This window comes from Escherichia sp. WS33 (assembly GCF_046486385.1).
Lineage (GTDB): Bacteria > Pseudomonadota > Gammaproteobacteria > Enterobacterales > Enterobacteriaceae > ECMA0423.
In genome coordinates, this window is record NZ_JBJQLJ010000028.1 from 1 (window position 1) to 57,671 (window position 57,671).

The window sequence follows — 57,671 nt, forward strand, 5'->3', positions numbered from 1 at the left end:
GTCTGCGTTTCTCCGGTCCTAAGACATCAATCATCTGCTCTCCAATGACTAGTCTAAAAACTAGTATTAAGACTATCACTTATTTAAGTGATATTGGTTGTCTGGAGATTCATGGGGCCAGTCTAGTGGCTTTTAGAGTGCTGTCTTTGCCGGTAGAAATAAATGCCGTTTGTTCATTGATAAGATCCAATGAACCCGCACTGTAAACACGCAAGTCACCGCTCGCTTTTCCGCTGATATCCAGAGTGTTTTCAGAAGAGGCATCAACAATCAGAGTGCCGTTCTGAGAAGCAAACGTGCCAGTATTGACTGTAGCCTTCGTGATATTAACCGTACTGTCTTTTACTGCCAGAGCATCAACAGTTGAGGATCCCGTAACATTCCAGACAGACCCGTTTTGCAGAGATACACTGGCATCTCCTGCCCCTGAAACTTTGCCTTTCCAGACTGAGCTATCGGAAAGATTTATATCCAGATTACTACCCGCTTTATCGCCGCTATTGAAGGTATAAGCATTACCTTCCCAGTAAGAGCGGGCAACGTTCATGTTTACATTTGTTGTGGTACCGGCTGAATTCTCGCTTGCAGAAAGGGCATGGATATCAGAGTAGATGGTTGAATCGGCGACAGATAAATTTAAATTTTGCGTTGCTGAACCTGCTCCTTGTGCCGAAGCAGAAGCATAAATTGTTTGTTTATTATTAGCCGCCCCAATTACTGAGCCATCCTTAATATTCAGATTGACTGTATGAGTTCCCGTATTCTCCTTGGCAATAACTATTGTTTCAATCCGGCCATTAATAATATTTGAGCCAGCAAGGGTAATGTTGTCGGTTGCATCACCTTTAAAACCATTCAATACGCTACCCTTTTGAGCAAAAATTGCCGTAGAGCCGTTGCTGGAACTCTTATTACCTTGAGCATTTATGGTTGTACCATTTAGCGTTACATTATTTCCCGTGGCCCCTTCCAGAGATATTCCTGTCGCACTACTTTTTTCATTTTTTGCAACGAAATTACCGCCATTAACAACAACATCGCCAGTTGAAGAAATGACCATTGCAGTCCGGACATAGGTGCCTTCACCTTGAGCTGTGATGGTGGAGCCTGTAGCATTAATCACAACATTTTTGTCACCGCTAACTTTTACACCTTCAAGGAATTTTTTGTCTGCCGTTGATTCAGCAGTAATATCATGACCGCCAAAAGTAACATTAAGATCTTTATCTGCCGCATTAATTGTTACGGCTGTAATCTGTTGGTCTGCTGTATTGCTAATAACAACATCTTGATCCAGAGTTGTCTTATCTTTATCCAGTGTAACCGGTGTAGTTGATACCGCGTTATCAGCAGCGAATGCTGGTGCAGAAAGAGCCATAACAATAGCTGTCGCTAATGCGCTGCGGTAAAATGCCTTACTGTTTTTCATGAAGAAATTCTCCATTCTGGTAACTAATTTCAATTTCCCACTTATTTATATTTATGCAGAGATAAAGCCTGCGTCCCTGCATTTACCACCACGGAATACCTGTTGGTATTTCCGTTTTCACGCAATGTCATGGCATTCGTTTTTTCCAATGCATTTCCATCACCGTGAAATTTATTGCTGCTCAGCAGCAGGGCTTCCCGCAATGACATGCTGTCCGGTATTCCCCAACGCTTTTTTAGCGACTGCTCAGCAAGCCATATCTGTCTTATCCCCGTTTTGAGAAACTGCGCACTGTATTCCCAGCTGTGTCCAGCAAGAAGCAACGACAACACCTTCTTTTGCTTTTCCGGGAAGCGTTCTGACATGACGATTGTCTTTGTGCGGTTATTCACCTCATTCATAAAGACAGAGTAACTGTCCATAACTGGCAAATTTTCTGCATGTTTCAGTCCTGAAAACCCACCAGAGGCATTTGCAACACTGATAGCACGCTCTACTGACATTCCTGTTTTCAGTAACCTCAGGTTTTTGAGAACGCCAGAAATACTCACATCCGGTGGCAGAAAAAAGGGCGCGACGCACAACACCACCACGAATGAGTGATCCCGATAAAATCGGAACCACATTTCAGCGCATTCGGCAGGTCGCCCTGCCGATATCACGACACTCTGCGGCCTGTGCCGCAATTTATTGCGTAACTCTTCTTCTGTTCTGATGCAGGTAATATTGCAGACAGAACCGGTTGATAGAGCTTCAAACTGTGCAGGTACAATTCCTGAGGGACAGAAAAGAACGAAACGCATCCTTCCCTCACAGATGTCAGTACGCCAGCACGCTGTACAGGCTGTACAGCGTGCCTCCCACTCCTGCAGCCCAGAGCAGTAGAAATATTTTGGCCCCTACACTGTAGCGAGTCCGTACGCGCCGCAGTGGGTGGTAGTAACAACGCTGCTGTGTCATAACACTCCTGGTCTTTTTTTAGACATATGTTTTCTTTGCCCGGAAAGCACTTTTCCGGATATGGCGTCAGAATTTATTGATTTACCAACGATAACTTTCTCTGGATAAAGAATTCCGGACACCATGTTCTGCACATACTGAGTGAGTCGATGAGCGGAATGTTGTCCGACATATCTTGCATGTAGCCGTATATTCCGTTTGACTCTGCTGTCACCGCATCCTGTATAGAGCAGCCTGAAATCGCTTAGTGTTCCCAGTCCAAGTTTCCTTAATGCCTGTGTGGCAATCGCATGCAGAGTCTTTGAACTGCGTTGTTCATAACGGGCAATCTCACTGAAACTCATGCCCTGCATCAGAATCTTAAGCACGCTTAACTCCCGTGCAGTCAGGAGCCAGAAATCACTCATATCGCCGGGTAAAGGACGTAGTAACCAGCGGATAATTTGATTCTGATAACGACTCGCTTTCAGCAAGGTGCCGATATGTGGGAAGCCGTTATACAGACTTGAAGCAGGAGCATTATCGAACCAGTCGGAGTCACCGGTCAGGCAGACTTGCCATTGCCCGGCATCACTCCGCAAGCGGACAAGACAAGCCAGAAGAACTAACTCCCCCGAAGGAAGCGAAGGGATATCAGCCAACAGGTAGCCACAGGAGGTCTTTAAAACGAATTCAACCTCTGTAGTGACGTTGCTGTACACCCGCACGATATACCTGTCCGCTGGGATGAGAGACTCCAGTGCCAGCCTGGTGAACTGACAGGCACTGATAATAACCAGAGGCTTCTTCATTCAGACTCGTCCACGCCATTGCTACAAAACCTGACATTTTGATTCAAAATGTCAGGTTTGGTTTAATAGCCTGAATATTTAATTTTCTTGGAATATAAATCTAATTTGTTTGATTTTTATTGTTTTTAATTTTGTGTTATTTAACAATATGAGCGAAAGTTAATCACTGGTATGATCTTTGTGGTTAATCATTTCAAATCATGGGGTTATTTTACTTTAGCGAGAAATATCAACATGTTATGTGTTTTATTTAATTGAATGGGCTGTTTTTTTATGGAAGAATTGAGGAAAACGTAGGAATCTGACATTTTGAATCAGAAGGTACTGTTTTAACGAGGCTTTTTTTTCCACACCCCTTTAAAACGAGCAGCATTACTGGCTGTGTATCTGACAGTATGCTGAATATTTCGATGACCCAGATAATCCTGAAGTAGTCGGGTATCGACACCATTGTCAGCCAGAGCAAAACCACAGGCATGACGTAACATATGAGGATGTGCTTTTACAGCTAATCCTGCACGTTTTCCAGCCTCACGAATGATAGAAAAAAAATGTTGTCTGCTGATAGGGCGGCGTTTCCGGGAGAGAAAAAGCCAGTCTCCTTCAACTCCGTTTTCAATTAACTTCCTCTGCTTAAGCCACAACTTGATCAAATTATATTCATCAGGAAGAAGAGGATGTGTTGTCGAGAAACCATTTTTAATACGCCGAATATTAAGTTGTTTTCCAGATGCATCAATATCGGATAAACGTAAATCAAGAAGTTCACTGGCCCTAAAACCGTGAATGAAAGCCATCATAATTAGACAGCGATTTCTTTCAGGAAAGGACATACTCTGGGCTGCATCCATCAGCCTGTAGACTTCATCCTGTGTGAGATATTTTCTCGTCATACGCCACCGTGTACAGTTTTAAAAAAAAGAGAGGCACACCCAGATAAGTATGCCTGCAATCAGAACGTTATCGATGTAATCTCATTATCTCATTATTAAGATTTTTTGAATAGTAGTTCTACGCAACAGATTAAATATGAACTATTTATTGTGCAGCTTTTCTACAAGTCATTTTTAATGCGTGTTTTTATCTACAGTGATGTGAGAAAATAAATATAAAAGCTATGAACTACAGGGCGTGGGGGATGTGTGTTACGTCTAATCTTTTAGTGATGTTTAGTAGTTTTGAGATATTTGACGTTATTTCTTATGAGGTTGTTTTTATTATTATCTTATTGATTTTATATGCATTTTGTCGTTCTGTGAAGTTAGGGTGTAGAAAATAAAAATTTAATATTATTCCCGTTAATTTACAATAACACATTGTTGTAAGATATTTTTTAGTCGTAAGTAAATCATTATTGATGGGTTCTGCTAATAAATTAAAGATGTTCTCTTAAATAGTTTTTTTGCTTTTTGTAAATATCAATTTGTTTATTTTTGATTCATTTGCTGGAGAGTATTTCAACAATTTTTATTTTTCGCATAAACTTATTAACAACTTTTTATTATCAATTGAAAATTAATGTAAAATAAAATGTTAGCGAAGCGATAATCTTGTGCTAAAAAATATTTAAGCATGATGATTAATTAAAGAAGAGTAAAAATAAATCACTGCCAATAAATTATACGAATCGTGTTTAAAGCTCCACGTTGTTTTGGTCTGACTTATTTTTGTCCTCGTTTCAAGAACCCTTTTCGTATATGCTAACCGTGAGCGGGAGTGAACAAGTCACCATAGCCAGGAACACTAGCGGCGTAATTCTTAAGCTGAGTGGCATTTCACCTGCGGTTTATCAGTGCATTCATAGCACCTTCATCAGCCAGATTGAACGAGTCCGCTTAGAATTTGCTGGCGAGGTTGTCACTATGAAGCATGAGAGTTACCCCTATGTTTTATATAACGATTCTGTCCCCATACCTGGAACGGTAACTCTCAATCAGATCGGTTCTTGAGTCAGTTCAAATCACGACTCATTTTTTCGCTCTCACCGGCATCCCATTTGCCACAAAATATCCCGCCGTGCTCCTCGGCAGCGCTTCCTGTCCACGAATCATATCCGCTATTTTCTCGCCAATCATAATTGTCGTGGCGTTCAAATTCCCGGTGATAATCTGCGGCATAATCGACGCATCCACCACACGCAGGCCTTCTAACCCGTGTACGCGGCCTTCGCCGTCAACCACGGACATCTCGTCGTAACCCATTTTGCAGGTACCGCACGGATGGAAGGCGGTTTCGGCGTGGTTACGCACGAACTCATCGAGCTGTTCATCCGTCTGACATTCCGTGCCGGGGCTGATTTCGCGGCCACGATACTGATCCAGCGCGGGTTGATGCATGATCTCGCGGGTGATGCGAATTGCGTCGCGGAACTCCTGCCAGTCCTGCTCGTGCGACATGTAGTTAAACAGAATCGCCGGATGCTGGTGCGGGTCGCGGGATTTAATCCGCACATGCCCACGGCTTGGCGAGCGCATTGAGCCGACGTGGCACTGGAAACCGTGCTCTTTCACTGCATTCGAGCCGTTATAGTTAATCGCTACTGGCAGGAAATGGTACTGAATATTCGGCCACGCAAATTCCTCACGGCTGCGAATAAATCCACCTGCTTCAAAGTGGTTGCTGGCACCAACGCCAGTGCCGCCAAACAGCCACTCCGCACCGATTTTCGGTTGGTTCCACCACTGCAGTGCAGGGTAGAGGGAAACCGGTTCTTTGCACTCATATTGCAGATACATCTCCAGATGATCCTGAAGATTTTCGCCGACGCCGGGTAATTCATGCACCAGCGGAATATCAAACTCCGCCAGCAGTTCAGCGTTGCCGACGCCGGAGCGTTGCAGGATCTGCGGTGAGGCAATCGCGCCTGCACATAACAGCACTTCTTTGTTGGCCGTTGCGCGGGTTGGGATGGTGCTGTCGCCTTCCAGCCATTCGACGCCCACCGCGCGTTTGCCGTCAAAAATGATGTGATCGGTCATAGCGTGAGTACGAATGGTCAGGTTAGGGCGCGATTTGGCCTGATCGAGATAACCGCGCGCGGTACTGGCGCGACGGCCCTGCGGCGTGACGGTGCGATCCATCGGGCCAAAACCTTCCTGCTGATAGCCGTTGAGATCGTCCGTGCGCGGGTAGCCTGCCTGCACGCCCGCTTCAATCATCGCTTCAAACAGCGGATTGACGCCGGGTTTGGAGGTGGTGACGCTCACCGGGCCATCGCCACCGTGGTAGTCGTTCTCGCCCACATCGCGAGTCTCGGCCTTGCGGTAGTAGGGCAGGCAGTCGAGATAACTCCAGTTCTCCAGACCGGGTTCTTGCGCCCAGTTATCGAGATCCAGCGCATTGCCACGGATGTAGCACATGCCGTTGATCAGCGACGATCCACCCAGGCCTTTACCGCGTCCGCACTCCATGCGGCGGTTATTCATAAACGGTTCAGGCTCTGTTTCATAGGCCCAGTTGTAGCGTTTGCCCTGTAGTGGGAACGCCAGCGCTGCGGGCATCTGGGTGCGGAAGTCAAAGCGATAGTCCGGGCCGCCCGCTTCAAGCAGCAGCACGGAGGTATTCGGATCTTCAGTCAGACGGGTAGCGAGAACGTTGCCGGCTGAGCCGGCACCAATAATGATGTAGTCAAATTGCAAATAAACCTCCTGGTTAGAATATGGACTGGAATTTAGCCATCTCAACCTGGATGGACTTCACCTGGGTGTAACTCTGGAGCGTCATCACGCCGTTCTCGCGACCAATGCCGGAGTGTTTGTAGCCGCCAACGGGCATCTCTGCCGGGGATTCGCCCCAGGTGTTGATCCAGCAAATACCCGCTTCCAGCTGATGAATGACGCGATGCGCGCGGTTCAGGTCCGCCGTCACGATGCCCGCCGCCAGGCCGTAGTCGGTATCATTGGCGCGGCGAATCACTTCGTCCTCAGATTCATAAGTGAGAAGCGACATCACTGGCCCGAAGATCTCTTCACGCACGATGGTCATATCGTCGCTGCAATCGGTGAACACTGTCGGTGCAACCCATGCGCCGTTATCGAAGCCATCGCCTTTCAGTACATCGCCGCCGCACAGTACGCGCGCGCCTTCCTCTTTGCCTTTGGCGATATAGCGCAGCACGTTATCGCGATGCGGGAAGCTGACCAGCGGGCCGAAGTTAGTTTGCGGATCGAAAACGTCGCCCGCGCGAATGCGCTCAACGCGCGCCAGAATTTTCTGCTCAAATGCGGCTTTGCATTTCGCCGGAACGAAGACGCGGGTGCCATTGGTACACACCTGACCGGAGCTGAAGAAGTTTGCCATCATGGCGATATCGGCGGCGAGATCGAGATCCGCATCATCGAAAACGATCAGCGGTGATTTACCGCCCAGTTCCATGGTCACTTCTTTCAGGGAAGAGGCCGCCGAGTTAGCCATCACTTTTTTGCCGCTGGCGACACCGCCGGTAAATGACACTTTGGCAATGCCCGGATGCTCGGTCAGATATTGCCCGGTCTCCGCGCCCACGCCCGGCAACACGTTAAATACGCCGTCCGGCAGGCCCGCTTCGCTGTAAATTTCAGCCAGCTTTAACGCGGTAAGCGGGGTAACTTCGCTCGGTTTGAAAATCATTGCGTTGCCTGCCGCCAGCGCCGGGGCGGATTTCCACAGGGCAATCTGGATCGGGTAGTTCCATGCGCCAATCCCTGCCACTACGCCCAGCGGTTCGCGGCGGGTATACACAAAGGACGTTTCACGCAACGGGATCTGGCTGCCTTCCAGCGCCGGGATCAGCCCGGCGTAGTACTCCAGCACGTCCGCACCGGTAACGATATCGACGGTTGAGGTTTCCGAATATGCTTTTCCGGTGTCGAGGGTTTCCAGTTTTGCGAGTTCGTCATTGCGTTCACGCAGAATATCAACGGCCCGACGCAGAATACGCGAGCGCTCCATAGCGGTCATCGCCGCCCAGATTTTTTGCCCCTGTTGGGCACTCTTCACGGCGCGATCGACATCCTCACGCCCGGCGGCCTGCACGGTCGCCAGCACGTTACCGTTGGCCGGGTTAATGGTCTCGAAGGTGCGACCGCTGGTGGCGGAGGTATAACCACCATGTATATAAAGCTGCTGTTCTGCCATTCGGGACATCACGTCTCCTCGGTTAATCGGTGGGTAAATGCTGAGTAATAAAGTGACGGGTCAGCGAGTGTGCGAGAGGTTTATCCAGCGGTTTGCCGCTCAGTGCCGCGCGCAGCCATAATCCGTCAATCAGCGCGGCAAGGCCGTAGCCCGCTTCCTGTGCCTGTTGGCGCGGTAACTCGCGGCGAAATTCGCTCACCAGATTCGACAATAAGCGGCGGCTACTGACCTGCTGTAAACGATAGAGCATCGGCTGATGCATACTGCTGGCCCAGAACGCCAGCCAGGCTTTCATCGCCGCACTGCTCACCTGCGTTTCATCGAAGTTTCCGCCAACAATCGCCTGTAATCGCTGCTCTGCACTGCCCTGCGGAAGTGCATGTAATCGATTCAAAACCGCGTCACGCAGCTGACTGGTGATATCGCGCATGGTTGCTTCCAGCAGACCATTTTTGTCCCTGAAATAGTGGCTGATGATCCCCGTAGAAACGCCTGCACGGCGGGCGATCTGCGCGATCGTTGCATCGTGCATGCCCACTTCATTTATTGCTTCCAGTGTGGCGTCGATCAGTTGTCTGCGCCGGATCGACTGCATCCCCAATTTGGGCATTTTCGCCACTCCATTCATCAGCGTTGTTTATCTATTAAAGCGGTTATTGATTGGACGTTCAATATAAAATGTGTCTTAATTGTTACGAATTTGATTTTAAATGGTAACAATAACAGTGGGGATACTGGATGACAGACCTTTCACACAGCAGGGAAAAGGACAAAATCAATCCGGTGGTGTTTTACACCTCCGCCGGACTGATTTTGTTGTTTTCCCTGACAACGATCCTGTTTCGCGACTTCTCGGCCCTGTGGATTGGCCGCACGCTGGACTGGGTTTCTAAAACCTTCGGTTGGTACTATCTACTGGCGGCAACGCTCTATATTGTCTTTGTGGTCTGTATCGCTTGTTCGCGTTTTGGTTCGGTGAAGCTCGGGCCAGAACAATCCAAACCGGAATTCAGCCTGCTGAGTTGGGCGGCGATGCTGTTTGCTGCCGGGATCGGTATCGACCTGATGTTCTTCTCCGTAGCCGAACCGGTAACGCAGTATATGCAGCCGCCGGAAGGCGCGGGACAGACGATTGAGGCCGCGCGTCAGGCGATGGTCTGGACGCTGTTTCACTACGGCTTAACCGGCTGGTCGATGTATGCGCTGATGGGCATGGCGCTCGGATACTTTAGCTATCGTTATAATTTGCCGCTCACCATCCGCTCGGCGCTGTACCCGATCTTCGGTAAACGGATTAACGGGCCGATAGGGCACTCAGTGGATATTGCAGCGGTGATCGGCACCATCTTCGGTATTGCCACTACGCTCGGTATCGGTGTGGTGCAGCTTAACTATGGCTTGAGCGTACTGTTTGATATTCCCGATTCGATGGCGGCAAAAGCGGCACTGATCGCCTTGTCGGTGATAATCGCCACGATCTCTGTCACCTCCGGTGTCGATAAGGGGATTCGTGTGTTATCGGAACTTAACGTTGCGCTGGCGCTGGGATTGATCCTGTTCGTATTGTTTATGGGCGACACCTCGTTCCTGCTTAATGCGCTGGTGCTGAATGTTGGCGACTATGTGAATCGCTTTATGGGCATGACGCTCAACAGTTTTGCCTTCGACCGTCCAGTTGAGTGGATGAATAACTGGACGCTCTTCTTCTGGGCATGGTGGGTGGCATGGTCGCCGTTTGTCGGCTTGTTCCTGGCGCGTATCTCGCGTGGGCGTACCATTCGCCAGTTCGTGCTGGGCACGTTGATTATTCCGTTTACCTTCACGCTGTTATGGCTCTCGGTGTTCGGCAATAGCGCGCTGTATGAAATCATCCACGGCGGCGCGGCATTTGCCGAGGAAGCGATGGTCCATCCGGAGCGCGGCTTCTACAGCCTGCTGGCGCAGTATCCGGCGTTTACCTTTAGCGCCTCCGTCGCCACCATTACTGGCCTGCTGTTTTATGTGACCTCGGCGGACTCCGGTGCGCTGGTGCTGGGGAATTTCACCTCGCAGCTTAAAGATATCAACAGCGACGCCCCCGGCTGGCTGCGCGTCTTCTGGTCGGTGGCGATTGGCCTGCTGACGCTCGGCATGCTGATGACCAACGGGATATCCGCGCTGCAAAACACCACGGTGATTATGGGGCTGCCGTTCAGCTTTGTGATCTTCTTCGTGATGGCGGGGTTGTATAAATCTCTGAAGGTAGAAGATTACCGCCGTGAAAGTGCCAACCGCGATACCGCGCCGCGACCGCTGGGGCTTCAGGATCGCCTGAGCTGGAAAAAACGTCTCTCGCGCCTGATGAATTATCCGGGCACGCGTTACACTAAACAGATGATGGAGACGGTCTGTTACCCGGCAATGGAAGAAGTGGCGCAGGAGCTGCGGTTGCGCGGCGCGTACGTGGAGCTAAAAAGCCTGCCGCCGGAAGAGGGACAACAGTTGGGGCATCTGGATTTGTTGGTGCATATGGGCGAAGAACAAAACTTTGTCTATCAGATTTGGCCGCAGCAATATTCGGTGCCGGGCTTTACCTACCGCGCACGTAGCGGTAAATCGACCTACTACCGGCTGGAAACCTTCCTGTTAGAAGGCAGCCAGGGCAACGACCTGATGGACTACAGCAAAGAGCAGGTGATCACCGATATTCTTGACCAGTACGAGCGGCACCTTAACTTTATTCATCTCCATCGTGAAGCGCCGGGCCATAGCGTGATGTTCCCGGACGCGTGATTGTTATTGCATAAAACCGCGCCATGTCTGCATATGGCGCGGGAATCATTGACTCGCTGTAAAAAATTATGCATATATTATATATGATTGTCATGTCATATCCTGAAATTCCTCTTGTATCACTTCATGATTTTATATTTTATTAATTAACGACTTTATTTTGTATTAGCTGAATGGATTCAGTCCTATAGGGTTATATATTTATTAATAAGACGATTCTTATATTTGGATACCTAATAAGAGTTACCACTTTTACCGGCTGTATATTAAATGTATTTCTCCTGCTTTTGTTTATATTTTGAGTTGATTTGAGTTCCTGGATACATATAATGCGCAGGTATTAGAGACTGGGGGGGGAATGTAATGATAAAGTTAAGAGTGTTAACTTAAAATAAGTTTTCAGTAGTAACTTGCTATTTTATTACCCTCTGAACTACATACTCAGATATGTGGTTGTCAATGCTATGCAAAATTTTTGAATTTTTATATGCGATGAACAGTAACCGGAATGGCATTTAATGCGTTGCTGTTTATGCAATCTTGGTTTTATTTGGATGTATTGCTGGAGATTGTGATGAATAAAATATATCGGCTAAAGTGGAACAGGTCCCGTAACTGTTGGAGCGTCTGCTCGGAGCTGGGGAGCAGAGTAAAAGGAAAAAAGTCCCGGGCTGTTTTAATTAGCGCGATAAGTTTATATTCATCTCTGGTATTCGCCGATGATGTCATCGTAAACCAGGATAAAACTATTGATTTTGGCAAAGAGAACCAGAGCATCGATTACCGTATTACGGTGACTGACAATGCCAATCTGGTAATCAATGCGACAGATACTTCCCGTCCGCGTCTGACTCTCGCTTCTGGTGGTGGGTTGGATATTACCGGAGGAAAGGTAACAATCAATGGCCCACTTAACTTTTTGTTAAAAGGGACGGGGTTCCTGAATGTCTCCAATGCTGGCAGCGAGTTATATGCTGATGATTTGTATGAATCAAACTCAGGCATGAGACACGATCGCGGCTATTTTAATGTTTCCAACGGCGGCAAAATCCATGTTAAGGGCACCAGCCGTCTGACCTATTTGCAGGGAAATGTCAGTGGTGAAGGCAGCCAGGTAAATTCTAAAACCTTCTTTATGGGCGTTTACGGCAGTTACGGTGGTAATCAGTACCTGTCAGTTAATAACGGCGGTGAAGTTAATGCCAGTGAGAAAATTAGCCTGGGTTATTATGATCAAAACTCCGATACAACACTTGCTGTTTCGGAAGGTGGTAAAATCTCTGCGCCGACTATTAGTTTAAGCACCAACTCTGAGTTAGCGTTAGGTGCACAGGAAGGAAGTGCTGCGAAGGCTGCAGGGATTATTGATGCCGAAAAAATTGAGTTTGTGTGGGCAAAGACATCCGAGAAGAAAATCACCTTAAACCACACGGATAAAAACGCGACTATTTCCGCGGATATTGTCAGTGACAGCGAGGGCCTGGGCTATATCAATGCGCTCAATGGTACGACTTACTTAACCGGGGATAACTCTGCCTTTAGCGGCAAAGTAACGATTGAGAAAAATGGCGCTTTGGGGATCACCCAAAATATAGGCTCTGCAGAAATCACCAACCGCGGGAAATTACACCTGAAGGCTGAGGATAGCATGACCTTTGCCAATAAGATCTCCGGCAACGGTACAATAAGTATCGACAGTGGGACGGTGGAGTTGACCGGCAATAACTATGCATTCTACGGATATATTGATGTTGCTTCCGATGCTGTAGCTGTTATTTCTGAAGACAAGAACATCGGACGTGCGGAACTGGATGTTGATGGCAAACTGCAAATCAATGCCAATAAAGATTGGGTATTTGATAACGATCTTGAAGGTAGAGGCATTGTTGAAATAAACATGGGGAATCACGAATTCTCCTTTGATGAGTTTGCTTATACAGACTGGTTCCAGGGTTCACTGGCGTTCCAGAACACGACATTTAATCTGGAAAAGAATGCTGAGTTTCTGCAGAAAGGCGGGATCACTGCGGGTCAGGGAAGCCTGGTAACAGTGGGTAAGGGCGCTCACTCCATTAGCACTTTGGGATTCTCCGGCGGAACGGTTGATTTTGGTGCCCTGGCAGCAGGTGCACAGATGACAGAAGGGACAGTCAACGTTAGTAAAACGCTGGATTTGCGCGGCGAGGGTGTGATTCAGGTTTCTGACAGTGACGTTGTCCGCTCAGTATCTCGTGATATTGACTCCGCGTTATCGCTTACTGAAGTTGATGATGGTAACAGCACCATTAAGTTGGTTGATGCGCAAGGTGCGGAAGTTCTGGGCGATGCGGGCAATCTGCAATTGCAGGATAAAAATGGGCAAATCCTCTCCAGCAGCGCCCAACGTGATATTCAGCAGAATGGGCAAAAAGCGGCCGTCGGCACTTACGACTATCGTCTGACGAGTGGGGTAAACAATGACGGTCTGTATATCGGTTACGGCCTGACCCAGCTTGATTTACACGCTACCGACAGCGATGCTCTGGTGCTGAGCTCTAACGGTAAAAGCGAGAATGCCGCCGATCTCAGCGCAAAGATTAGCGGCAGTGGTGACCTGGCATTCAGCAGCCAGAAAGGTCAGACCGTATCGCTTTCTAACAAAGACAACGACTATACCGGTGTTACCGATCTGCGCAGTGGGACGCTTTTGTTGAATAACGATAACGTGTTGGGTAATACCCATGAACTGCGTCTGGCGGCAGAGACTGAACTGGATATGAATGGTCACAGCCAGACCGTGGGCACGCTCAATGGCAGCGCCGATTCACTGCTGAGCTTAAATGGCGGCAGTCTGACGGTTACCAACGGGGGCACTTCAACCGGTTCGTTAACGGGGAGCGGAGAGCTGAATATTCAGGGCGGCACGCTGGACATCGCGGGCGATAACAGCAACCTGACGGCGAATGTGAACATTGCTAATTCGGCTAATGTCCTGGTAAGTCATGCGCAGGGATTGGGTAGCGCAAACGTTGAGAACAACGGTACCCTGGCGTTGAATAATAGCACTGAAAAAAGAGCGGCTGCGTCTGTGAATTACACCCTGGGCGGCAATCTGACCAACAACGGTACGCTGATGACCGGAATGTCAGGACAGCAAGCTGGCAATGTGTTAGTGGTGAAGGGGAACTACCACGGTAATAACGGTCAACTAGTAATGAATACGGTACTGAATGGCGATGACTCAGTAACCGATAAATTGGTTGTCGAGGGCGATACTAGCGGCACGACTGCCGTTACGGTGAATAACGCTGGCGGTATAGGTGCGAAAACCCTTAACGGTATCGAACTTATCCATGTAGACGGTAAGTCTGAGGGCGAATTTGTTCAGGCTGGTCGTATCGTTGCGGGGGCGTATGACTACACTCTCGCGCGTGGACAAGGGGCAAATAGTGGTAACTGGTATCTGACCAGCGGCAGTGATTCTCCTGAACTGCAGCCGGAGCCAGACCCGATGCCGAATCCGGAGCCAAACCCGAATCCAGAGCCGAACCCTAACCCGACACCTACGCCGGGTCCGGATCTGAATGTGGATAATGACCTGCGACCGGAGGCGGGTAGCTACATTGCGAACCTTGCAGCAGCGAATACAATGTTCACCACGCGTCTGCATGAGCGTCTGGGTAATACGTACTATACCGACATGGTGACGGGTGAGCAGAAACAAACCACTATGTGGATGCGCCATGAAGGTGGTCGTAATAAATGGCGTGATGGCAGCGGCCAGCTGAAAACCCAAAGCAATCGCTATGTTCTGCAACTGGGAGGCGATGTCGCGCAGTGGAGCCAAAACGGCAGCGACAGCTGGCATGTTGGGGTCATGGCGGGATATGGCAACAGCGACAGCAAAACCATTTCCTCGCGAACCGGTTATCGTGCAAAAGCGAGTGTGAACGGATATAGCACCGGCCTCTATGCCACCTGGTATGCCGATGACGAGTCGCGTAATGGCGCGTATCTCGACAGTTGGGCGCAGTACAGCTGGTTTGATAACACAGTGAAAGGGGATGACTTACAAAGTGAATCCTATAAATCAAAAGGATTTACCGCTTCACTGGAAGCTGGATACAAACACAAATTAGCTGAATTTAATGGCAGCCAGGGAACGCGTAATGAATGGTATGTTCAGCCGCAAGCACAGGTTACCTGGATGGGAGTCAAAGCCGATAAGCACCGCGAAAGCAACGGAACCCTCGTTCATAGCAACGGTGATGGCAATGTTCAAACCCGACTTGGCGTAAAAACCTGGCTGAAGAGCCACCATAAAATGGATGACGGTAAATCCCGCGAGTTCCAGCCGTTTGTAGAAGTGAACTGGCTGCATAACAGTAAGGATTTCAGCACCAGTATGGATGGCGTGTCCGTCACTCAGGATGGAGCCCGAAATATTGCTGAGATAAAAACCGGGGTGGAAGGACAGCTAAATGCCAACCTGAATGTCTGGGGGAATGTGGGCGTTCAGGTTGCCGATAGGGGATATAATGACACCTCTGCAATGGTTGGCATTAAGTGGCAATTCTGATCTGAATAATGAGTAAAAGGAGAGAGAGCCGAACGGGAGATAATTCGGCTCTCTGTGTCATTTTCTTGCAGCCAGCTTTATCAGTCAGAGTGAAGACTCGCAGATTTAGCTGGCGCACAAGATTTAATCAAGGTGTGTTCAATGGCTTCGCATGATTTGAGTGTTTTTTTGGAAGAGTTCGGGGCAACGGTGAATTTGACGTTGCCTGGTATCGTGTCCGAAAAAGAACGGCTTTTACTCAAGCTGCTAATGGAGGGAATGTCGGTTACAGAAATCTCACAGTACAGAAATCGCAGTGCAAAGACAATTTCACATCAAAAGAAGCAGCTGTATGAAAAACTAGGCATCCAGAGTGATATTACCTTCTGGCGGGATATCTTTTTTCAATATCATCCGCAAGTCATCAGTGGCACGGGAAATAAAAATAATTTTTATATCCCTGATAACCGTTGTCACCATATCGTCACGCCTGAAGCCATCAGTCTGGCGTTGGAAAACCACGAATTCAAACCGTGGATCCAACCGGTTTTCTGCGCGCAGACTGGGGTACTGACGGGCTGTGAGGTACTTGTCCGCTGGGAACATCCACAAACGGGAATTATCCCACCGGATCAGTTTATTCCTCTGGCGGAGTCATCCGGTCTTATTGTCATAATGACCCGCCAACTGATGAAACAGACTGCGGATATTCTGATGCCGGTAAAACATTTGCTGCCGGACAATTTCCATATTGGCATCAACGTCTCGGCGGGTTGTTTTTTGGCAGCGGGATTTGAAAAAGAGTGTCTGAACCTGGTTAAGAAATTAGGTAACGATAAAATCAAGCTGGTTCTCGAGCTAACGGAACGTAATCCTATTCCGGTAACGCCAGAAGCCAGAGCGATATTTGACAGCCTTCATCAGCACAACATTACCTTTGCGCTGGATGACTTTGGTACGGGTTATGCGACCTATCGTTACTTGCAGGCGTTCCCGGTCGATTTTATTAAGATCGATAAGTCATTTGTGCAAATGGCGAGTGTCGACGAAATCTCCGGTCATATTGTGGACAATATTGTCGAACTAGCGCGTAAGCCTGGTCTGAGTATCGTGGCGGAAGGGGTAGAAACCCAGGAGCAGGCGGATTTAATGATCGGTAAAGGCGTTCACTTTTTGCAGGGCTATTTGTACTCTCCGCCAGTACCGGGTAATAAATTTATCTCTGAATGGGTAATGAAAGCAGGTGGTTGATGTAAACCGCTATTCACAGCGCATCGGGAGGTTGGCAGCGATTAATTCTCCCGATGCAGTAAATCCTGATAGATCCCCGTTAATATGCCATTTGGCGCAAATTGTTTTTTAATCCACTGCGTCACCTGACCCGTAGCAGAATGCTGAGTCGCCAGTAACATGCGCGAATCCTGGCGCGGATTATGGATTTGTCGGGTAACCAGCAGGGATTGCGTCATCGCCTCACGGACCATGTAATCCGGCAAAAAACCAATTCCTTCACCTAAAATCTGGCACTGACATTTGGTGTTGAAATCTGGCACCAGAATTGACTCCTGCCCGTGCAGCAACCAGCCCACTTTTTTATTAATCGTATGCGCGGTGTCCTCCACCATAATATTAGGGTAGAGACGCAGTTGGCTTTCGGCGATGGGTTCCGGCATAAAGGCTAACGGGTGATCCGGGGCGATAGCAAAAGCCCAGCGAATCGCGCCAATTTCAGTGTAATCAATACCGCCGCCGTCCAGTAGTGTATCGGGTGCGCCGATGGCGATATTGGCCTGATTATTAATAATCGCATCCCAGACGCCGTTATACACTTCGGTCGTCACGGTAATCTGGCAGGTAGGAAACTGCTTTTTCAGCACCTGTAATAAGCGCGCGGTGTGTTTGGGCGTATAAAGCAGCTGATTAATACAAATGCGCACCCGTGCTTCTATGCCCTGCGAAATAGTATCGATACTGCGTTTGATGGCGTGAAAATCATTCAGCAGGTCGGTAGCTTTGCGGAAAAAATAACGCCCGGACTCGGTTAACTCAATGCTGCGGGTGTTGCGAGTGAACAGCACCACATCCAGCCCCGTCTCCATACGCTTGATGGTGTAGCTAATGGCGGAAGTGGTTAAACCCAACTCGTCTGCGGCTTTACTGAAGCTGCCAAAACGCGCAGCGGTAGTAAATGCCAACAGATTCTCTTCGGTAAAAATTGAGTTCATTAAACCATTCTCGCCATTATCTACTATGAATTTCTCCAGCTATGACTGTAGAGGTATCGGTTAAAGATAGATAATCATTTTTGAATAACTTTTAATACCCGTCGCGTTTAGTCGTCGCTTCGCTTAATTTTTGTCCACCATATTCTGAAATTATCCCCACGCAGTTACCCGCCAGAAAACCCAGTAACGTCACCGTCCAGTTCATCCCGCTGGCAAAAAACAGCGTCATGCCGAGAAAGCCACCGGGAATAAAGGACAGTAACCAGAAACGCCCTTGCCAGACCACTACCGCCGAGAAGGGTACGGTAGTAATTACGCTCGCCCAGAACGCGGACAGTCCACTTACAGAGGCCAGCCAACCGGCAGCCAGCGCGGCGAAAAATGCCCACACCATCCCGGAATAATTAACCGCCAGACTTCTGATAAACCCCGATTTACCGCCGCCTGCGGCATAAAAACTGCAAAAGGCGACGAAGCCAATGGTTCCTAATAATTCCCATCCCTGAGAGAGCCCGACATGTGAAGACACTAACTGCCAAAGCCCTGCACAAATACCGACGGTGACACCCGTTGCCGTGAGTCCGTTCATCTTGTTCCCCTCTGGTTAGACATGGACGAAAGCTACTCTTACATGTGCAGACTATAGAGAAATAAAACCTGATTGAGTGAAAGGGTATCGGGTCAAAGAAACAAATATTGCACTACCGCACACTGCGAAAAGATTGTTGAACATCATTCAACAAAAAGGCGAAATACAGCGAATTAAATTTAAGCGGGTTCTTTTATCAGATTATCGTTGCTATTCTCAATTCATCGAAAACAGCCACAAAAACCAGGGGAATGTGAATGAGTATAAAAAATCTACCTGCCGACTATTTATTGGCTGCACAACAGGGTGATATCGATAAAGTAAAAACCTGCCTTGCGCTGGGTGTCGATATTAATACCTGCGATCGTCAGGGGAAAACGGCAATTACGCTGGCAAGTTTATATCAGCAATATGCTTGCGTTCAGGCATTAATTGATGCCGGAGCGGATATTAATAAGCAAGATCATACCTGTTTAAATCCTTTTTTAATTAGCTGTCTGAACGATGATTTAACGCTACTACGAATTATTTTACCGGCTAAACCCGATCTTAATTGCGTAACCCGTTTTGGCGGTGTCGGCCTGACGCCTGCCTGTGAAAAAGGCCATTTAAGTATTGTAAAAGAGCTTTTGGCGCATACGGAGATTAACGTTAACCAGACCAACCATGTAGGCTGGACGCCGCTACTGGAAGCGATTGTGCTTAATGATGGTGGTATTAAACAGCAGGCGATTGTGCAGTTATTGCTGGAACACGGTGCCAGCCCGCATCTGACCGATAAATATGGCAAAACGCCACTGGAACTGGCGCGGGAACGGGGCTTTGAAGAGATTGCGCAGTTACTGATTGCCGCAGGTGCATAAACCGGGAGGCTTGCTATCAACACACCAGAAAGACGGTGTGTGTGGGCGCTAACTGCGGATGCGGATTTTCTGGCGCAGCGGGGGCAAGGACAGGTTGAACAGGTCTTTGCCAGAGCGGTAAATATCGCACTCCCGGCTCGCCAGCAGTTGCTGACGCTGCTTTGTGAAGAGTACGACAATGCGCCAAACAGTTGTCGGTTGGCACTCACTCACTTTGATGATCTGTTCCGGCATGGTGATAAGGTTCAGTTTGACGATCAAGGTATTACGGTTGGTCAACATCTTCATATAGAGATGAGTCGTTGTCGGCGTTGGCTGTCCCCAACCTTGCAAATGACCGCTGTGAATTTTCACCTTATCGCCTGGCAACAGTGGCACGACATTATTCATCAGCACCTGGGGGAAAATGAAACCCTGTTTAATTATCGCGGCGATAATCCGTTTTATCAGGCGTTAAATAAAGAACTACATATTAAACGACGGGCAGTTATTCAGGCAGTAAACGAAAAACAAAATATCGCCGCAGCGGTCGCCAGTATGATGGGGTTAGGGATTGGCCTTACGCCATCAGCCGATGATTATCTGACCGGACTGGTACTTATTTTATTTATTTCCGGGCATCCGGCGGAAAAATACAAAGAGGAATTTTATCGCGGTCTGCAACGCGGCAGAAATAATACCACATTATTAAGTGCCATAACGCTGGAAGCCGCATTACAACAACGCTGCCGGGAAAATATTCATCATTTTATTCACGATATTATTTATGGCGTCCCTGGGAATTCAACTCAGGCAATAGAAAAAATTAAACATATTGGCTCCAGTTCCGGCTGCGACATGCTGTATGGCATGGCCGATGGTTGTGCGCTGAGCCAAACCTACGGAGGGAATTATGTCAGTTAAAATAGTCATTAAACCGAATACCTATTTTGATTCTGTCTCGCTGATGTCTATCTCCACGCGTGCAAATAAACTCGACGGCGTCGAGCAGGCATTTGTGGCGATGGCGACCGAAATGAACAAAGGTGTGCTGAAAAATTTAGGACTGCTGACGCCGGAGCTGGAACAGGCGAAAAACGGCGACCTGATGATTGTCATCAATGGTAAATCGGGTGCGGACAATGAGCAGTTGCTGGCGGAGATTGAAGAACTGTTCAATAGCAAAGCGCAAAGCGGCTCGCACGAGGCGCGTTACGCCACTATTGCCAGCGCCAAAAAGCATATCCCGGAAAGTAACCTGGCGGTGATTTCGGTCAACGGTCTGTTTGCCGCTCGCGAAGCGCGTCAGGCGCTGCAAAACGATCTCAACGTGATGCTGTTTTCCGATAACGTCTCAGTTGAAGATGAACTGGCGCTCAAGCAACTGGCCCACGAAAAAGGGCTGCTGATGATGGGGCCAGACTGCGGTACGGCGATTATTAACGGCGCGGCGCTCTGTTTTGGCAACGCCGTGCGTCGTGGCAACATCGGTATTGTTGGCGCATCTGGCACCGGCAGCCAGGAACTGAGCGTCCGCATTCATGAATTTGGTGGCGGCGTTTCACAACTGATTGGCACCGGCGGGCGCGACCTGAGCGAGAAAATCGGCGGCCTGATGATGCTCGACGCCATCGGGATGCTGGAAAACGATCCGCAAACTGAAATCATTGTGCTTATCTCCAAACCGCCCGCGCCTGCGGTGGCCCGTAAAGTGCTGGAACGCGCGCGCGCCTGCCGCAAGCCGGTGGTGGTCTGCTTCCTCGGTCGCGTTGAAACGCCGGTGGATGAGCAGGGGCTACAGTTTGCCCGCGGCAGCAAAGAGGCGGCGCTAAAAGCGGTGATGCTCTCCGGCGTGAAACAGGAAAATCTCGACCTGCATACGCTTAACCAGCCGTTGATTGCTGATGTGCGTGCGCGTCTGCAACCGCAGCAGAAATACATACGTGGCCTGTTCTGCGGCGGCACGCTGTGCGACGAAACCATGTTCGCGGTGATGGAAAAACATGGCGATGTCTACAGCAACATTCAGCCCGATCCTGAATTCCGCCTGCAAGATATCAACCGCAGCATCAAACACACCTTCCTCGACTTTGGCGATGACGACTTCACCAACGGCAAGCCGCATCCAATGATTGACCCCACCAACCGCATCAGTCGCTTGATCGAAGAAGCGCGCGATCCAGAAGTGGCGGTGATCGTGATGGATTTTGTGCTCGGATTTGGATCGCATGAAGATCCGGTCGGCTCCACCATCGAGGCGATCAAAGAAGCGAAAGCGATCGCCGCCGCCGAAGGACGCGAGTTGATCATTCTCGCCTATGTGCTGGGCACCGATCTCGATACGCCATCATTAGAACAACAAAGCCAGATGCTGCTTGATGCCGGAGTGATTCTGGCGAGCAGCAGCACCAATACCGGATTGCTGGCGCGTGAATTTATCTGCAAAGGGGAGGAAGCCTGATGAGCCAGTCACTGTTTAGCCAACCGTTGAACGTTATTAACGTCGGTATCGCCATGTTTAGCGATGACCTGAAAAAGCAGCATGTAGAAGTGACTCAACTCGACTGGACGCCGCCGGGGCAGGGCAATATGCAGGTGGTGCAGGCGCTGGATAACATTGCCGATTCGCCGCTGGCAGACAAAATCGCCGCCGCTAACCAGCAGGCGCTGGAGCGCATTATCCAGTCGCATCCGGTGCTGATTGGTTTTGATCAGGCGATTAACGTGGTGCCGGGCATGACGCCGAAAACCATTCTTCACGCCGGGCCGCCGATCACCTGGGAAAAAATGTGCGGCGCGATGAAAGGCGCGGTCACCGGGGCGTTGGTGTTCGAAGGGCTGGCGAAAGATCTCGATGAGGCGACTGAACTGGCGGCCTCCGGGGAGATCACCTTCTCGCCGTGCCACGAACACGACTGCGTGGGATCGATGGCGGGCGTTACCTCGGCCTCGATGTTTATGCACATCGTGAAAAACAAAACCTACGGCAACATCGCTTATACCAATATGAGCGAGCAGATGGCGAAGATTTTGCGTATGGGTGCCAACGATCAGAGCGTGATCGACCGCCTCAACTGGATGCGCGATGTGCAGGGGCCAATGCTGCGCGACGCGATGAAAATTATCGGTGAGATCGATCTGCGCTTAATGCTGGCGCAGGCGCTGCATATGGGCGATGAGTGCCATAACCGCAATAACGCCGGGACGACGCTGCTGATTCAGGCACTGACGCCGGGGATCATTCAGGCAGGCTATTCCGTCGAGCAACAGCGCGAAGTGTTCGAGTTTGTCGCCAGCAGCGACTACTTCTCCGGCCCGACGTGGATGGCGATGTGTAAAGCGGCGATGGATGCGGCGCACGGCATCGAATACAGCACCGTGGTCACCACCATGGCGCGTAACGGCGTCGAGTTCGGCCTGCGGGTCAGCGGCCTGCCGGGGCAGTGGTTTACCGGCCCAGCGCAGCAGGTCATCGGCCCGATGTTTGCTGGTTATAAGCCGGAAGATTCGGGGCTGGATATCGGCGACAGCGCTATCACAGAAACCTACGGTATTGGCGGGTTTGCCATGGCGACCGCGCCTGCAATCGTCGCACTGGTGGGCGGCACGGTGGAAGAGGCTATCGATTTCTCCCGTCAGATGCGCGAAATCACCCTTGGCGAAAACCCCAACGTCACCATTCCGCTGCTCGGTTTTATGGGCGTGCCGTCGGCAATCGACATCACCCGCGTGGGTAGCAGCGGCATTCTGCCGGTGATCAACACCGCCATCGCCCATAAAGATGCGGGCGTCGGCATGATTGGCGCGGGCATTGTGCATCCACCATTCGCCTGCTTCGAGAAAGCCATTCTCGGCTGGTGCGAACGTTACGGCGTCTGACTTACATGTTTATGCCGGATGCGGTGTGAACGCCTTATCCGGCCTACGGATGGCCCGAGAATTGTAGGCCTGATAAGCGTAGCGCATCAGGCAGTCTGGCGTTGGTCATAACCTAATCACCCTCTGTAGCGGACATAACAACATGAAAGAGCTTGTGGTCGTTGCCATTGGTGGCAACAGCATTATCAAAGATAACGCCAGCCAGTCGATTGAGCATCAGGCGGAGGCGGTGAAAGCCGTGGCCGATACGGTGCTGGAAATGCTGGCTTCCGATTACGACATTGTGCTGACCCACGGTAACGGGCCGCAGGTCGGGCTGGATTTACGCCGTGCGGAGATTGCCCACGAGCGCGAAGGGCTGCCCTTAACGCCGCTGGCGAACTGTGTGGCAGATACGCAGGGCGGCATCGGCTATCTGATCCAACAGGCGCTGAATAACCGGCTGGCGCGTCACGGCGAGAAAAAAGCCGTCACCGTGGTAACTCAGGTGGAAGTGGATAAAAACGATCCAGGTTTTGCCCATCCCACCAAGCCCATTGGTGCATTCTTCAGTGAAAGCCAGCGTGACAAACTACAAAAGGCAAACCCTGACTGGTGTTTTGTTGAAGATGCCGGACGGGGCTATCGCCGCGTGGTCGCCTCGCCGGAACCGAAACGTATTGTCGAAGCACCCGCCATTAAGGCGCTGATCCAACAAGGTTTTGTCGTAATTGGCGCGGGCGGCGGTGGAATTCCGGTAGTGCGTACTGAAGCGGGGGATTACCAAAGCGTGGACGCGGTTATTGACAAAGATCTCTCTACCGCGCTGCTGGCCCGTGAAATTCACGCCGACATTCTGGTGATCACCACCGGCGTCGAAAAAGTCTGTATCCACTTTGGTAAACCGCAGCAGCAGGCGCTGGATCGGGTGGATATTGCCACCATGACTCGCTATATGCAGGAAGGGCATTTTCCGCCCGGCAGCATGTTGCCAAAAATCATCGCCAGCCTGACGTTCCTGGAGCAGGGCGGCAAAGAAGTGATTATCACCACGCCGGAATGCCTGCCTGCGGCGCTGCGCGGTGAAACGGGCACCCATATTATTAAAACGTAAGGACGTAGGATGAAAGAAAGCAATAGCCGCCGTGAATTTCTGAGCCAGAGCGGTAAGATGGTCACCGCCGCCGCGCTGTTTGGTACCTCTGTGCCGCTCGCCCATGCGGCGGTAGCTGGCACCCTAAACTGCGAAGCGAACAACACCATGAAAATCACTGACCCGCATTACTATCTCGATAACGTGCTGCTGGAAACCGGTTTTGACTACGAAAACGGTGTGGCGGTGCAGACCCGCACGGCGCGCCAGACCGTGGAGATTCAGGACGGCAAAATTGTCGCCCTGCGCGAGAACAAGCAGCATCCGGACGCCACGCTGCCGCACTATGACGCTGGCGGTAAGTTGATGCTACCCACCACTCGCGACATGCATATTCATCTCGACAAAACCTTCTACGGCGGGCCGTGGCGCTCGCTCAATCGTCCGGCAGGCACCACTATCCAGGACATGATCAAACTCGAGCAGAAAATGCTGCCGGAGTTACAACCGTATACGCAGGAGCGGGCGGAAAAACTGATCGATCTATTGCAGTCGAAAGGCACCACCATTGCCCGCAGCCACTGCAATATCGAACCGGTTTCCGGCCTGAAAAATCTGCAGAATTTGCAGGCGGTGCTGGCGCGACGTCAGGCGGGCTTCGAGTGTGAAATCGTCGCCTTCCCGCAGCACGGTTTGCTGCTGTCGAAATCGGAACCCTTAATGCGCGAAGCGATGCAGGCGGGTGCGCATTACGTCGGCGGGCTGGACCCGACCAGTGTTGATGGCGCGATGGAAAAATCCCTCGACACCATGTTTCAGATTGCGCTGGACTACGACAAAGGTGTCGATATTCACCTGCACGAAACCACTCCGTCGGGCGTGGCAGCCATCAATTATATGGTTGAAACGGTAGAGAAAACGCCGCAACTGAAAGGTAAGTTGACCATCAGCCACGCCTTTGCGCTGGCTACGCTCAACGAACAACAGGTCGATGCGCTGGCGAATCGGATGGCGGCGCAGCAAATTTCTATCGCCTCGACGGTGCCGATTGGCACGCTGCATATGCCGCTCAAACAGTTGCACGACAAAGGCGTAAAAGTGATGACTGGCACTGACAGCGTTATCGACCACTGGTCGCCTTATGGTCTGGGCGACATGCTGGAAAAAGCCAATCTCTACGCGCAGCTCTATATTCGTCCTAACGAACAGAACCTCTCCCGTTCGCTGTTTCTAGCCACTGGCGATGTATTGCCGCTGAATGAAAAAGGCGAGCGTGTATGGCCAAAAGCGCAGGATGATGCCAGCTTTGTGCTGGTGGACGCCTCCTGTTCCGCCGAGGCGGTGGCGCGTATCTCGCCGAGAACCGCAACGTTCCATAAAGGGCAACTGGTGTGGGGGAGTGTGGCAGGTTGATGCGCATTTGAAACGCCTGCAACGGTGAATTGTAAGAGATTTAAGCCCCAGGGAGTGGGGCGGGAATGGTTTGCTAATGAATGATCCTGAACTTTATAATCTCGCGGCATAATTTCCAGGGGATTATTTGAGAGAAATACACAAAAGTGAGTTTTAACAAAGGTATTTATCAGGCCATAAATGTGACCTGCTTCGGATAAAAAAGATTCAGTATCGAAAAACCAATGATACTCTTGCTGATGGTTACCAACAGTAATTAAGATGTGATTTGTTTTTCCGTAATCGCAAAAATATTGCCATGACCATAAAAGAAAAATTCTCACAAAAATATCCCCATGCTTCCTTTTGTACTTTTGGCGATTCAGCAGCGTTGGCCGATCACCTCGCAACGTTGATTGCGACTGGTGTTAAAACAGCTTCCTGTGGTTCGCTGGCGGGATGTATTGAAGACAACGCATTTCCGATGATTGGTGAGTATAAGATTGTAGAAAATAGCCGTGGTGAGCCTGTATGTGTTATCAGAGTGATTGGCCTGCATTTACTGCGCTTTTCTGATGTCACCGTGGAGCTTGCCCGTAAGGAAGGTGAAGGTGACCTCAGTCTTGAATATTGGCGTAATGAACACCGTCGTTTTTTCCAGGCAGAAGGAAGCTATTCACCAGAAATGGACGTTATATTTGAAGAATATGCCCTTATTGACGTTGTGTAGATAACTATTTATCTACGCGAAATAAACTCACACACATAAAATATCGCTAATTTTGTTTATTTTGCTATTTTTTACGTGATGAATGTCACACTTATTGTTGCTGCCCGTTTTGTCCATATTTATAACCATATTTTTAATAGCTGCCTGAAATAGGGCTGTTTATTCTGCATAAAAATATTCGAAAATTCTTATTCTCTCCAGCGCGCTAATTTGGGCGAACACTTCCTGACTACCCTGCAATGAGGCTGAAATGATGAATAAACGTTTTGTTATCAATATGGTGTCTTCGCTGTTATTAGGCGCTGCGCTAATTTCTGCGCCGCTCCAGGCAGCGGAAAAAGTCGTGGTGAATATCTCTAAAGTCGATGGTATGCCGTGGTTTAATCGCATGGGCGAAGGTGTGGTTGAGGCGGGTAACGCCTTTGGTGTTAATGCCTCACAGGTGGGGCCTTCAAGTACTGATGCTCCGCAACAAGTTAAAATTATTGAGGATTTAATCGCCCGTAAGGTTAATGCAATTACTATCGTGCCAAACGATGCCAACGTGCTGGAACCGGTATTCAAAAAAGCGCGAGATGCCGGAATTGTGGTTCTGACCAACGAATCCCCCGGTCAGCCAAGTGCTAACTGGGATATTGAAATCATTGATAACGAAAAATTTGCCGCTGAATATGTTGAGCATATGGCGAAACGCATGGGGGGCAAGGGCGGCTATGTGATTTACGTGGGTAGTTTGACCGTGCCGCAGCATAACTTATGGGCTGACTTGCTGGTGAAATACCAGAAAGAGCATTACCCGGATATGCATGAAGTTACCCGCCGCATGCCGGTTGCCGAGAGTGTGGATGACTCACGTCGTACCACACTGGACCTGATGAAAACCTATCCTGACTTGAAAGCGGTTGTCTCCTTTGGTTCAAACGGTCCGATTGGCGCGGGACGTGCGGTGAAAGAGAAACGGGCGAAAAATAAAGTCGCAGTCTATGGCATGATGATCCCTTCACAGGCGGCATCACTGATTAAAAGTGGTGATATCACCGAAGGGATTACTTACGATCCGGCCTCTGCAGGTTACGCACTCGCAGCCGTCGCCAGCACGTTGCTGAAGGGTGAAGAGATCAAACCTGGATTAGAAATGCAGAATCTGGGTAAGGCCGACGTAGATATGGATAAGCGAATTATCCGTTTCCATAAGGTATTACTGGTCAACAAAGACAATATCGACTCACTTTATTAATCCATTTCTTCGGGGCGAAAGCCCCGATTCTTATTGCCAGGGGATGTTATGGAAACTTTCCTTTCCCTTCGTCATATCAACAAAACGTTTCATGCCACGCGAGCGCTGCGCGATGTTTCTCTCGACTTTATGTCGGGTGAAGTGCACTGCCTTGCCGGGCAAAACGGCTGTGGTAAATCGACGTTGATTAAAATTATGTCCGGTGTTTATCGCCCGGATGAGGGAGCGGAAATTACGCTTGGTGGGAAAAACTGGTCAAAGCTGACACCCGCCGCTTCGGTGGCGCAGGGGATTCAGGTGATTTATCAGGACCTCTCTTTATTTCCTAACCTGAGTGTCTGGGAGAATATCGCCGTGAATCACTATCACCACGGTCTGTTTGTTAACCGCCGTCGTCTGCGTGAGGTGGCGCAGGCGGCAATGACCAGTATTAACGTCACATTGCCACTGGATACACTCGTTTCTGAGCTTTCAATTGCCCGCTGTCAGCTGGTGGCTATTTGCCGTGCACTGGCGCAGGACGCACGGTTGATCGTGATGGATGAACCAACCGCTTCGCTGACCCATCAGGAAGTGCAAGGGTTATTACAGGTGGTGCATCAATTGCGTGAACGCGGGATCTGCGTGGTCTTCGTCAGTCATCGTCTGGAAGAAGTGATGGAAGTTTCCGACCGTATTTCAGTGCTGAAAGATGGTGAGCTGGTCGGGACTTTTCCGGCTGCAGAGATGACCACAAAACAACTCGGTTTCCTGATGACCGGCCAGGAGTTTGAATATCAGGTGCGAGAGTTGTGGCAGGGAAAATCCAGCACCCCGGTGCTGGAGGTGCGTAATTTAAGTCGTCATGGGGAATATCTAAATATTAACTTGCGGGTGGAAGCGGGCGAAGTGGTATCGATTGTTGGCCTGCTTGGTGCGGGGCGCACGGAATTATGTCTGAGTCTGTTTGGTATGACCCGACCGGATGCTGGCGAGATCCTCATCAACGGCCAGCCGGTTACACTGCATAGTAACCAGGACGCTATCCGCCACGGTATTGGTTATGTTTCGGAAGATCGCATGTCGCGCGGTTTGGTGATGGCGCAATCTATTGAAGACAACATCATTAGCACTGTTTTTCACAAGGTAAAAGATCGCTTCGGCTTTCTGAGTGAAACTAAAGTTCGTGACCTGGTGGACAGGCTAATCAAGGCATTGACCATCAAAGTCTCTGATCCTCATCTTCCGGTGAATACGCTTTCTGGTGGTAACGCGCAGCGAGTATCGATCGCCAAATGGCTGGCGATTGGGCCACGACTGTTGATTCTCGATAGCCCGACAGTCGGTGTTGATATCGCCAACAAAGCAGGAATATACGGCATTATCAGCGATCTGGCGGCTCATGGCATTGCGGTATTGATGATCTGCGATGAAATTGAAGAAGCGTGGTATCAAAGCCACCGGATTTTGGTAATGCAAAAAGGTCAGATCACCCATAGCTTCCTGCCTGACAGCAGTTCTCAGGCCAGGATTGCGGAGGTGGTAAATGGCTGAACTGAAAAAACGCCATGAATTCTGGCTGGCATTACTGATTGTGGTGCTGTTTGTTGGCCTTGCCTGGCGCAGCGACGAGTTTCTGACATTCGGTAATTTGTACGATCTCGCCAATAACTATGCCATGTTGACTATTCTCGCCTGTGGTTTGTTTGTGGTGTTGATTTCCGGTGGAATTGATATTTCGTTTCCAGCAATGACCATCATTGCGCAATACGGCATGGTGCTGTTGCTGCAAAAAATTGGTGGCAACTTCGCTGTCGCGTTTGCACTGGCGGGCTGCATCGGCATTTTACTTGGCTTAATTAACGCCTTACTGGTTAATCGCCTACGGGTGCCTTCTATCATCATCACTATCTCGACGCTGAATATTTTCTATGGCCTGCTGTTATGGTTGAGTAAAGGTGTGTGGCTGTACGACTTTCCGCCGTGGTTTGAGCAGGGGGTTATGTTGTTCAAGTACACCGATGCTGATGGCTATGACTATGGCCTTGGTCTGCCGCTGATCGCCATGATTACGGTGGTGCTGCTAACAGCGTTTATCATGAATTTCACCAGTGTAGGGCGCAAAATTTATGCCCTTGGCGGGAACCGCGAATCAGCCAGTCGCATCGGCTTTAGCGTGCTGAAACTGCAACTTTTCGTCTATGGCTATATGGGATTGATGTCTGGCGCTGCGGGTGTAGTGCAGTCGTGGACGGTGATGACTGTCGCCCCCGATTCTCTTCTGGGTTATGAGCTGACAGTACTGGCTGCGGTGGTGCTTGGCGGCACTAGTTTGCTCGGCGGGCGCGGCACGTTAACCGGTACTTTGCTCGGCGTGGTGTTGTTGGCAGTGATGCAAAACGGGCTAAATTTATTGGGAGTCTCGTCTTACTGGCAAACATTGATCACCGGCATCATCATCGTTGCCAGCATTAGTGCCACGGCGTGGAGTCAGCATCAGAACCGGAGTCTGCTATGAAAAAATCGTGGCGTAATAACGTTGAGTTTTACTTGATCGGCCTGCTGGTGCTAACTGTTGCCGCGTTCAGCATTACTATGCCGGAGATTTTCTGGTCGATAAGTAATTTCCAGTCCGTCGCTTCGCAAATGCCCGTGCTGGGCATTCTGGCGTTGGCTATGGCGGTGACCATGCTTTGCGGTGGCATTAACTTGTCAATTATAGCCACTGCTAACGCCTGTTCACTGGTGATGGCGTGGGTGGCGACTCAGTATCCACCGGGTATTGCTACGGTTGTCGCTACGTTACTGGCGGGCGCTGGCGCGGCGGTGATAATCGGTTTATGTAACGGCGTATTGATTGCTGGTATTCGAGTGTCGCCAATTCTTGCAACGCTTGGGATGATGACGTTGCTCAAAGGGATAAATATTCTGGTGACAGGTGGTAGCGCCATTGCCAATTATCCCTCATGGGTGCTGTGGTTGAATCATGCGCAATGGTTCGGTATTCCGCTACCGATGTGGTTGTTTGCCGCAGTGGCACTGGGGCTATGGATATTGCTGGAGAAAACGCCGCTCGGTAAAGCCATTTACCTGATTGGGTCTAACGAACGAGCAACACTTTACTCCGGCATTAACACTCGTCGGGTGCTGATTTGGGTTTATGTCATTTCCGCCTTGCTTTGTGCGGTAGCGGCATTTTTGATGATGTCGAAACTCAACTCGGCTAAGGCCTCTTATGGCGAATCGTACTTGCTGGTGTCAATCCTCGCGGCAGTACTCGGTGGGGTTAATCCGGACGGCGGCAGCGGGCGGATAATTGGTATGGTGCTGGCGCTGTTTCTTCTGCAAATTATTGAAAGCGGCTTCAATATTCTCGGTATAAGCCCCTACCTGACGATGGCCTTATGGGGAACGTTGCTGCTCTGTTTCATTCAGGTTCGCGGCATGTTGGGGCTGGATCGGGTGGTTTAAATATTGGCTATATTCAATGGACGCGTTTTGCCGCGATGACATATCAGGCGTCGCCAAATACACATAGCTAATCAGGAGTAAACACAATGAAGATCAAAGCTGTTGGTGCATATTCCGCTAAACAACCACTTGAACCGATGGATATCACACGGCGTGAACCGGGACCGAATGATGTCAAAATCGAAATCGCTTACTGTGGCGTCTGCCATTCCGATCTCCACCAGGTCCGTTCCGAGTGGGCGGGGACGGTTTACCCCTGCGTACCGGGTCATGAAATTGTGGGGCGTGTGGTAGCCGTTGGTGATCAGGTAGAAAAACATGCGCCGGGCGATCTGGTCGGTGTCGGCTGCATTGTCGACAGTTGTAAACATTGCGAAGAGTGTGAAGACGGGCTGGAAAACTACTGTGATCACATGACCGGCACCTATAACTCGCCGACGCCGGACGAACCGGGCCATACTCTGGGCGGCTACTCACAACAGATCGTCGTTCATGAGCGATATGTTCTGCGTATTCGTCACCCGCAAGAGCAGCTGGCGGCGGTGGCTCCTTTGTTGTGTGCAGGGATCACCACGTATTCGCCGCTACGTCACTGGCAGGCCGGGCCGGGTAAAAAAGTGGGCGTGGTCGGCATCGGCGGTCTGGGACATATGGGGATCAAGCTGGCCCACGCGATGGGGGCGCATGTGGTGGCATTTACCACTTCTGAGGCAAAACGCGAAGCGGCAAAAGCCCTGGGGGCCGATGAAGTTGTTAACTCACGCAATGCCGATGAGATGGCGGCTCATCTGAAGAGTTTCGATTTCATTTTGAATACAGTAGCTGCGCCACATAATCTCGACGATTTTACCACCTTGCTGAAGCGTGATGGCACCATGACGCTGGTTGGTGCGCCTGCGACACCGCATAAATCGCCGGAAGTTTTCAACCTGATCATGAAACGCCGTGCGATAGCCGGTTCTATGATTGGCGGCATTCCAGAAACTCAGGAGATGCTCGATTTTTGCGCCGAACATGGCATCGTGGCTGATATAGAGATGATTCGGGCCGATCAAATTAATGAAGCCTATGAGCGAATGCTGCGTGGTGATGTGAAATATCGTTTTGTTATCGATAATCGCACACTAACAGACTGAAAAAATTAATAAATACCCTGTGGTTTAACATATTAACTTCGCTCTCCACTTAACTTTTTAGTTAAGGAGAGCGAAATAATATCAAAGTAGCAGTAAAACCTATAACGTAAATTCAAATTGTTAAATTAACTCCCTCCAGTACACAATACTTCTCACGTTAGTTATGAGCGATTTCTGATAGTGCCTGGTTTAATGAGAGCTTTATTATCTGCGACGTTTATTTTTATTTAAGAGAGATCGCGATGATATCATTAAAAGCTCCGCACAATAATTTGATGCCATATACGCAACAAAGCATACTTAATACGGTTAAAAACAATCAGTTACCAGAGGATATCAAAAGCTCCCTGGTTTCCTGTGTCGATATATTCAAGGTTTTGATTAAACAATATTATGATTATCCTTATGATTGTCGTGATGATTTAGTCGATGACGACAAACTCATTCATCTCATGGCTGCCGTACGAGACTGTGAGTGGTTAGACGATAACGCACTCACCATAAATGTGCAGTTTAATGATTTCCCTGGATTTTATGACTGGATGGATTACCCTGATCACCCGGTTAAGTTTGTTTTTCGCATACTTGAAAATCAAAAAGGGACAGTTTGGGTATATGACCAGGATGATGCGTTTCTTGATATTAAAGCAAATGTGCAGGCTGGACGCTTTACCGGGCTTAAGAAATTAGTGCAGTTTATCGATTCAGTGCGAACAGATTGCAAATGTATTCTTCTTGAACACCATATGCCTTTGCTGAGAATTTTCCCTAAAGGGAAAGAGTGTATGCGTGTGGAAAAATGGCTTCGCGAAATGTCGTCTATTCCGGAGACAGACGCGCCCATTAAGCAGGCGCTTGCGCATGGATTATTATTACACTTAAAAAATATCCACCCTGTTTTTCCTGAATCACTGGTGATGTTATTGCTCTCTGTTCTGGACGTAAAAACATACAGAGATGACGCACGATTAAATGAATGGATATCGAATAGAGTGCAGGAATTAGGTGACAGATATTATCCTGTAAATAAGCACGTTAAAATCCGCTACACTCTTTAGTTCAGAAAGGGTTCCACCTGCAAGTTGTTATTCCACCAGAGAGTGAATCGCAAAGCAGGTAATCATTTCATCTGTATATCCGTATGCCAAATGGCATTCCACCGCCTTTTTCGCCGATATTTTGTTGTGATCGGCGACGCTTCGCTTAAAAAAGCACCAGCAGTGGTTTCGCAGCTATGCGGTGTATAAAAAATGATCTCATGCAGATGTTTTGTGAATGTGTGGGTTGACATTCATATGAAAAAAATCATAATTCCATTATGTTTGTGTGGGGTCTTTTCTGTACCTTACGCATCGCACTCAAGCCTGACAGAAAATATGCTGTAAGGCTCATATCAAAAACCGCCATTAGCTCATCAGGAAGAGCAGACGACAACCAGGATTGTTGTATGGTACGGGGTTCGAGGCCTCGATGGCGGTCCAACTTTTCAAAACTCTTCTGAATCAGATCCCCTTATTATCATCCCTGCAAAGTGGAACATTGCCATTGTTTGGCTATTCAGGACGGGGCAGACCAATGAAAAAAGCCCACACAGGGGAGAGTGGGCTGAAATGGGAAGCTAAAGACTCAAGTAAACTTATCGGAAATAAGGACCACGCATTACGGGGGCTATCATCGCCGATGGCCGGGATTCGGCAAATCAGGTTGATTACGTAGAGAGTAAATTATCTGCTCACCGCTGCGTCACCCCTTCGTAAATCAGGCGTAGCGCGAATACACCAATAATTGCACCAATAACCCGACTGGCAACGCGTTGCATACGCCCATAAGCACGACGCACAGCGGGCAAAGAAAACGCCTGACTAAGAAAAACTCGCCAGATAATTGATGCGAGCACAATCCCCGCCCAGGCCATTAAACGTGCCCATGTTGGTGTTTCGGCATTTAATGTTACTGAGAAAATACTAATAAAAAATAAAACGGTTTGCGGGTTAGAGAGATCGGTAATTAATCCGCGGCGAAAAAAGACATACCAGGGGGCGCTAATCGGTTGTTGTAGTGTGCTCATTTGCGGTGTTGACTGGCGGCGCATGCTGCACCACGCAAACCATAAGAGATAAGCGCCGCCGACGATTCTGATAAGCGAAAAAATCTCCTCACACTGCGTAATTAGTGTTGCAAGACCAAACAAACCCAACCCGGAATAAAATGCATCGCCCAGCGCCACCCCCAGCCCGGTCAGCACACCTGCGCGTCGACCGGAAGCCAGGCTGGTTTGTACTACCACAAAGAGATTGGCTCCCGGATTAAAAAAAGTAATCACGAACAGTCCTACGGTCAGGTAAACGGCGTGCAAAGGATCCATAGTGATTTCATCCATAAATAAGTGAAGTAACTTCATCATATTTCTACCAAAAATAATCGGGTGCGAAAGAGATCACAAAGTGTCTTATTTCCGGTTACTGGCTTTTATGCCCTGACTGAACTAATTATTAATCAACCCAATAATGTGGGTGGGTGATAGTGTGATAACAACTCTGGAGCCGTAATATGAAAATAATCTCTAAAATGTTAGTCGGTGCGTTAGCGTTTGCCGTTACCAATGTCTATGCCGCTGAATTGATGACCAAAGCGGAATTTGAAAAAGTTGAATCGCAGTATGAAAAAATAGGTGATATTTCAACCAGTAATGAAATGTCGACCGCAGATGCGAAAGAGGATTTGATCAAAAAAGCGGATGAAAAAGGGGCTGATGTGTTGGTACTGACCTCTGGTCAAACTGACAATAAGATCCACGGCACGGCAAATATTTATAAGAAGAAGTAATTCTGAACCCTATGTAAACATCCCCGATGCGTAAATTTATCGGTGATCATCATCTATTGAAATTTATGCCGGATAAAGCGTTCGCGCTGCATTCGGCAGTTCAGCTTTTCAGCCGCCGCCAGAACGTCGTCCGGCTGATGCCTAAATAATTCGCCGCTGCTGTTTTATCGCCATTAAATTTCTCCAGTGCCTGTTGTGGTGTCAGTAAGCGTGGAGCGGGAGTTTTCGCCGACTCGCGCGCCAGTTCCGGCAGTAGCAGCTGCAAAAATTGCGGCGTTAAATCCGGCGTCGGTTCCACACTTAAAAATAGCGCCAGTCGCTCCATCATATTGCGCAGTTCACGAATATTGCCCGGCCAGTCGTAGTGCACCAGCACGGTTTCGCTTGCCTGTAATCCCTGGCGTAATGCGGCAGAAAACGGGGCGGAGAGCGCCGCCAGAGACACTTTCAAAAAGCTTTCCGCCAGTGGCAGAATATCCGCCACCCGCTCGCGCAGTGGTGGCAATTGCAGACGCAAAATACTCAGCCGATAAAACAGGTCACGGCGAAACTGCCCTTGCCGCATATCTTCTTCCAGATTGCAGTGAGTGGCGCTAATGACCCGCACATCCACCGGAACAGGCTGATGCCCGCCGACGCGGGTGACCTCTTTTTCTTCCAGCACCCGCAGCAGCCGGGTCTGCAACGGCAGCGGCATTTCGCCAATCTCATCGAGAAACAGCGTACCTCCGTGGGCGATTTCAAACAGCCCGGCGCGACCGCCGCGTCGCGAGCCGGTAAACGCCCCTTCCTCATAGCCAAACAGTTCTGCTTCCAGCAGCGATTCGGCAATCGCCCCGCAGTTGACTGCAACAAACGGATGCGACTTTTTGCCCTGTCGCGCATCGTGGCGGGCAAAATATTCCCGATGAATCGCCTGGGCCGCCAGCTCTTTGCCCGTCCCCGTTTCCCCCTCAATCAACACCGCTGCACTGGAGCGGGCATACAGCAAAATAGTCTGCCGTACTTGTTCCATCTGTGGTGATTGACCGAGCATATCGCCCAGCACGTAACGAGTTCTCAGGGCGTTGCGGGTGGCATCGTGAGTGTTATGGCGTAACGACATGCGCGTCATATCCAGCGCATCGCTGAACGCCTGGCGCACGGTAGCGGCGGAATAGATAAAAATTCCGGTCATTCCGGCTTCTTCTGCCAGATCGGTAATCAGCCCCGCGCCGACCACCGCTTCGGTGCCGTTAGCTTTTAGCTCGTTAATCTGCCCGCGTGCGTCTTCTTCGGTAATGTAGCTACGTTGATCGAGGCGCAAATTAAAGGTTTTTTGAAACGCCACCAGCGCTGGAATGGTTTCCTGATAGGTGACAACGCCGATAGAAGAGGTGAGTTTTCCGGCTTTTGCCAGTGCCTGTAACACATCGTAGCCGCTCGGTTTAATCAAAATAACTGGCACTGACAGGCGGCTTTTCAGGTACGCGCCGTTAGAGCCAGCCGCGATGATGGCGTCACAGCGTTCGTTTGCCAGTTTCTTGCGGATGTAGGTCACTGCTTTTTCAAAGCCAAGCTGAATAGGGGTAATGTTCGCCAGGTGATCAAACTCGAGGCTGATATCGCGAAACAGCTCGAACAGGCGCGTTACAGATACCGTCCAGATAACCGGTTTGTCGTCATTAAGCCGTGGTGGATGTGCCATAGCGCACCGCAAAGTTAAGAAACCGAATATTGGGTTTAGTCTTGTTTCATAATTGTTGCAATGAAACGCGGTGAAACATTGCCTGAAACGTTAACTGAAACGCATATTTGCGGATTAGTTCATGACTTTATCTCTAACAAATTGAAATTAAACATTTAATTTTATTAAGGCAATTGTGGCACACCCCTTGCTTTGTCTTTATCAACGCAAATAACAAGTTGATAACAAAGGATGGGCTATGTCTCTACACTCTCCAGGTAAAGCGTTTCGCGCTGCACTGACTAAAGAAAATCCATTGCAGATTGTTGGCACCATCAACGCTAATCATGCGCTGTTGGCGCAGCGTGCCGGATATCAGGCAATTTATCTTTCTGGCGGTGGCGTGGCGGCAGGTTCGCTGGGGCTGCCCGATCTCGGTATTTCTACCCTTGATGATGTGCTGACCGACATTCGCCGTATCACCGACGTTTGTTCGCTGCCGCTGCTGGTGGATGCGGATATCGGTTTTGGTTCTTCGGCCTTTAACGTGGCGCGCACCGTGAAATCGATGATTAAAGCCGGTGCGGCAGGATTGCATATTGAAGATCAGGTTGGTGCGAAACGCTGCGGTCATCGTCCGAATAAAGCGATCGTCTCGAAAGAAGAGATGGTGGATCGGATCCGCGCGGCGGTGGATGCGAAAACCGATCCTGATTTTGTGATCATGGCGCGCACCGATGCTCTGGCGGTAGAGGGGCTGGATGCGGCGATCGAGCGTGCGCAGGCCTATGTTGAAGCGGGTGCCGAGATGTTGTTCCCGGAGGCGATTACCGAACTCGCCATGTACCGCCAGTTTGCCGATGCGGTGCAGGTGCCAATCCTCGCCAACATTACCGAATTTGGCGCAACACCGCTGTTTACCACCGACGAATTACGCAGCGCCCATGTCGCAATGGCGCTGTACCCGCTTTCAGCGTTCCGCGCCATGAACCGCGCCGCTGAACATGTCTACAACGTCCTGCGTCAGGAAGGCACGCAGAAAAGCGTCATCGATACCATGCAAACCCGCAACGAGCTGTACGAAAGCATCAACTACTACCAGTACGAAGAGAAGCTCGACGACCTGTTTGCCCGTAGCCAGGTGAAATAAAACACAACGAAAAATATCTCGACCCTACAAATGACGAGGACAATATGAGCGACACAACGATCCTGCAAAACAGTACCCATGTCATTAAACCGAAAAAATCGGTAGCACTTTCTGGCGTTCCGGCGGGCAATACGGCGCTCTGCACCGTGGGTAAAAGTGGCAATGACCTGCATTACCGTGGCTACGATATTCTTGATCTGGCGGAACATTGCGAATTTGAAGAAGTGGCGCACCTGCTGATCCACGGCAAACTGCCGACCCGTGACGAACTCGCCGCTTACAAAACGAAACTGAAAGCCCTGCGTGGTTTACCAGCTAATGTGCGTACCGTGCTGGAAGCCTTACCGGCGGCGTCGCACCCGATGGATGTCATGCGCACCGGCGTTTCCGCGCTCGGCTGCACACTGCCAGAAAAAGAGGGGCACACTGTCTCTGGCGCGCGGGATATTGCCGACAAACTGCTGGCATCACTTAGCTCGATTCTCCTTTATTGGTATCACTACAGTCACAACGGCGAACGCATCCAGCCGGAAACCGATGACGACTCCATCGGCGGTCACTTCCTGCATCTGCTGCACGGCGAAAAGCCATCGCAAAGCTGGGAAAAGGCGATGCATATCTCGCTGGTGCTGTACGCCGAACACGAGTTTAACGCCTCCACCTTTACCAGTCGGGTGATTGCGGGCACCGGCTCTGATATGTATTCCGCGATTATTGGCGCGATTGGCGCACTGCGCGGGCCAAAACACGGCGGGGCGAATGAAGTGTCGCTGGAGATCCAGCAACGCTACGAAACGCCGGACGAAGCCGAAGCAGATATCCGCAAGCGCGTGGAAAACAAAGAAGTGGTCATTGGTTTTGGTCATCCGGTTTACACCATCGCTGACCCGCGCCACCAGGTGATTAAACGTGTGGCGAAGCAGCTCTCGCAGGAAGGCGGTTCGCTGAAGATGTATAACATCGCCGATCGCCTGGAAACAGTGATGTGGGAGAGCAAAAAGATGTTCCCCAATCTCGACTGGTTCTCCGCTGTTTCCTACAACATGATGGGCGTTCCCACCGAGATGTTCACACCACTGTTTGTTATCGCCCGCGTCACCGGCTGGGCGGCGCACATTATCGAACAACGTCAGGACAACAAAATTATCCGTCCTTCCGCCAATTATGTTGGACCGGAAGACCGCCAGTTTGTCGCGCTGGATAAGCGCCAGTAAACCTCTACGAATAACAATAAGGAAACGTACCCAATGTCAGCTCAAATCAACAACATCCGCCCGGAATTTGATCGTGAAATCGTTGATATCGTCGATTACGTGATGAACTACGAAATCAGCTCCAAAGTAGCCTACGACACCGCCCATTACTGCCTGCTCGACACGCTCGGCTGCGGTCTTGAAGCTCTCGAATACCCGGCCTGTAAAAAACTGCTGGGGCCAATTGTCCCCGGCACTGTCGTACCCAACGGCGTGCGCGTCCCCGGAACTCAGTTCCAGCTCGACCCCGTCCAGGCGGCATTTAACATCGGCGCGATGATCCGCTGGCTCGATTTCAACGATACCTGGCTGGCGGCGGAGTGGGGCCATCCTTCCGACAACCTCGGCGGCATTCTGGCAACGGCGGACTGGCTTTCGCGCAACGCGGTCGCCAGCGGCAAAGCGCCGTTGACCATGAAACAGGTGCTGACCGCAATGATCAAAGCCCATGAAATTCAGGGCTGCATCGCGCTGGAAAACTCCTTTAACCGCGTCGGCCTCGACCACGTTCTGTTAGTGAAAGTGGCTTCCACCGCCGTGGTCGCCGAAATGCTCGGCCTGACCCGCGAGGAAATTCTCAACGCCGTTTCGCTGGCGTGGGTGGACGGTCAGTCGCTGCGCACCTATCGCCATGCGCCGAACACCGGCACGCGTAAATCCTGGGCGGCGGGCGATGCCACTTCCCGCGCGGTACGTCTGGCACTGATGGCGAAAACGGGCGAAATGGGTTACCCGTCAGCCCTGACTGCGCCGGTGTGGGGCTTCTACGACGTCTCCTTTAAAGGTGAATCGTTCCGCTTCCAGCGCCCGTACGGTTCCTACGTTATGGAAAATGTGCTGTTCAAAATCTCCTTCCCGGCGGAGTTCCACTCCCAGACGGCAGTTGAAGCAGCGATGACGCTCTATGAACAGATGCAGGCAGCAGGCAAAACGGCGGCGGATATCGAAAAAGTGACCATTCGCACCCACGAAGCCTGTATTCGCATCATCGACAAAAAAGGACCGCTCAATAACCCGGCAGACCGCGATCACTGCATTCAGTACATGGTGGCGATCCCGCTGCTGTTCGGGCGCTTAACGGCGGCAGATTACGAGGACAACGTGGCGCAAGATAAACGTATCGACGCCCTGCGCGAGAAGATCAATTGCTTTGAAGATCCGGCATTTACCGCTGACTACCACGACCCGGAAAAACGCGCCATCGCCAATGCCATTACCCTTGAGTTCACCGACGGCACACGATTTGAAGAAGTGGTGGTGGAGTACCCCATTGGTCATGCTCGCCGCCGTCAGGATGGTATTCCGAAACTGGTCGATAAATTCAAAATCAATCTCGCGCGCCAGTTCCCGACTCGCCAACAGCAGCGCATTCTGGAGGTTTCTCTCGACAGAACTCGCCTGGAACAGATGCCGGTCAATGAGTATCTCGACCTGTACGTCATTTAAGCAAACAGCGGTAAGGCGTAAGTTCAACAGGAGAGCATTATGTCTTTTAGCGAATTTTATCAGCGTTCGATTAACGAACCGGAGCAGTTCTGGGCCGAGCAGGCCCGGCGTATTGACTGGCAGACGCCCTTTACGCAAACGCTCGATCACAGCAATCCGCCGTTTGCCCGTTGGTTTTGTGAAGGCCGAACCAACTTGTGCCACAACGCTATCGACCGCTGGCTGGAGAAACAACCAGAGGCGCTGGCGCTGATTGCCGTCTCTTCGGAAACAGAAGAAGAGCGCACCTTTACCTTTCGTCAGCTTCATGACGAAGTAAACGCGGTGGCGTCAATGCTGCGCTCGCTGGGCGTGCAGCGTGGCGATCGGGTGCTGGTGTATATGCCGATGATTGCCGAAGCGCATATTACTCTGCTGGCCTGCGCGCGCATTGGCGCTATTCATTCGGTGGTGTTTGGGGGATTTGCCTCGCACAGCGTGGCGGCGCGAATTGATGATGCTAAACCGGTGCTGATTGTCTCGGCTGATGCCGGAGCGCGCGGTGGCAAAATCATTCCCTATAAAAAATTGCTCGACGATGCGATAAGTCAGGCGCAGCACCAGCCACGCCATGTTTTGCTGGTGGATCGCGGGCTGGCGAAAATGGCACGCGTCAGCGGGCGGGATGTCGATTTCGCGTCGTTGCGCCATCAACACATCGGCGCGCGGGTACCGGTGGCGTGGCTGGAATCCAACGAAACCTCCTGCATTCTCTACACCTCCGGCACGACCGGCAAACCTAAAGGCGTGCAGCGTGACGTCGGCGGATATGCGGTGGCGCTGGCGACCTCGATGGACACCATTTTTGGCGGCAAAGCGGGCGGTGTGTTCTTTTGTGCTTCGGATATCGGCTGGGTGGTGGGGCATTCGTATATCGTCTACGCGCCGCTGCTGGCGGGGATGGCGACTATCGTTTACGAAGGATTACCGACCTGGCCGGACTGCGGCGTGTGGTGGAAAATCGTCGAGAAATATCAGGTTAGCCGGATGTTCTCAGCGCCGACCGCCATTCGCGTGCTGAAAAAATTCCCTACCGCTGAAATTCGCAAACACGATCTCTCGTCGCTGGAAGTGCTCTATCTGGCTGGAGAACCGCTGGACGAGCCGACCGCCAGTTGGGTGAGCAATACGCTGGATGTGCCGGTCATCGACAACTACTGGCAGACCGAATCCGGCTGGCCGATTATGGCGATTGCTCGCGGTCTGGACGACAGGCCGACGCGTCTGGGAAGCCCCGGTGTGCCGATGTATGGCTATAACGTGCAGTTGCTTAATGAAGTCACCGGCGAACCGTGTGGCGTCAACGAGAAAGGGATGCTGGTGGTGGAAGGGCCGCTGCCGCCGGGGTGTATTCAGACCATCTGGGGCGACGACGGCCGCTTTGTGAAGACTTACTGGTCGCTGTTTTCCCGCCCGGTGTACGCCACCTTTGACTGGGGCATCCGTGACGCTGACGGTTATCACTTTATTCTCGGGCGCACTGACGATGTAATTAACGTTGCCGGGCATCGGCTGGGGACGCGCGAGATTGAAGAGAGTATCTCCAGCCATCCGGGCGTTGCCGAAGTGGCGGTGGTTGGGGTGAAAGATGCGCTGAAAGGGCAGGTGGCGGTGGCGTTTGTCATTCCGAAAGAGAGCGACAGTCTGGAAGATCGTGATGTGGCGCACTCGCAAGAGAAGGCGATTATGGCGCTGGTGGACAGCCAGATTGGCAACTTTGGCCGCCCGGCGCACGTCTGGTTTGTCTCGCAATTGCCAAAAACGCGATCCGGAAAAATGCTGCGCCGCACGATCCAGGCGATTTGCGAAGGACGCGATCCTGGGGATCTGACGACCATTGATGATCCTGCGTCGTTGGATCAGATCCGCCAGGCGATGGAAGAGTAAGGTATTGTCGGATGCGTCGCGTGGCGCATCCGACACCATGCGCCGATGCCTGATGCGACGCTTACCGCGTCTTATTATGCCTACCCACTGTTTTTACACCGATAATTTTTCCCCCACCTTTTTGCACTCATTCATATAAAAAATATATTTCCCCACGAAAACGATTGCTTTTTATCTTCAGATGAATAGAATGCGGCGGATTTTTTGGGTTTCAAACAGCAAAAAGGGGGAATTTCGTGTCGCAAGATAACAACTTTAGCCAGGGGCCAGTCCCGCAGTCGGCGCGGAAAGGGGTATTGGCATTGACGTTCGTCATGCTGGGATTAACCTTCTTTTCCGCCAGTATGTGGACCGGCGGCACTCTCGGAACCGGTCTTAGCTATCATGATTTCTTCCTCGCAGTTCTCATCGGTAATCTTCTCCTCGGTATTTACACTTCATTTCTCGGTTACATTGGCGCAAAAACCGGCCTGACCACTCATCTTCTTGCTCGCTTCTCGTTTGGTGTTAAAGGCTCATGGCTGCCTTCACTGCTACTGGGCGGAACTCAGGTTGGCTGGTTTGGCGTCGGTGTGGCGATGTTTGCCATTCCGGTGGGTAAGGCAACCGGGCTGGATATTAATTTGCTGATTGCCGTTTCCGGTTTACTGATGACCGTCACCGTCTTTTTTGGCATTTCGGCGCTGACGGTTCTTTCGGTGATTGCGGTTCCGGCTATCGCCTGCCTGGGCGGTTATTCCGTGTGGCTGGCTGTTAACGGCATGGGCGGCCTGGACGCATTAAAAGCGGTCGTTCCCGCACAACCGTTAGATTTCAATGTCGCGCTGGCGCTGGTTGTGGGGTCATTTATCAGTGCGGGTACGCTCACCGCTGACTTTGTCCGGTTTGGTCGCAATGCCAAACTGGCGGTGCTGGTGGCGATGGTGGCCTTTTTCCTCGGCAACTCGTTGATGTTTATTTTCGGTGCAGCGGGCGCTGCGGCACTGGGCATGGCGGATATCTCTGATGTGATGATTGCTCAGGGCCTGCTGCTGCCTGCGATTGTGGTGCTGGGGCTGAATATCTGGACCACCAACGATAACGCACTCTATGCGTCGGGTTTAGGTTTCGCCAACATTACCGGTATGTCGAGCAAAACCCTTTCGGTAATCAACGGTATTATCGGTACGGTCTGCGCATTATGGCTGTATAACAATTTTGTCGGCTGGTTGACCTTCCTTTCGGCAGCTATTCCTCCGGTAGGGGGCGTGATCATCGCCGACTATCTGATGAACCGTCGCCGCTATGAGCACTTTGCGACCACGCGTATGATGAGTGTCAATTGGGTGGCGATTCTGGCGGTCGCGCTGGGGATTGCCGCAGGCCACTGGTTACCGGGAATTGTTCCGGTCAACGCGGTATTAGGTGGCGCGCTGAGCTATCTGATCCTTAACCCGATTTTGAATCGTAAAACGACAGCAGCAATGACGCATGTGGAGGTTAACAGTGTCGAATAACGCTTTACAAACAATTATTAACGCCCGGTTACCAGGCAAAGAGGGGCTGTGGCAGATTCATCTGCAGGACGGAAAAATCAGCGCCATTGATGCGCAATCCGGCGTGATGCCCATAACTGAAAACAGCCTGGATGCCGAACAAGGTTTAGTTATACCGCCGTTTGTGGAGCCGCATATTCACCTGGACACCACGCAAACCGCCGGACAACCGAACTGGAATCAGTCCGGCACGCTGTTTGAAGGCATTGAACGCTGGGCCGAGCGCAAAGCGTTATTAACCCATGACGATGTGAAACAACGCGCCTGGCAAACGCTGAAATGGCAGATTGCCAACGGCATTCAGCATGTGCGTACCCATGTCGATGTTTCGGATGCAACGCTAACTGCGCTGAAAGCAATGCTGGAAGTGAAGCAGGAAGTCGCGCCGTGGATTGATCTGCAAATTGTCGCCTTCCCTCAGGAAGGGATTTTGTCGTATCCCAACGGTGAAGCGTTGCTGGAAGAGGCGTTACGCTTAGGGGCAGATGTAGTGGGGGCGATTCCGCATTTTGAATTTACCCGTGAATACGGCGTGGAGTCGCTGCATAAAACCTTCGCCCTGGCGCAAAAATACGACCGTCTCATCGACGTTCACTGTGATGAGATCGATGACGAGCAGTCGCGCTTTGTCGAAACCGTTGCTGCCCTGGCGCACCGTGAAGGCATGGGCGCGCGAGTCACCGCCAGCCACACCACGGCAATGCACTCCTATAACGGGGCGTATACCTCACGCCTGTTCCGCTTGCTGAAAATGTCCGGTATTAACTTTGTCGCCAACCCGCTGGTCAATATTCATCTGCAAGGACGTTTCGATACGTATCCAAAACGTCGCGGCATCACGCGCGTTAAAGAGATGCTGGAGTCCGGCATTAACGTCTGCTTTGGTCACGATGATGTCTTCGATCCGTGGTATCCGCTGGGAACGGCGAATATGCTGCAAGTGCTGCATATGGGGCTGCATGTTTGCCAGTTGATGGGCTACGGGCAGATTAATGATGGCCTGAATTTAATCACCCACCACAGTGCCAGAACATTGAATTTGCAGGATTACGGCATTGCCGCCGGAAACAGCGCAAACCTGATTATCCTGCCGGCTGAAAATGGATTTGATGCGCTGCGCCGTCAGGTTCCGGTACGTTATTCGGTACGTGGCGGCAAGGTGATTGCCAGTACACAACCGGCACAAACCACCGTATATCTGGAGCAGCCAGAAGCCATCGATTACAAACGGTAATTTCCTCTGTGTTGAAGAGCCACTGACCTGTGTCAGTGGCTACCGTGATTCATTCTCGCCAACATCCGCACATTCCTCCAACGCCATGTGCAAAAATGCCTTCGCGGCGGCTGTCTGCCAGCTATTTTTCCGCCGCAACAAAACCGCCGTTCTCTCCAGTAGTGGCGGGGCAAGAGAAATCGCTTTAAGCCCGTCATGTTGTGTGGCAATCGCTGCTGGTAACAATGTGGAAAGGGAAGTGCGGCGAATCAGCTCCAGAACCGCGCTAATTGAGTTCGCCTCAATGACCACCTGTGGATGTAGCCCCGCTTTCTCGCAGTAGTGGTCAATTTGCTCTCTGGTGGCAAATTCCGCGCTGAGCAGGACCAGTTTTTCATCATGCAAGCGACTCAACGCCACCTGTTCACAGGCAGCTAGCGGATGATGTTTCGCCACCACCAACGCTAAACTTTCTGTCAGTAAAGGAATTGCCTCCAGCTCCGGCGAATGCACAGGCGCGAAGGCAATCCCAACGTCCAGCTCGTCGCGACAAAGCAGATCTTCGATTTTCTCCTGCGACATTTCCTGTAGCTGGAGCGTGATGCCGGGGTAGCGCGCATAGAAATCCGCCATTAAAGGGCCGATAAAGTAGCTTGTAAAGGTGGGAGTGACGGCGATACGCAGCGATCCTCGCGTCAGATCGGCAACATCATGAATCGCCCGTTTACCCGCCCCCAGTTCCTGTAACGCCCGGCTGGCGTACTGTCGCCAGACTTCTCCTGCATCAGTGAGACGAATCGTTCGCCCGCTACGGTCAAACAGCGGCACGCCTAAACTCTCCTCTAACTGGCGAATCTGCTGGGAAAGCGCAGGCTGGGAGACGTGCAACGCACTGGCGGCACGGGTAAAGCTGCCATGTTCAGCCACGGCAAGAAAATAGTTGATATGTCGAGAGAGCATTCGCCAACCTATAAGTAAATCCAATAGAACTCATCATAAATGAGACTTTTACCTTATGACAATCGGCGAGTAGTCTGCCTCTCATTCCAGAGACAGACAGAGGTTAACGGTGAAAGAGATTATTGATGGATTCCTTAAATTCCAGCGCGAGGCATTTCCGAAGCGGGAAGCCTTGTTTAAACAGCTGGCGACACAGCAAAGCCCGCGCACACTTTTTATCTCCTGCTCCGACAGCCGTCTGGTCCCTGAGCTGGTGACGCAACGTGAGCCTGGCGATCTGTTCGTTATTCGCAACGCGGGCAATATCGTCCCTTCCTACGGGCCGGAACCCGGTGGCGTTTCTGCTTCGGTGGAGTATGCCGTCGCTGCGCTTCGGGTATCTGACATTGTGATTTGTGGTCATTCCAACTGTGGCGCGATGACCGCCATTGCCAGCTGTCAGTGCATGGACCATATGCCTGCCGTCTCCCACTGGCTGCGTTATGCCGATTCAGCCCGCGTCGTTAATGAGGCGCGCCCGCATTCCGATTTACCGTCAAAAGCTGCGGCGATGGTACGTGAAAACGTCATTGCTCAGTTGGCTAATTTGCAAACTCATCCATCGGTGCGCCTGGCGCTCGAAGAGGGGCGGATCGCCCTGCACGGCTGGGTCTACGACATTGAAAGCGGCAGCATCGCAGCTTTTGACGGCGCAACCCGCCAGTTTGTGCCACTGGCCGCTAATCCTCGCGTTTGTGCCATACCGCTACGCCAACCGACCGCAGCGTAACCTTATTTTTAAACCATCAGGAGATCCACCATGATTCAGTCACAAATTAACCGCAATATTCGTCTTGATCTTGCCGATGCCATTTTGCTCAGCAAAGCTAAAAAAGATCTCTCATTTGCCGAGATTGCCGACGGTACCGGTCTGGCAGAAGCCTTCGTAACCGCGGCTTTGCTGGGGCAGCAAGCGCTTCCTGCCGACGCCGCCCGCCTGGTCGGGGCGAAGCTGGATCTCGACGAAGACGCCATTCTACTGTTGCAGATGATTCCACTGCGTGGCTGCATTGATGACCGTATTCCAACCGACCCAACGATGTATCGTTTCTATGAAATGTTGCAGGTGTACGGCACAACCCTGAAAGCGTTGGTTCATGAGAAGTTTGGCGATGGCATTATCAGCGCGATTAACTTCAAACTCGACGTTAAGAAAGTGGCGGACCCGGAAGGTGGCGAACGTGCGGTCATTACCTTAGATGGTAAATATCTGCCGACCAAGCCGTTCTGACAGCCATGCGCAATCATCAAAAGACGTTCACGATGCTGCTGGTTCTGGTGCTGATTGGTCTTAATATGCGACCACTGCTCACCTCCGTCGGTCCACTGCTACCGCAATTGCGCCAGGCGAGCGGAATGAGCTTTAGCGTGGCTGCCCTGTTGACCGCTCTGCCGGTGGTCACCATGGGCGGGCTGGCGCTGGCCGGAAGCTGGCTTCATCAGCATGTCAGCGAACGTCGCAGCGTCGCCATCAGTCTGTTGCTGATTGCCGTCGGTGCATTGATGCGTGAGCTTTACCCCCAAAGTGTGCTGCTGCTTAGCAGCGCACTGCTTGGTGGGGTGGGGATCGGTATCATTCAGGCGGTGATGCCTTCAGTGATTAAACGGCGGTTTCAGCAACGCACGCCACAGGTGATGGGGCTGTGGTCTGCGGCTCTGATGGGCGGCGGTGGACTTGGTGCCGCCATAACGCCCTGGTTAGTTCAACATAGCGAATCCTGGTATCAAACACTCGCCTGGTGGGCGCTGCCTGCCGTTGTTGCGCTCTTTGCCTGGTGGTGGCAAAGCGCCCGCGAGGTCGCCTCTTCCCACAAGACAACAACCACTCCGGTTCGCGTGGTATTCACTCCCCGCGCGTGGACGCTGGGTGTTTACTTCGGTCTGATTAACGGCGGTTACGCCAGCCTGATTGCCTGGTTACCCGCTTTCTATATTGAGATTGGTGCCAGCGCGCAGTACAGCGGTTCCTTACTGGCATTGATGACGCTTGGGCAAGCCGCAGGAGCTTTGCTGATGCCTGCTATGGCTCGCCATCAGGATCGGCGCAAACTGTTAATGCTGGCGCTGGTGTTACAACTGGTGGGGTTCTGCGGCTTTATCTGGTTGCCGCTGCAATTGCCGGTCTTGTGGGCGATGGTGTGTGGGTTAGGTCTGGGCGGCGCGTTTCCGCTCTGTTTGCTGCTGGCGCTCGATCACTCTGTGCAACCGGCTATTGCTGGCAAGCTGGTGGCGTTTATGCAGGGAATCGGTTTTATCATCGCCGGGCTTGCCCCGTGGTTTTCTGGCGTGCTGCGTAGTATCAGCGGCAATTACCTGATGGACTGGGCATTTCATGCGCTGTGCGTCGTTGGGCTGATGATTATAACCCTGCGTTTTGCACCAGCACGTTTTCCGCAGCTGTGGGTCAAAGAGGCATGATGCGACGCTTGTTCCTGCGCTTTGTTCATGCCGGATACGGCTAATGTAGATCGCTGAACTTGTAGGCCTGATAAGCGCAGCGTATCAGGCAATTTTTATAATTTAAACTGACGATTCAACTTTATAATCTTTGAAATAATATTGCTTATCCCGGTCGTTTATTTCGCGAATAACCCGACAAGGAACGCCAGCCGCCACGACGTTTGGTGGAATGTCTTTTATGACGACACTACCCGCGCCAATAACAGAATTATCCCCGATGGTGACGCCTGGATTAATAACCACATGACTTCCGATCCAGACGTTATTGCCAATCGTTATCGGAAAAGAGTACATCTCACCGTTTTTTCTCAATTCATGGTGTACAGGGTGTCCCGTAACGGAAAGAGTAACATTGGGTGCAATCAATACGTTATCACCGATCGTTACCGTGTAGTCGTCGACAATGGTTAAATTGAAATTTGCATAAAAATTGCGGCCTATATGGATGTTGGAACCGTAAGAGAAATAGACAGGTGGTTCTATCCAGGCGTTTTCCCCTACCGTGGCAAACATTTCTTTAATCAGGCTTTCTCTTTTTTCAACTTCTGATGGATGCGAGTGATTAAACTCATACATTAACGTTTTCCCACGAAGTCTTTTTTCCGGTAAGCCTTCGCACATATCGGTAAATAGCTTGCCTGCTTTTATTCTTTCTGTCATCGACATGTTCATTGCGATCATTCCGTCCTGATATGTTGGTCGGATAAGGCGCTCGCGCCGCATCCGACATTGATTGCTTAAGCGACTTCATTCACCTGACGACGCAGTAGAGAAAGCGGGCCGGGGCCGCTAAGCGTGAACACGGAAATTAAGGTGAAGCCCAGCGCCACCAGACCCAGCACCAGATAAGCGCCCTGGAAACCGATGCTTTCATACATATTACCCGCCAGTACAGACATAAAAATCATCGCCAGTTGCTTAAAGAAGCAGAAACAGACCAGATAAATCGTCGCTGAAAAACGCACTTCAAACTGGCTGGTAATATATTTAAAGCAGCCCACCAGCAGGAACGGTACTTCAAACATATGCAGCGTTTTCAGAATAACCACTTCCAGCGCTGAGGTGGCGAACGATGAGCCAATAATACGTACAGACATAATAGTGCCAGCCAGCAGCAGGGCGTTTTTCCCACCGATGCGATTAATGATCAGTGGCGCAAAGAACATAATCGAGGCGTTAAGTAATTCGCCCATTGTCGTTACGTAGCCAAATACCCGCGTACCCTGTTCACCGGTAGCAAAGAACGAAGTAAAGAAATTAGCAAACTGTTGGTCAAAAACATCGTAGGTGCAGGAAACGCCAATAACATACAGTGACAAAAACCACAGTTTTGGCTGTCTGAACAGTTCCAGCGCCAGCTTAAGGCTAAATGCCGAATGGTTGGCACCTACCGCATTGGCAACCGTGGCGGAAGAGGGCGCATCCGTTTTGGCGAAAAAGAGTAAAACGGCGAGGATGAGTGCACAGCCAGAACCCAGCCAGAAAACAAACTGATTATTGATGGTGAACATGATGCCGACAATCGAGGCACACAGCGCCCAGCCAACACAGCCAAACATCCGCGCGCGACCAAATTCGAAATTACTGCGACGGCTGACTTTCTCAATAAATGCCTCTACTGCTGGCGCACCGGCGTTAAAACAAAAGCCTAGATAAATACCACCAACAATCGATCCTACTAAAATGTTGTATTGTAACAGTGGCCCGAAGATAAAAATAAAGAACGGCGCAAACATCACTAACATGCCGGTAATAATCCACAGCAGGTATTTGCGCAGCCCGAGTTTGTCAGAAAGCAGACCAAACAGCGGTTGGAATAATAGCGAGAACAGAGAAATAGCGGCAAAAATAATACCCGTATCACTTTTGCTGATATGGTTGATGTCATGTAGCCAAATCGGGAAAAACGGGAAGTAGGCTCCCATGATAAAAAAGTAAAAGAAAAAGAATAAACCGAACATCCAAAAGTTTGTGTTTTTTAAATAGTACATAATGGATTTCCTTACGCGAAATACGGGCAGACATGGCCTGCCCGGTTATTATTATTTTTGACACCAGACCAACTGGTAATGGTAGCGACCGGCGCTCAGCTGGAATTCCGCCGACACTGACGGGCTCCAGGAGTCGTCGCCACCAATCCCCATATGGAAACCGTCGATATTCAGCCATGTGCCTTCTTCCGCGTGCAGCAGATGGCGATGGCTGGTTTCCATCAGTTGCTGTTGACTGTAGCGGCTGATGTTGAACTGGAAGTCGCCGCGCCACTGGTGTGGGCCATAATTCAATTCGCGCGTCCCGCAGCGCAGACCGTTTTCGCTCGGGAAGACGTACGGGGTATACATGTCTGACAATGGCAGATCCCAGCGGTCAAAACAGGCCGCAGTAAGGCGGTCGGGATAGTTTTCTTGCGGCCCTAATCCGAGCCAGTTTACCCGCTCTGCGACCTGCGCCAGCTGGCAGGTCAGGCCAATCCGTGCCGGATGCGGTGTATCGCTCGCTACTTCAACATCAACGGTAATCGCCATTTGACCACTACCATCAATCCGGTAGGTTTTCCGGCTGATAAATAAGGTTTTTCCCTGATGCTGCCACGCGTGAGCGGTCGTAATCAGCACCGCGTCGGCAAGTGTATCTGCCGAGCACTGCAACAACGCTGCTTCGGCCTGGTAATGGCCCGCCGCCTTCCAGCGTTCGACCCAGGCGTTAGGGTCAATGCGGGTCGCTTCACTTACGCCAATGTCGTTATCCAGCGGTGCACGGGTGAACTGATCGCGCAGCGGCGTCAGCAGTTGTTTTTCATCGCCAATCCACATCTGTGAAAGAAGGCCTGACTGACGGTTAAATTGCCAACGCTTATTACCCAGCTCGATGCAAAAATCCGTTTCGCTGGTGGTTAGTTGCGGGATGATATGGGACGCGGAGGGGAGCGTCACACTGAGGTTTTCCGCCAGACGCCACTGCTGCCAGGCGCTGATGTGCCCGGCTTCTGACCATGCGGTCGCGTTCGGTTGCACTACGCGTACTGTGAGCCAGAGTTGCCCGGCGCTCTCCGGCTGCGGTAGTTCAGGCAGTTCAATCAACTGTTTACCTTGTGGAGCGACATCCAGAGGCACTTCACCGCTTGCCAGCGGCTTACCATCCAGCGCCACCATCCAGTGCAGGAGCTCGTTATCGCTATGACGGAACAGGTATTCGCTGGTCACTTCGATGGTTTGCCCGGATAAACGGAACTGGAAAAACTGCTGCTGGTGTTTTGCTTCCGTCAGCGCTGGATGCGGCGTGCGGTCGGCAAAGACCAGACCGTTCATACAGAACTGGCGATCGTTCGGCGTATCGCCAAAATCACCGCCGTAAGCCGACCACGGGTTGCCGTTTTCATCATATTTAATCAGCGACTGATCCACCCAGTCCCAGACGAAGCCGCCCTGTAAACGGGGATACTGACGAAACGCCTGCCAGTATTTAGCGAAACCGCCAAGACTGTTACCCATCGCGTGGGCGTATTCGCAAAGGATCAGCGGGCGCGTCTCTCCAGGTAGCGAAAGCCATTTTTTGATGGACCATTTCGGCACAGCCGGGAAGGGCTGGTCTTCATCCACGCGCGCGTACATCGGGCAAATAATATCGGTGGCCGTGGTGTCGGCTCCGCCGCCTTCATACTGCACCGGGCGGGAAGGATCGACAGATTTGATCCAGCGATACAGCGCGTCGTGATTAGCGCCGTGGCCTGATTCATTCCCCAGCGACCAGATGATCACACTCGGGTGATTACGATCGCGCTGCACCATTCGCGTTACGCGTTCGCTCATCGCCGGTAGCCAGCGCGGATCATCGGTCAGACGATTCATTGGCACCATGCCGTGGGTTTCAATATTGGCTTCATCCACCACATACAGGCCGTAGCGGTCGCACAGCGTGTACCACAGCGGATGGTTCGGATAATGCGAACAGCGCACGGCGTTAAAGTTGTTCTGCTTCATCAGCAGGATATCCTGCACCATCGTCTGCTCATCCATGACCTGACCATGCAGAGGATGATGCTCGTGACGGTTAACGCCTCGAATCAGCAACGGCTTGCCGTTCAGCAGCAGCAGACCATTTTCAATCCGCACCTCGCGGAAACCGACATCGCAGGCTTCTGCTTCAATCAGCGTGCCGTCGGCGGTGTGCAGTTCAACCACCGCACGATAGAGATTCGGGATTTCGGCGCTCCACAGTTTCGGGTTTTCGACGTTCAGACGTAGTGTGACGCGATCGGCATAACTACCACGCTCATCGATAATTTCACCGCCGAAAGGCGCGGTGCCGCTGGCGACCTGCGTTTCACCCTGCCATAAAGAAACTGTTACCCGTAGGTAGTCACGCAACTCGCCGCACATCTGAACTTCAGCCTCCAGTACAGCGCGGCTGAAATCATCATTAAAGCGAGTGGCAACATGGAAATCGCTGATTTGTGTAGTCGGTTTATGCAGCAACGAGACGTCACGGAAAATGCCGCTCATCCGCCACATATCCTGATCTTCCAGATAACTGCCGTCACTCCAGCGCAGCACCATCACCGCGAGGCGGTTTTCTCCGGCGCGTAAAAATGCGCTCAGGTCAAATTCAGACGGCAAACGACTGTCCTGACCGTAACCGACCCAGCGACCGTTGCACCACAGATGAAACGCCGAGTTAACGCCATCAAAAATAATTCGCGTCTGGCCTTCCTGTAGCCAGCTTTCATCAACATTAAATGTGAGCGAGTAACAACCCGTCGGATTCTCCGTGGGAACAAACGGCGGATTGACCGTAATGGGATAGGTCACGTTGGTGTAGATGGGCGCATCGTAACCGTGCATCTGCCAGTTTGAGGGGACGACGACAGTATCGGCCTCAGGAAGATCGCACTCCAGCCAGCTTTCCGGCACCGCTTCTGGTGCCGGAAACCAGGCAAAGCGCCATTCGCCATTCAGGCTGCGCAACTGTTGGGAAGGGCGATCGGTGCGGGCCTCTTCGCTATTACGCCAGCTGGCGAAAGGGGGATGTGCTGCAAGGCGATTAAGTTGGGTAACGCCAGGGTTTTCCCAGTCACGACGTTGTAAAACGACGGCCAGTGAATCCGTAATCATGGTCATAGCTGTTTCCTGTGTGAAATTGTTATCCGCTCACAATTTCACACAACATACGAGCCGGAAGCATAAAGTGTAAAGCCTGGGGTGCCTAATGAGTGAGCTAACTCACATTAATTGCGTTGCGCTCACTGCCCGCTTTCCAGTCGGGAAACCTGTCGTGCCAGCTGCATTAATGAATCGGCCAACGCGCGGGGAGAGGCGGTTTGCGTATTGGGCGCCAGGGTGGTTTTTCTTTTCACCAGTGAGACGGGCAACAGCTGATTGCCCTTCACCGCCTGGCCCTGAGAGAGTTGCAGCAAGCGGTCCACGCTGGTTTGCCCCAGCAGGCGAAAATCCTGTTTGATGGTGGTTAACGGCGGGATATAACATGAGCTGTCTTCGGTATCGTCGTATCCCACTACCGAGATATCCGCACCAACGCGCAGTCCGGACTCGGTAATGGCGCGCATTGCGCCCAGCGCCATCTGATCGTTGGCAACCAGCATCGCAGTGGGAACGATGCCCTCATTCAGCATTTGCATGGTTTGTTGAAAACCGGACATGGCACTCCAGTCGCCTTCCCGTTCCGCTATCGGCTGAATTTGATTGCGAGTGAGATATTTATGCCAGCCAGCCAGACGCAGACGCGCCGAGACAGAACTTAATGGGCCCGCTAACAGCGCGATTTGCTGGTGACCCAATGCGACCAGATGCTCCACGCCCAGTCGCGTACCGTCTTCATGGGAGAAAATAATACTGTTGATGGGTGTCTGGTCAGAGACATCAAGAAATAACGCCGGAACATTAGTGCAGGCAGCTTCCACAGCAATGGCATCCTGGTCATCCAGCGGATAGTTAATGATCAGCCCACTGACGCGTTGCGCGAGAAGATTGTGCACCGCCGCTTTACAGGCTTCGACGCCGCTTCGTTCTACCATCGACACCACCACGCTGGCACCCAGTTGATCGGCGCGAGATTTAATCGCCGCGACAATTTGCGACGGCGCGTGCAGGGCCAGACTGGAGGTGGCAACGCCAATCAGCAACGACTGTTTGCCCGCCAGTTGTTGTGCCACGCGGTTGGGAATGTAATTCAGCTCCGCCATCGCCGCTTCCACTTTTTCTCGCGTTTTCGCAGAAACGTGGCTGGCCTGGTTCACCACGCGAGAAACGGTCTGATAAGAGACACCGGCATACTCTGCGACATCGTATAGCGTTACTGGTTTCACATTCACCACCCTGAATTGACTCTCTTCCGGGCGCTATCATGCCATACCACGAAAGGTTTTGCGCCATTCGATGGTGTCAACGTAAATGCACGCCGCTTCGCCGTCCGGCCACCAGAATAGCCTGCGATTCAACCCCTTCTTCGATCTGTTTTGCTACCCGTTGTAGCGCCGGAAGATGCTTTTCCGCTGCCTGTTCAATGGTCATTGCGCTCGCCATATACACCAGATTCAGACAGCCAATCACCCGTTGTTCACTGCGCAGCGGTACGGCGATAGAGGCGATCTTCTCCTCCTGATCCCAGCCGCGGTAGTTCTGTCCGTAACCCTCTTTGCGCGCGCGCGCCAGAATGGCTTGCAGCTTTAACGGTTCTCGTGCCAGTTGATAGTCATCACCGGGGCGGGCGGCTAACATTTCGATTAATTCCTTGCGTTCTTGTTCCGGGCAAAAGGCCAGCCAGGTCAGGCCCGAGGCGGTTTTCAGGAGCGGTAAACGTCGCCCGACCATTGCCCGGTGAAAGGATAAGCGGCTGAAACGGTGGGTGGTTTCGCGTACCACCATTGCATCAACATCCAGCGTGGACACATCTGTCGGCCATACCACTTCGCGCAACAGATCGCCCAGCAGCGGGGCCGCCAGTGCAGAAATCCACTGTTCGTCACGAAATCCTTCGCTTAATTGCCGCACTTTGATGGTCAGACGAAAACTGTCATCGGAGGGGCTACGGCGGACATATCCCTCTTCCTGCAGCGTCTCCAGCAGTCGCCGCACAGTGGTGCGATGCAGGCCGCTGAGTTCCGCCAGCAGCCCGACGCTGGCACCGCCATCAAGTTTATTTAACATATTTAATAACATTAGACCGCGTGTTAAGCCGCGCACGGTTTTGTATTCCGTCTGCTCATTGTTCTGCATATTAATTGACATTTCTATAGTTAAAACAACGTTGTGCACCTGGTGCACATTCGGGCATGTTTTGATTGTAGCCGAAAATACCCTTCCTATACTGAGCGCACAATAAAAAATCATTTACATGTTTTTAACAAAATAAGTTGCGCTGTACTGTGCGCGCAACGGCATTTTGTCCGAGTCGTGAGGTACTGAAATGGCAATACAACACCCTGACATCCAGCCTGCTGTTAACCATAGCGTTCAGGTGGCGATCGCTGGTGCCGGTCCGGTTGGGCTGATGATGGCGAACTATCTCGGTCAGATGGGCATTGACGTGCTGGTGGTGGAGAAACTCGATAAGTTGATCGACTACCCGCGTGCGATTGGTATTGATGACGAGGCGCTGCGCACCATGCAGTCGGTCGGCCTGGTCGAGAATGTTCTGCCGCACACTACACCGTGGCACGCGATGCGTTTTCTCACCCCAAAAGGCCGCTGTTTTGCTGATATTCAGCCAATGACCGATGAATTTGGCTGGCCGCGCCGTAACGCCTTTATTCAGCCACAGGTCGATGCGGTGATGCTGGAAGGGTTGTCGCGTTTTCCGAATGTGCGCTGCTTGTTTGCCCGCGAGCTGGAGGCCTTCAGCCAGCAAAATGACGAAGTGACCTTGCACCTGAAAACGGCAGAAGGGCAGCGGGAAACGGTCAAAGCCCAGTGGCTGGTAGCCTGTGACGGTGGAGCAAGTTTTGTCCGTCGCACTCTGAATGTGCCGTTTGAAGGTAAAACTGCGCCAAATCAGTGGATTGTGGTAGATATCGCCAACGATCCGTTAAGTACGCCGCATATCTATTTGTGTTGCGATCCGGTGCGCCCGTATGTTTCTGCCGCGCTGCCTCATGCGGTACGTCGCTTTGAATTTATGGTGATGCCGGGAGAAACCGAAGAGCAGCTGCGTGAGCCGCAAAATATGCGCAAGCTGTTAAGCAAAGTGCTGCCTAATCCGGACAATGTTGAATTGATTCGCCAGCGTGTCTACACCCACAACGCGCGACTGGCGCAACGTTTCCGTATTGATCGCGTACTGCTGGCGGGCGATGCCGCGCACATCATGCCGGTGTGGCAGGGGCAGGGCTATAACAGTGGTATGCGCGACGCCTTTAACCTCGCCTGGAAACTGGCGTTGGTTATCCAGGGGAAAGCCCGCGATGCGCTGCTCGATACCTATCAACAAGAACGTCGCGATCACGCCAAAGCGATGATTGACCTGTCCGTGACGGCGGGCAACGTGCTGGCTCCGCCGAAACGCTGGCAGGGTACGTTACGTGACGGCGTTTCCTGGCTGTTGAATTATCTGCCGCCAGTAAAACGCTATTTCCTCGAAATGCGCTTCAAGCCGATGCCGCAATATTACGGCGGTGCGCTGGTGCGTGAGGGCGAAGCGAAGCACTCTCCGGTCGGCAAGATGTTTATTCAGCCGAAAGTCACGCTGGAAAACGGTGACGTGACGCTGCTCGATAACGCGATTGGCGCGAACTTCGCGGTAATTGGCTGGGGATGCAATCCACTGTGGGGGATGAGCGACGAGCAAATCCAGCAGTGGCGCGCGTTGGGCACACGCTTCATTCAGGTGGTGCCGGAAGTGCAAATTCATACCGCACAGGATAACCACGACGGCGTGCTACGCGTGGGCGATACGCAAGGTCGTCTGCGTAGCTGGTTCGCGCAACACAATGCTTCGCTGGTGGTGATGCGCCCGGATCGCTTTGTTGCCGCCACCGCCATTCCGCAAACCCTGGGCAAGACCCTGAATAAACTGGCGTCGGTGATGAC

General features: G+C 51.3%; 44 protein-coding genes and 2 pseudogenes (1 of these 46 running past the window's edge). 29 read left to right on the forward strand and 17 right to left on the reverse strand.

Features of this window, described 5'->3' with window-relative positions; all coding sequences use genetic code 11:
• Positions 1-124 precede the first annotated feature (124 nt).
• The 4 genes and pseudogenes from ACJHXA_RS19090 to ipbA form a co-directional block, all read right to left on the reverse strand.
• A pseudogene (locus ACJHXA_RS19090) lies at positions 125-1,429 on the reverse strand (adhesin); the annotation flags it as partial.
• Positions 1,430-1,470: 41 nt separating this feature from the next.
• The gene (gene hyxA / locus ACJHXA_RS19095) at positions 1,471-2,232 is read right to left on the reverse strand and encodes a protein HyxA (protein WP_001406334.1); all 762 of its coding nucleotides are present in this window, start codon (positions 2,230-2,232) and stop codon (positions 1,471-1,473) included.
• A 153-nt stretch (positions 2,233-2,385) separates the two neighbouring features.
• Positions 2,386-3,180, reverse strand: coding sequence for a LuxR family transcriptional regulator HyxR (hyxR, locus tag ACJHXA_RS19100; RefSeq protein ID WP_001315275.1), 795 nt, complete (start codon positions 3,178-3,180; stop codon positions 2,386-2,388).
• Between the two features lie 329 nt (positions 3,181-3,509).
• Positions 3,510-4,073, reverse strand: a complete 564-nt coding sequence (ipbA, locus tag ACJHXA_RS19105; RefSeq protein ID WP_001295805.1) for a tyrosine-type DNA invertase IpbA — start codon at positions 4,071-4,073, stop codon at positions 3,510-3,512.
• A gap of 245 nt (positions 4,074-4,318) precedes the next feature.
• Between ipbA and ACJHXA_RS19110 the strand changes: the two are divergent.
• A pseudogene (locus ACJHXA_RS19110) lies at positions 4,319-4,452 on the forward strand (hypothetical protein).
• Positions 4,453-5,147: 695 nt separating this feature from the next.
• On the opposite strand, the gene betA reads toward ACJHXA_RS19110, so the two are convergent.
• The 3 genes from betA to betI are packed head-to-tail and all read right to left on the reverse strand — an operon-like array spanning position 5,148 to position 8,905.
• Positions 5,148-6,818 (reverse strand): choline dehydrogenase, encoded by a 1,671-nt coding sequence (betA, locus tag ACJHXA_RS19115; protein WP_001159102.1) that lies wholly within the window; start codon positions 6,816-6,818, stop codon positions 5,148-5,150.
• Between the two features lie 13 nt (positions 6,819-6,831).
• Positions 6,832-8,304, reverse strand: coding sequence for a betaine-aldehyde dehydrogenase (betB, locus tag ACJHXA_RS19120; RefSeq protein ID WP_000089077.1), 1,473 nt, complete (start codon positions 8,302-8,304; stop codon positions 6,832-6,834).
• Positions 8,305-8,317: 13 nt separating this feature from the next.
• The gene (gene betI / locus ACJHXA_RS19125; protein WP_001295527.1) at positions 8,318-8,905 is read right to left on the reverse strand and encodes a transcriptional regulator BetI; all 588 of its coding nucleotides are present in this window, start codon (positions 8,903-8,905) and stop codon (positions 8,318-8,320) included.
• 128 nt (positions 8,906-9,033) lie between these two features.
• On the opposite strand from betI, the gene betT reads away from it, so the two are divergent.
• The 3 genes from betT (at position 9,034) to ACJHXA_RS19140 (ending at position 16,855) form a co-directional block, all read left to right on the forward strand.
• A complete protein-coding gene (gene betT / locus ACJHXA_RS19130) occupies positions 9,034-11,067 on the forward strand; it encodes a choline BCCT transporter BetT (protein ID WP_000131044.1) in 2,034 nt (677 codons plus the stop codon).
• 574 nt (positions 11,068-11,641) lie between these two features.
• On the forward strand, positions 11,642-15,625 hold the full coding sequence (ehaA, locus tag ACJHXA_RS19135; RefSeq protein WP_001406337.1) for an autotransporter adhesin EhaA: 3,984 nt from the start codon (positions 11,642-11,644) through the stop codon (positions 15,623-15,625).
• Between the two features lie 141 nt (positions 15,626-15,766).
• Positions 15,767-16,855, forward strand: a complete 1,089-nt coding sequence (locus ACJHXA_RS19140; RefSeq protein ID WP_000146391.1) for an EAL domain-containing protein — start codon at positions 15,767-15,769, stop codon at positions 16,853-16,855.
• 41 nt (positions 16,856-16,896) lie between these two features.
• Here ACJHXA_RS19140 and ACJHXA_RS19145 read toward each other — a convergent pair whose 3' ends face one another.
• Together ACJHXA_RS19145 and ACJHXA_RS19150 are read right to left on the reverse strand one after the other, a co-directional pair.
• On the reverse strand, positions 16,897-17,829 hold the full coding sequence (locus ACJHXA_RS19145; protein ID WP_001084379.1) for a LysR substrate-binding domain-containing protein: 933 nt from the start codon (positions 17,827-17,829) through the stop codon (positions 16,897-16,899).
• Positions 17,830-17,920: 91 nt separating this feature from the next.
• Complete coding sequence (locus ACJHXA_RS19150; RefSeq protein WP_001013880.1) at positions 17,921-18,418, reverse strand: DUF1097 domain-containing protein; 498 nt, start codon at positions 18,416-18,418, stop codon at positions 17,921-17,923.
• A 257-nt stretch (positions 18,419-18,675) separates the two neighbouring features.
• Here ACJHXA_RS19150 and ACJHXA_RS19155 point away from each other — a divergent pair, with 257 nt between their 5' ends.
• From ACJHXA_RS19155 to yahM, 14 genes are all read left to right on the forward strand, one after another.
• Positions 18,676-19,281, forward strand: coding sequence for an ankyrin repeat domain-containing protein (locus tag ACJHXA_RS19155; RefSeq protein WP_000023635.1), 606 nt, complete (start codon positions 18,676-18,678; stop codon positions 19,279-19,281).
• Between the two features lie 39 nt (positions 19,282-19,320).
• Entirely contained in the window at positions 19,321-20,184 is an 864-nt protein-coding gene (locus ACJHXA_RS19160) for a DUF2877 domain-containing protein (protein WP_001315281.1), read from the forward strand.
• Positions 20,174-21,721 (forward strand): acyl-CoA synthetase FdrA, encoded by a 1,548-nt coding sequence (fdrA, locus tag ACJHXA_RS19165; RefSeq protein WP_000111812.1) that lies wholly within the window; start codon positions 20,174-20,176, stop codon positions 21,719-21,721. Before ACJHXA_RS19160 ends, fdrA begins: the two co-directional genes overlap by 11 nt.
• Entirely contained in the window at positions 21,721-23,139 is a 1,419-nt protein-coding gene (locus ACJHXA_RS19170; protein WP_000083455.1) for a DUF1116 domain-containing protein, read from the forward strand. Before fdrA ends, ACJHXA_RS19170 begins: the two co-directional genes overlap by 1 nt.
• A gap of 142 nt (positions 23,140-23,281) precedes the next feature.
• Complete coding sequence (locus ACJHXA_RS19175; RefSeq protein ID WP_000661649.1) at positions 23,282-24,232, forward strand: carbamate kinase family protein; 951 nt, start codon at positions 23,282-23,284, stop codon at positions 24,230-24,232.
• 9 nt (positions 24,233-24,241) lie between these two features.
• Positions 24,242-25,624 (forward strand): amidohydrolase family protein, encoded by a 1,383-nt coding sequence (locus tag ACJHXA_RS19180; protein ID WP_000665131.1) that lies wholly within the window; start codon positions 24,242-24,244, stop codon positions 25,622-25,624.
• A gap of 298 nt (positions 25,625-25,922) precedes the next feature.
• Complete coding sequence (locus ACJHXA_RS19185) at positions 25,923-26,333, forward strand: ASCH domain-containing protein (protein ID WP_001325907.1); 411 nt, start codon at positions 25,923-25,925, stop codon at positions 26,331-26,333.
• Positions 26,334-26,586: 253 nt separating this feature from the next.
• Positions 26,587-27,570 (forward strand): autoinducer 2 ABC transporter substrate-binding protein, encoded by a 984-nt coding sequence (locus ACJHXA_RS19190; RefSeq protein ID WP_001042114.1) that lies wholly within the window; start codon positions 26,587-26,589, stop codon positions 27,568-27,570.
• 48 nt (positions 27,571-27,618) lie between these two features.
• Entirely contained in the window at positions 27,619-29,103 is a 1,485-nt protein-coding gene (locus tag ACJHXA_RS19195; protein ID WP_000447335.1) for a sugar ABC transporter ATP-binding protein, read from the forward strand.
• Positions 29,096-30,067, forward strand: a complete 972-nt coding sequence (locus ACJHXA_RS19200; protein ID WP_000818900.1) for an ABC transporter permease — start codon at positions 29,096-29,098, stop codon at positions 30,065-30,067. Before ACJHXA_RS19195 ends, ACJHXA_RS19200 begins: the two co-directional genes overlap by 8 nt.
• Complete coding sequence (locus ACJHXA_RS19205) at positions 30,064-31,020, forward strand: ABC transporter permease (protein ID WP_000750340.1); 957 nt, start codon at positions 30,064-30,066, stop codon at positions 31,018-31,020. Before ACJHXA_RS19200 ends, ACJHXA_RS19205 begins: the two co-directional genes overlap by 4 nt.
• Positions 31,021-31,106: 86 nt before the next feature.
• Entirely contained in the window at positions 31,107-32,156 is a 1,050-nt protein-coding gene (gene yahK, locus ACJHXA_RS19210; protein ID WP_000692742.1) for an NADPH-dependent aldehyde reductase YahK, read from the forward strand.
• Positions 32,157-32,398: 242 nt separating this feature from the next.
• Positions 32,399-33,214 carry a protein YahL gene (gene yahL, locus ACJHXA_RS19215; protein WP_001316893.1) on the forward strand — a complete coding sequence of 272 codons (816 nt, stop codon included), beginning with the start codon at positions 32,399-32,401 and terminating at the stop codon, positions 33,212-33,214.
• A 412-nt stretch (positions 33,215-33,626) separates the two neighbouring features.
• Entirely contained in the window at positions 33,627-33,872 is a 246-nt protein-coding gene (gene yahM / locus ACJHXA_RS19220; RefSeq protein ID WP_000290608.1) for a protein YahM, read from the forward strand.
• A 16-nt stretch (positions 33,873-33,888) separates the two neighbouring features.
• Here yahM and ACJHXA_RS19225 read toward each other — a convergent pair whose 3' ends face one another.
• The gene (locus ACJHXA_RS19225) at positions 33,889-34,560 is read right to left on the reverse strand and encodes a LysE family transporter (protein WP_000976975.1); all 672 of its coding nucleotides are present in this window, start codon (positions 34,558-34,560) and stop codon (positions 33,889-33,891) included.
• A 146-nt stretch (positions 34,561-34,706) separates the two neighbouring features.
• Between ACJHXA_RS19225 and yahO the strand changes: the two genes are divergently transcribed.
• Positions 34,707-34,982, forward strand: coding sequence for a DUF1471 family periplasmic protein YahO (gene yahO, locus ACJHXA_RS19230; RefSeq protein WP_000691953.1), 276 nt, complete (start codon positions 34,707-34,709; stop codon positions 34,980-34,982).
• Between the two features lie 100 nt (positions 34,983-35,082).
• Here the strand turns inward: yahO and prpR are convergent, their stop codons facing one another.
• Positions 35,083-36,669, reverse strand: a complete 1,587-nt coding sequence (gene prpR / locus ACJHXA_RS19235; RefSeq protein ID WP_000941055.1) for a propionate catabolism operon regulatory protein PrpR — start codon at positions 36,667-36,669, stop codon at positions 35,083-35,085.
• A gap of 238 nt (positions 36,670-36,907) precedes the next feature.
• On the opposite strand from prpR, the gene prpB reads away from it, so the two are divergent.
• The 6 genes from prpB (at position 36,908) to codA (ending at position 45,192) form a co-directional block, all read left to right on the forward strand.
• A complete protein-coding gene (gene prpB, locus ACJHXA_RS19240) occupies positions 36,908-37,798 on the forward strand; it encodes a methylisocitrate lyase (RefSeq protein ID WP_000052205.1) in 891 nt (296 codons plus the stop codon).
• Positions 37,799-37,842: 44 nt separating this feature from the next.
• Positions 37,843-39,012 (forward strand): 2-methylcitrate synthase, encoded by a 1,170-nt coding sequence (gene prpC, locus ACJHXA_RS19245; protein WP_001285909.1) that lies wholly within the window; start codon positions 37,843-37,845, stop codon positions 39,010-39,012.
• A 33-nt stretch (positions 39,013-39,045) separates the two neighbouring features.
• On the forward strand, positions 39,046-40,497 hold the full coding sequence (gene prpD, locus ACJHXA_RS19250; RefSeq protein WP_001275861.1) for a 2-methylcitrate dehydratase: 1,452 nt from the start codon (positions 39,046-39,048) through the stop codon (positions 40,495-40,497).
• 39 nt (positions 40,498-40,536) lie between these two features.
• A complete protein-coding gene (gene prpE / locus ACJHXA_RS19255) occupies positions 40,537-42,423 on the forward strand; it encodes a propionate--CoA ligase (protein WP_000010276.1) in 1,887 nt (628 codons plus the stop codon).
• Between the two features lie 236 nt (positions 42,424-42,659).
• Positions 42,660-43,919, forward strand: coding sequence for a cytosine permease (codB, locus tag ACJHXA_RS19260; protein ID WP_000076236.1), 1,260 nt, complete (start codon positions 42,660-42,662; stop codon positions 43,917-43,919).
• Positions 43,909-45,192: a cytosine/isoguanine deaminase gene (gene codA, locus ACJHXA_RS19265; protein ID WP_001299008.1), complete on the forward strand. Its 1,284-nt coding sequence runs from the start codon at positions 43,909-43,911 to the stop codon at positions 45,190-45,192. Before codB ends, codA begins: the two co-directional genes overlap by 11 nt.
• 39 nt (positions 45,193-45,231) lie before the next feature.
• Here codA and cynR read toward each other — a convergent pair whose 3' ends face one another.
• Entirely contained in the window at positions 45,232-46,131 is a 900-nt protein-coding gene (gene cynR, locus ACJHXA_RS19270) for a transcriptional regulator CynR (RefSeq protein ID WP_000952482.1), read from the reverse strand.
• Between the two features lie 109 nt (positions 46,132-46,240).
• On the opposite strand from cynR, the gene cynT reads away from it, so the two are divergent.
• The 3 genes from cynT to cynX are packed head-to-tail and all read left to right on the forward strand — an operon-like array spanning position 46,241 to position 48,588.
• On the forward strand, positions 46,241-46,900 hold the full coding sequence (cynT, locus tag ACJHXA_RS19275; protein WP_000658652.1) for a carbonic anhydrase CynT: 660 nt from the start codon (positions 46,241-46,243) through the stop codon (positions 46,898-46,900).
• A gap of 30 nt (positions 46,901-46,930) precedes the next feature.
• A complete protein-coding gene (gene cynS / locus ACJHXA_RS19280) occupies positions 46,931-47,401 on the forward strand; it encodes a cyanase (protein ID WP_000616241.1) in 471 nt (156 codons plus the stop codon).
• Positions 47,402-47,406: 5 nt separating this feature from the next.
• Positions 47,407-48,588: a cyanate transporter CynX gene (gene cynX / locus ACJHXA_RS19285; RefSeq protein ID WP_001315292.1), complete on the forward strand. Its 1,182-nt coding sequence runs from the start codon at positions 47,407-47,409 to the stop codon at positions 48,586-48,588.
• Positions 48,589-48,690: 102 nt separating this feature from the next.
• Here cynX and lacA read toward each other — a convergent pair whose 3' ends face one another.
• The 5 genes from lacA to ACJHXA_RS19310 all read right to left on the reverse strand — a co-directional run bounded on the left by lacA (position 48,691) and on the right by ACJHXA_RS19310 (position 55,862).
• Complete coding sequence (lacA, locus tag ACJHXA_RS19290; RefSeq protein WP_001315293.1) at positions 48,691-49,302, reverse strand: galactoside O-acetyltransferase; 612 nt, start codon at positions 49,300-49,302, stop codon at positions 48,691-48,693.
• A gap of 65 nt (positions 49,303-49,367) precedes the next feature.
• Entirely contained in the window at positions 49,368-50,621 is a 1,254-nt protein-coding gene (gene lacY / locus ACJHXA_RS19295; protein ID WP_000291549.1) for a lactose permease, read from the reverse strand.
• A gap of 51 nt (positions 50,622-50,672) precedes the next feature.
• Positions 50,673-53,747 (reverse strand): beta-galactosidase, encoded by a 3,075-nt coding sequence (gene lacZ / locus ACJHXA_RS19300; protein WP_000177918.1) that lies wholly within the window; start codon positions 53,745-53,747, stop codon positions 50,673-50,675.
• Between the two features lie 122 nt (positions 53,748-53,869).
• Positions 53,870-54,952 (reverse strand): DNA-binding transcriptional repressor LacI, encoded by a 1,083-nt coding sequence (gene lacI, locus ACJHXA_RS19305; protein ID WP_000805902.1) that lies wholly within the window; start codon positions 54,950-54,952, stop codon positions 53,870-53,872.
• 76 nt (positions 54,953-55,028) lie between these two features.
• A complete protein-coding gene (locus ACJHXA_RS19310; protein ID WP_001306931.1) occupies positions 55,029-55,862 on the reverse strand; it encodes a DNA-binding transcriptional regulator in 834 nt (277 codons plus the stop codon).
• Between the two features lie 190 nt (positions 55,863-56,052).
• On the opposite strand from ACJHXA_RS19310, the gene ACJHXA_RS19315 reads away from it, so the two are divergent.
• Positions 56,053-57,671, forward strand: partial view of a bifunctional 3-(3-hydroxy-phenyl)propionate/3-hydroxycinnamic acid hydroxylase gene (locus tag ACJHXA_RS19315; RefSeq protein WP_001007448.1) — the 5' portion only. It continues 46 nt past the right edge of the window; the window shows 1,619 of its 1,665 coding nt (coding positions 1-1,619); the start codon lies at positions 56,053-56,055; the stop codon falls past the right edge of the window.

Bases quoted from the DNA above. Each gene is read 5' to 3' on its own strand.
- lacZ (WP_000177918.1), bottom strand. From the start codon at position 53,747: ATGACCATGATTACGGATTCACTGGCCGTCGTTTTACAACGTCGTGAC.
- ACJHXA_RS19145 (WP_001084379.1), bottom strand. From the start codon at position 17,829: ATGAACTCAATTTTTACCGAAGAGAATCTGTTGGCATTTACTACCGCT.
- betB (WP_000089077.1), bottom strand. From the start codon at position 8,304: ATGTCCCGAATGGCAGAACAGCAGCTTTATATACATGGTGGTTATACC.
- ACJHXA_RS19205 (WP_000750340.1), top strand. From the start codon at position 30,064: ATGAAAAAATCGTGGCGTAATAACGTTGAGTTTTACTTGATCGGCCTG.
- prpE (WP_000010276.1), top strand. From the start codon at position 40,537: ATGTCTTTTAGCGAATTTTATCAGCGTTCGATTAACGAACCGGAGCAG.
- ACJHXA_RS19185 (WP_001325907.1), top strand. From the start codon at position 25,923: ATGACCATAAAAGAAAAATTCTCACAAAAATATCCCCATGCTTCCTTT.
- ACJHXA_RS19190 (WP_001042114.1), top strand. From the start codon at position 26,587: ATGAATAAACGTTTTGTTATCAATATGGTGTCTTCGCTGTTATTAGGC.
- betT (WP_000131044.1), top strand. From the start codon at position 9,034: ATGACAGACCTTTCACACAGCAGGGAAAAGGACAAAATCAATCCGGTG.
- cynX (WP_001315292.1), top strand. From the start codon at position 47,407: ATGCGCAATCATCAAAAGACGTTCACGATGCTGCTGGTTCTGGTGCTG.
- ACJHXA_RS19180 (WP_000665131.1), top strand. From the start codon at position 24,242: ATGAAAGAAAGCAATAGCCGCCGTGAATTTCTGAGCCAGAGCGGTAAG.
- ACJHXA_RS19170 (WP_000083455.1), top strand. From the start codon at position 21,721: ATGAGCCAGTCACTGTTTAGCCAACCGTTGAACGTTATTAACGTCGGT.
- ACJHXA_RS19155 (WP_000023635.1), top strand. From the start codon at position 18,676: ATGAGTATAAAAAATCTACCTGCCGACTATTTATTGGCTGCACAACAG.
- prpB (WP_000052205.1), top strand. From the start codon at position 36,908: ATGTCTCTACACTCTCCAGGTAAAGCGTTTCGCGCTGCACTGACTAAA.
- ehaA (WP_001406337.1), top strand. From the start codon at position 11,642: ATGAATAAAATATATCGGCTAAAGTGGAACAGGTCCCGTAACTGTTGG.
- yahK (WP_000692742.1), top strand. From the start codon at position 31,107: ATGAAGATCAAAGCTGTTGGTGCATATTCCGCTAAACAACCACTTGAA.
- lacA (WP_001315293.1), bottom strand. From the start codon at position 49,302: ATGAACATGTCGATGACAGAAAGAATAAAAGCAGGCAAGCTATTTACC.
- ACJHXA_RS19150 (WP_001013880.1), bottom strand. From the start codon at position 18,418: ATGAACGGACTCACGGCAACGGGTGTCACCGTCGGTATTTGTGCAGGG.
- hyxA (WP_001406334.1), bottom strand. From the start codon at position 2,232: ATGCGTTTCGTTCTTTTCTGTCCCTCAGGAATTGTACCTGCACAGTTT.
- fdrA (WP_000111812.1), top strand. From the start codon at position 20,174: ATGTCAGTTAAAATAGTCATTAAACCGAATACCTATTTTGATTCTGTC.
- prpR (WP_000941055.1), bottom strand. From the start codon at position 36,669: ATGGCACATCCACCACGGCTTAATGACGACAAACCGGTTATCTGGACG.
- ACJHXA_RS19200 (WP_000818900.1), top strand. From the start codon at position 29,096: ATGGCTGAACTGAAAAAACGCCATGAATTCTGGCTGGCATTACTGATT.
- betI (WP_001295527.1), bottom strand. From the start codon at position 8,905: ATGCCCAAATTGGGGATGCAGTCGATCCGGCGCAGACAACTGATCGAC.
- yahO (WP_000691953.1), top strand. From the start codon at position 34,707: ATGAAAATAATCTCTAAAATGTTAGTCGGTGCGTTAGCGTTTGCCGTT.
- ACJHXA_RS19195 (WP_000447335.1), top strand. From the start codon at position 27,619: ATGGAAACTTTCCTTTCCCTTCGTCATATCAACAAAACGTTTCATGCC.
- ipbA (WP_001295805.1), bottom strand. From the start codon at position 4,073: ATGACGAGAAAATATCTCACACAGGATGAAGTCTACAGGCTGATGGAT.
- ACJHXA_RS19225 (WP_000976975.1), bottom strand. From the start codon at position 34,560: ATGATGAAGTTACTTCACTTATTTATGGATGAAATCACTATGGATCCT.
- cynS (WP_000616241.1), top strand. From the start codon at position 46,931: ATGATTCAGTCACAAATTAACCGCAATATTCGTCTTGATCTTGCCGAT.
- ACJHXA_RS19140 (WP_000146391.1), top strand. From the start codon at position 15,767: ATGGCTTCGCATGATTTGAGTGTTTTTTTGGAAGAGTTCGGGGCAACG.
- ACJHXA_RS19175 (WP_000661649.1), top strand. From the start codon at position 23,282: ATGAAAGAGCTTGTGGTCGTTGCCATTGGTGGCAACAGCATTATCAAA.
- cynR (WP_000952482.1), bottom strand. From the start codon at position 46,131: ATGCTCTCTCGACATATCAACTATTTTCTTGCCGTGGCTGAACATGGC.
- ACJHXA_RS19310 (WP_001306931.1), bottom strand. From the start codon at position 55,862: ATGCAGAACAATGAGCAGACGGAATACAAAACCGTGCGCGGCTTAACA.
- hyxR (WP_001315275.1), bottom strand. From the start codon at position 3,180: ATGAAGAAGCCTCTGGTTATTATCAGTGCCTGTCAGTTCACCAGGCTG.
- yahL (WP_001316893.1), top strand. From the start codon at position 32,399: ATGATATCATTAAAAGCTCCGCACAATAATTTGATGCCATATACGCAA.
- prpD (WP_001275861.1), top strand. From the start codon at position 39,046: ATGTCAGCTCAAATCAACAACATCCGCCCGGAATTTGATCGTGAAATC.
- lacY (WP_000291549.1), bottom strand. From the start codon at position 50,621: ATGTACTATTTAAAAAACACAAACTTTTGGATGTTCGGTTTATTCTTT.
- yahM (WP_000290608.1), top strand. From the start codon at position 33,627: ATGGCGGTCCAACTTTTCAAAACTCTTCTGAATCAGATCCCCTTATTA.
- prpC (WP_001285909.1), top strand. From the start codon at position 37,843: ATGAGCGACACAACGATCCTGCAAAACAGTACCCATGTCATTAAACCG.